The following is a 56,839-nucleotide window of genomic DNA, read 5'->3' on the forward strand; positions in this document are numbered from 1 at the left end:
CCTCCATGCCATCGCGCATCATCGACGCGTCGATTTCAGCAGTTCCGTGCATGTCCTGCGCAGTCTTCACCGCCTCGGCAGCCAGCATCGCAGCATAGAGACCACGGTTATACTGAACCGTACCAAGCTGATCACCTGCGCCTGCCGCTTTGCCCGCATCGACGACATATTTCTGCAGGTCGTCATAGACCGGATAGTCCATGCCGAGACCGGTGAAGGTCAGCGCCTTGTAGCCAGTGGCTTTATCGCCCGCAGGTTCCACGTCGAATTCAGCGCCAGACCACCAGACGCCGATGAAGTTTTCCATCGGGAAGCGGATATTGGCGGCTTCTTGCACGGCAACCTGGTTCATCACGCCCCAGCCCCACATGATCACATAATCGGGCTTTTCACGGCGGATCTGCAGCCACTGCGACTTTTGCTCTTGCCCCGGATGATCCACGGGCAGCAGGGTCAGGTCGTAGCCATGCTTTTCGGCCAGTGTTTCCAGCGTGCGGATCGGTTCCTTGCCGTAAGCCGAGTTGTGATAGACCAGCGCAATTTTCTTGCCGTTCAGGTCACCGCCATTCTCGTCCAGCAGATAGTTGATCGCGCCCGACGCACCGTTCCAATAGTTGGCCGGATAGTTGAACACATGGCTGAACACTTTGCCGTTCGCAGCCGAGGTGCGGCCATAGCCCATCGTGTGCAGCGGAATGCCATCTGCGGTCACTTTGGGGATCAGCTGATAGGTAATCCCGGTCGACAGCGGCTGATAGACCAGCGCGCCTTCGCCCTTGGTAGATTCATAGCATTCCACGCCTTTTTCGGTGTTATAGCCGGTTTCGCATTCGATCACGCGGGCTGGGACACCGCCGATGCCGCCATCGCGCTCATTCAGCAGGGTGAAATAGTCGGCATAGCCATCCGCAAACGGAATACCGCCTGCCGCATAAGGCCCGGTCCGATAGCTGAGCGACGGGAACACAAGGTCGGCCATGACCGGACCTGCGGCCATCACAGCGCCCAGCGCCAGGGTTGCCAGTTTCTTGTTCATCGGGTGTCTCCTCCCTTGGTTGGTCCGATGTTGGTTTCGGGCTTTCCGCCCGTCTTTTTGATTGGGCCAGCCCCTTAATGCGGGAACGGCCAGAGTCTGAGTTTCTCTTTCGCCACGCGCCACAGTTGTGCCAGCCCGTGCGGTTCAAGGATCAGGAACATGATGATCAGCGCACCCACGATCACAAGGTTCAGGTGCGCCACAATATCGGTGGGCCAGCCCAGCACATCGACGCCGACCACCTTCAGCACCACCGGCAGCAGCACAAGGAAGGCCGCCCCGGCGAATGACCCGAAGATAGATCCTAACCCGCCGATAATCACCATGAACAGCACCAGGAATGACTTCTGGATACCGAACACTTCGCCCACTTCGACCGCGCCCAGATAGACCGCAAAGAACAGCGCACCCGCGATGCCGACAAAGAAAGAACTGACGGCAAAGGCGCTGATCTTGGCCTTGAGCGGGTTCACCCCGATAATCTCGGCCGCGATATCCATGTCGCGGATCGCCATCCAGGTGCGCCCCGTGGTGCCGCGCGTCAGGTTGCGGGCGATGATGGCGGACACAGTCAGGAAGATCAGGCAGAACAGATAGGTCGCCCAGGCCGGAGCATTGGGTCCGGTGATGATGATCCCGAACACGTCCCGCTCGGGCGCGTTGATCTGGCCCGAGGCCGAGTAATTGTAGAACCACGGCACCCGGTTGAACAGCCACACCAGAAAGAACTGCGCCGCCAGTGTGGCCACCGCCAGATAGAACCCCTTGATCCGCAAGCTTGGCAGACCGAACAACACGCCGACAATGGCGGTGATCCCGCCCGCAAGCAGCACATGGACGAACATGCTGACATCGGGAAAGGCGGTCATCAGCTTGTAGCAGGCATAAGCCCCCACAGCCATGAACCCGCCGGTGCCCAATGACACCTGCCCGCAATAGCCCACCAGAATGTTCAGCCCGATTGCCGCGATGGCATAGATCAGGAACGGCAGCAGCAGGGCGTTGGCCCAGTAATCGTTGATGATGAACGGAATGATCCCGAACGCCACCGCCAGCACGACGTAGTACCGATACCGGTCAAACTTGATCGGGAAAGTCTGGCTGTCAGCGACATAGGAGGTTTTGAAATCTCCGGCCTCACGATAGAACATATCTTACTTTCCCCATTCTTCCTGCGCCCGGTTCCGGGTCGCGGCGTCCAGTTGTTTTGATCCCTTGGCGTATCCGCTCGCCTCGGACGAACGCACCAGTTTCATGTAGGCCATGATGCCCGTGACCAGCCCGGCAAAGGCCAGGATCGCCGCGACCACCAACTGAGCGTCCGTCAGGCCTTCGGCGGTGATGGCGATATAGCCAAAAGCCCAGAAGCCGGCCCATGCGATCACGTTGATGATGGCGATCAGCTTTTGCACAGCCTACACCCTCTCAATGATCTTCTCGCCGAACAGGCCCTGCGGCCGGAAGACAAGGAAGATCAGCGCCAGCACATAAGCAAACCAGTTCTCGGTCGCGCCACCCAATGCGGGGCCCAGCGCAAACTCGAACAGCTTCTCACCCACGCCGATGATCAGCCCGCCAACGATGGCCCCGGGGATCGAGGTGAACCCGCCCAGCATCAGCACCGGCAACGCCTTGAGCGCGATCAGGCTCAGCGAGAACTGCACGCCCGATTTGGTGCCCCACATGATGCCGGCTACCAGCGCCACGAACCCGGCCACCGACCAGACCATGACCCAGATGAAATTCAGCGAAATCCCTACCGACAGCGCCGCCTGATGGTCATCGGCCACCGCGCGCATCGCCCGGCCTTGCTTGGTGTATTGGCTGAAGGCGACCAGCGCGGCCACCAGCAGCGCAGCAATGACCGTTGCCACAATATCCAGATTGTCGATGAAGAAACCGTAGTCGAAGATGTTAAAGGTGGTCTCGTCAATCCACAGGTTGATGCCCTGCGGCAGCCCCACATCCAGCGTCTTGATCTCGGACCCCCACATCAGGTCGGCCACACCTTCAAGGAAATAGGCCAGACCGATTGTGGCCATGAACAGGATGATCGGTTCCTGCCCGACCAGATGGCGCATGACGAACCGCTGCACCGCCCAGGCCAGCAACACCATCACCGCCATGGTCAGAATAATCGCCAGCAGTGCGGGCACATTCCAGCCGAAATAGTGGATATGGGTGCCGAAAATTGCGTTGATCAGATGCGCAAACGGCACCTGCCCGTTCATGATCCCCACCAGCGTCATCGCCGCAAACAGCGCCATAACCCCTTGGGCATAATTGAAAATTCCCGACGCTTTGTAAATCAGCACAAAGCCCAGCGCGACCAGAGCATAAAGCACCCCGGCCATTAGACCGTTGAGGATGACCTCCATCGCAAAAACGAGTTGTTCAGGCATGCTCGCCTCCCCAAATATCTGCCCGGATATCAGTCATGGCTGACCCCCAGATAAGCGTCGATAACTTCCTGATTGTTGCGCACCTCATCGGGTGTGCCGTCGCCGATCTTCTTGCCGTAATCCATCACGACCACCCGGTCGCTCAGGTCCATCACCACGCCCATATCGTGTTCGATCAGGGCGATGGTGGTGCCGAACTCGTCATTCACGTCGAGGATAAAACGGCTCATGTCCTCTTTCTCTTCAACATTCATCCCCGCCATCGGTTCGTCCAGCAGCAGCAGTTTGGGCTCTGCGGCCAGCGCGCGGGCCAGTTCGACGCGCTTTTTCAAACCGTAAGGCAGGCGCGCGACGGGTGTCTTGCGGATGTGCTGGATTTCCAGAAAATCGATGATCTTCTCGACCGCCTCGCGGTTTTCGGTCTCTTCCGCCTCGGCCTTGCCCTTCCACAGCGCCTGTTGAAGGATGTTGGTTTTCATATAGTTCAGCCGCCCGGTCATGACGTTGTCCAGCACGCTCATGCCTTCGAACAGGGCAATGTTCTGGAACGTCCGGGCGATTCCCTGCCGCGCCACCTCATAAGGGCGCATCGGCGGGCGTTTCGCGCCGTGAAACCAGACCTCACCTTCCTGCGGGACATAGAACCCCGAAATCACGTTCAGCATTGAGGATTTACCGGCCCCGTTCGGCCCGATGATGGCCCGGATTTCACCCTCGCGAATGTCGAACGAGATATCCTTGATCGCCACCACACCGCCGAAACGCAGGGTGATGTTCTTCATCTCCATCACCACACCGCCGATCTTGCGGCCGTCTTCGGTGACATATCCTTCGGAACTATCCAGCATCAGTCACTCCCTGACACAAAAAACGGGACGGCGGGCGGGGCGATGACCGCAGGTCGAGCGGCGCTCGAACGGCCCTCATTCCGCCGCCACCTTATGCTGTGCGACCGGCACAACCGGCGCGTCGACAATCTCCAGCGTGGCGCTGATCGACCCCTTGCGACCGTCCTCATACGTCACCTCGGTGGTGGTCGAGATCGACTGGGATCCGTCATAAAGCGCATCGATGATGTCCTGGAATTTCTCTTCCACGAACCGGCGGCGCACTTTGCGCGTCCGGGTCATCTCACCATCATCCGCGTCCAGTTCCTTGTGCAGCACCACAAAGCGATGCACCTGACAGCCCGACAGCATCTCATCGGCGGCGACCGACTTGTTCACCGCTTCCACATGGGCTTTGATCGTCTCTAACACACGGGGATGGCCCGCCAGTTCCTGATAGGACGCATAGGCCACATTGTTGCGCTCCGCCCAGTTGCCTACCGCTGTCAGGTCGATATTGATGAACGCCACGCAGCGATCCTTGCCGTTGCCAAACAGCACGACCTCAAGAATGTCGGGATAGAATTTCAGCTTGTTCTCGACATATTTCGGCGCAAACATCGACCCGTCGGCCATCTTGCCCACATCCTTGGCGCGGTCGATGATCCGCAGATGGCCGCTGCCTTCCTCGATGAACCCGGCATCCCCGGTGGCCACCCAACCCTCGGCATCCTTGGTCGAGGCGGTCGAATCCGGGTTGTTGTAATATTCAACAAACACCCCGGGCGAGCGGTAGTGGATCTCTCCGCTGTCGTCGATTTTCAACTCAACATCCGGCGCAGGCACGCCCACCGTATCCGCACGCACCTCGCCATCAGGCTGCACGGTGATGAACACGGTCGCTTCGGTCTGGCCATAAAGCTGCTTCAGATTGATGCCCAGCGAGCGGTAGAAATCGAAAATCTCGGGCCCGATCGCCTCACCCGCCGTGTACCCCACACGGAACCGGCCATAGCCCAGAGTGTCCTTGAGCGGCCCGTAAACCAGCAGATTGCCCAGCGCATATTTAATCTTGTCACCAAGACCCACCGGTTTGCCGTCCAGCAGCAGACCACCAACCTTCTTGGCATGGGCCATGAAGTGATGGAACATCCGCTGCTTCAGCTTGCCCGCATCCTCCATCCGGATCATCACATTGGTCAGCTGGGTTTCAAACACGCGCGGCGGGGCGAAGAAATAGGTTGGCCCGATCTCGCGCAGGTCGGTCATCATCGTGTCGGCGCTTTCGGGGCAGTTCACGCAGAAACCGCACCAATAGGCCTGACCAACGGAAAAGATGAAATCGCCCACCCAGGCCATCGGCAGATAAGACAGGATGTCTTCGTTCCGGGTCAGATGATCGAACTCGGCCGAGTTCTTGGCGCTTTCGATCACGTTGCGGTTCGACAGCACCACGCCCTTGGGCTTGCCGGTGGTGCCGGAGGTATAAAGCATCACGCATGTGTCGTCATAGGTGATCGCGGCGATACGCTTGTCCAGTTCCGCATCAAACCGCGCGTGACCGGCGCTGCCTTCGGCCATGATGTCCTCAAGCGCGTTCATCTGGGAATGGTCGTATTTCCGCATCCCCCGCTTGTCGGTATAGAGGATGTGTTTGACCTGATGCACGTTTTCCTGAATTTCGATGACCTTGTCGACCTGCTCCTGATCGCCGCAGACAACGTATTTCGCGCCGCAATGTTCCAGCACATAGGCCATCTCTTCGGCGACCGAGTCCTGATACAGCGGCACAGGTACCGCGCCGACCATCTGCGCGGCAACCATTGACCAGTAATGCGCCGGACGGTTGCGGCCTATGACGGCGATATGGTCGCCCTTTTCGACGCCCAGTTCCAGAAAGCCCAGCGCGATGGCGCGGATTTCCCGCGCGGCCTCGGCCCAGGTCCAGCATTGCCAGATCCCGAATTCCTTTTCGCGGTACGCCGGGGCATCCCCGAACTGCGTGACATTGCGGTGTAACAGCGCCGGAAGGGACTGCATCCCCTCGGCGCCCGACTGCGTCTGAGCCAATCTTCCTCTCCTCCCCATCCGGCCCCTCCTCCGGGCCGGAAATGGCGGGTCCGGGTCGTTGCCCGAACACCTGCGCCCCGATAAGGGACGGTTGCACGATCAGCGTCAACTTTTTCCTGATGTTTTCTCAATTCTTACGAATTGTAACAGGGGTCGTGCCGCCAATCCGGGTGACCTTGGCAACGCCCTTCTTCCCAACGCCTGCAAGCAATGCTATGTGGCCCGTCAAGCTCTTTGGCGATGGCGTCGCCAGAGGTAAATCAGCGACGAACCCCATATCCTGTACGCCGGGACTTTCAATCAGGAGATTGAGGGCCCCGTCCTGATCTCCGCCACAACAGGAGACAGCCATGGCCTGGTCCCCCGACAAAACCGAAGTCAAAAGCTGGAATGAATGGGACACCCTGCGCCACGTCATCGTGGGCCGCGCGGATGACTGCCACATTCCGCCCGAGGAACCCGCGCTGGACGCTAAGGTGCCCGAGGACAGCGACATGCGCGGCCAGTGGGGCCGCCGCCCGCAGGAAACCATCGACCGGGCCAACGAGTTGCTGGACAATTTCGCCGATCAACTGCGCAAGCGCGGTATTCGCGTGGATCGCCCGACGTCGATTGATCATTCGCAACCGGCTACCACTCCGGATTTTCACACCCAAAGCCAGTTCGGCTGTATGCCCCCGCGCGATGTGCTGCTGACCGTTGGGCACGAAATCCTCGAAGCGACGATGTCCTACCGCTGCCGCTGGTTCGAATACCTGAACTATCGCCCCCTGATGCAACAATACTGGGACGAAGACCCGAACTTCCGCCACGAGGCTGCACCCAAGCCGCGCCTGACCGATGCGGATTACCATCCCGATTACCTCAGCGACAAAATCGGCGTCGAAAAGCGCCTGCAATGGGCGGCCGAGAAGTTCTTTGTCACCACCGAAGAAGAGCCCCTGTTCGATGCCGCCGACGTGCTGCGTTTTGGTCGCGATCTGGTGGTCCAGCATGGGTTTACCACCAACCTCAAGGGGATCGAGTGGCTGCGCCGTCACTTCCCCGACCACCGCGTCCACACAGTGAACTTCCCCGGTGACCCCTATCCGATCCATATCGACGCGACGTTTACGCCGCTGCGCCCGGGCCTGATCCTGAACAACCCGCAGCGCCGCCTGCCCGAAGACCAACGCGGCATGTTCGAGAAAAACGGCTGGGAGATCGTGGACGCCGCCCAACCCGCCCACAACACGCCGCCGCCGCTGTGCTATTCCTCGACCTGGCTGTCGATGAACGTGCTGGTACTGGACCCGAAAACCGTCTGTGTCGAAAAGTCCGAGGTCTATCAGGCCGAACAGATGGACAAGCTGGGCATGGAAGTGGTCGAAGTCGAACTCCGCGACGCCTACGCCTTTGGCGGCGGTCTGCATTGCTGCACGGCAGACGTCTACCGCGACGGCGAATGCGAGGATTACTTCCCGAATATGTAAGGTGTTCGGATTGAAGACAGGGTGCCCGGGTTATGCTCGGGCATCTGTGTCCTGCGCCGGAAGACGGTGCTGCTTTGGTGTTGTGGGAATGGAAGCAATGAGCCCAAAGCCCACTATTCAGTGCGCAGCTTAGAGAGCATTGGACACGAGACATTCCCGCTGTCACAGTTGGCTGTAAGCTCGACTAACGCCGCTTCCAAGCGCCTCAGCTCGTCTACCCTTGCACGCACGTTGAAGATATGGAGTTCGGCCAGCTGCTTGACGGATTGACAATCCTCGGCATCGCCTTCGGACAGGTTAAGTAGCGTCTTTGCGTCTGCGAGCGAGAAGCCCAAATCGCGGCATTTCTTTAGGAAACGAAGCCTTCCAATATCATCTGCAGAGTACATCCGCCGGTTATTCGGTGCCCGTGCTGGCTTTGGCACAATCCCTTCGCGCTCGTAGTAGCGGATCGTTTCAATGCCGACGCCGCTTTGACGGGATGCTTCCCCAATCGCAAACACGTGAGATTCCCCAGCTTGATCCTGTAGCGACTACAGAAGTTATACGGAAGAATGTCACTTAGACAACTCCGCGCGAAAAGGGCCGTCAGAAAAAATGCAGAAGTACCTTAGCCTCAGTTACCTGGGATCGCTGTCCGCGCTTGGCGTCGCAACTTGCTGCGTATTGCCCATGACGATGATGCTGCTGGGATTGGGCGGCAGTTGGATGGCAATCTTCGGGAAGATCGCGGCGGCAAGCTACTATGTGCTGGCGATTTCGACCGTACTTGTCGCGGTAACTTGGCGAGTGTCTCATCAGCGCGGATTAATACCAAAGTTGAAGTGGTGGCTTTGGGGAACGACCGCGATAACCGGTCTAGCTTGGGTTGTCGTATTCTACGAGGCCCGGATCAACGATTTCCTGATTATGCAGATGTGAGACAATGACGGACCAAACTCTGGTGCTTGAAAGTACACTGACGTGCCCAAACTGTGGACACAGCGAAACCGAAGAAATGCCGACAGATGCCTGCCAGTGGTTCTATGAGTGCAAGTCGTGCGAAGCAGTTTTGAAACCCATGGAAGGCGATTGTTGTGTATACTGCTCTTACGCCACTGTTCCATGCCCACCAATCCAATTGGGCGGTAGCTGTTGCGGGTAAAGCGAAGGTCGGCTTCGTCCCGCAAATCTGACAAATGACCACAACCTGCCACCAACCCGCAACTACAACCAATCCCGCAGGATCGGAATCAACGGCACATCCGCCGCAGGCATCGGGTAGTTCCGCAGGTCATTCGCCCGCACCCATTTCAGCGCCTGCCCTTCTTTCGACTGCGGGATGCCCTCCCATTTGCGGCAGGCGAACAGCGGCATCAGCAGGTGGAAATCGTCATAGCTGTGGCTGGCGAAGGTCAGCGGCGCGAGGCAGGAGGCCCAGGTGTCGATGCCCAGTTCCTCGTGCAATTCGCGGATCAGTGCGGCCTCGGGGGTTTCGCCGGGTTCGATCTTGCCGCCTGGGAACTCCCACAGACCGGCCATCGATTTGCCCTCGGGGCGTTGGGCCAGCAGAACCCGGCCCTCGATGTCGATCAGGGCGACGGCAGACACTAATACAGTTTTCATGGTCGCAATCCCGGACGCAAAACCGGGCTCCACTTTTGCTGGAATTGCTCCGGTTTCACGAGCGATAATCCGCGTTGATCTCGATATAGCCGTGGGTCAGATCGCAGCTCCAGACGGTGGATTTGCCCGCGCCCAGCCCCAGATCGACGGCAATCACCAGATCCCGACCTTTCATATAGGCGGCGGCGTCATCCTCGCGGTAATCGGGACTGACCCAACCCTTTTCGGCGACCAGAATGTCTCCGAAGGAAATGCTCAGCAGATCACGATCCGCTGCTGCACCGGACTTGCCGATGGCCATGACAATGCGGCCCCAGTTCGGGTCCTCGCCCGCGATGGCGGTTTTCACCAGCGGAGAGTTGGCAATCGCCAGACCGTGTACCTTGGCGTCTGCGTCCGAGGCGGCCCCGGCCACACGAATTTCCACGAATTTCGTGGCCCCCTCACCGTCACGCACCACTTGCTGCGCCAGATCCAGCATCACGCGTTCCAGCGCTTCGGCAAATGCCGCGTTGGTGGTGGCATCGACACCCGACGCCCCGGTAGCACACAGCAGCAGGCTGTCCGAGGTCGACGTATCGCTGTCAACGGTGATGCAGTTGAACGTCCGATCCGTCTGCGCGCCCAGCATCGCCTGCAGGGCCGATTGGTCCACCTGTGCGTCGGTGAAGACGTAGACCAGCATCGTCGCCATATCCGGCGCAATCATGCCGGAACCCTTCGCAATCCCCGCAATAGAGACTGTTTTGCCATCAATCTCGACCTGCGCCGACGCCCCTTTCGGGAAGGTATCCGTGGTCATGATGGCCTTCGCGGCGTCTTCGATGGCGTGCCGGCTGAGGCCCGCCTTCAGCGTCTCAAGCTGGGTCACGATACGCTCATGCGGCAGGGGTTCCCCGATCACGCCGGTGGACGAGGTAAAGACGCGGTTGACCGGGACGCCGGTGGCATCCGCAACGGCCTGCGTCACCTCGGAAACCGAGGTCTGGCCGTAATGCCCGGTGAAGGCGTTGGCGTTGCCCGAGTTCACAAGGATAGCCGCCGGGCCGTCACTTGGCCCGCCGATCTTGTCCTGACAATCCAGCACCGGAGCGGCGCGGGTGGCGGATTTGGTGAATACGCCTGCCACAGATGTTCCGGGGTCCAGCACGGCCAGCATGACATCCGTGCGACCCTGATACCGCACACCTGCCGCGACGGTGGCAAAGCGCACACCGTCAATCGCAGGCAGATCGGGGAAACTGGCCGGGGCCAGCGGCGAAACCTTGGTGATCGTGGCCACGGCAGATTACTCCTGCAGCAGTTCGATCTGGCGCAGCGTTTCGGGGCCTGCCCCTTCCAGCGCCGGACGCTCGATCTGAGCCTGCTGGGTCAGTTCATCGATGCGGGCCTGGATCGCCTCTTGCTGGATGGTCTGAGCCAGTTGATCGCGGATCGTGTCCAGCTCGGGCGCTTCGGATTTGCGGGTATCGTTCAGAATGATGACATGCCAGCCGAACTGGGTTTGAACCGGATCCGACACCTGACCTTTTTCCAAGCCAATCACGGCCTCTTCAAATGCAGGCACCATCTGGCCCTTGCCAAACCAGCCCAGCGCACCGCCATTGGGGCCCGAGGGGCCTGTGGACCGTTCACGCGCAAGCTCGGCAAAATCGGCACCATCGTCCAGTTGCGATTTGATGACCTTGGCCTCTTCCTCGGTATCTACCAGGATATGGCTGGCGTCGAACTCATCCTCGCCCGCAAAATCGGCAAACTGGGCGTCGTAAGCGGCCCGAATGGCCTCATCCGTGACGGCGGCATCGGTCAGGGCCTCGACCGCCTGCACCGCTTTCAACGAGCGACGCTCATTTTCAAGCGCGATTTCGTTCAGTTTGGACAGGTCGCCCTGTTCCTGGCTCAGCAATTGCTGCTGGATCAGCTGTTCCAGGATGAAGTCGAACAGCACGTCATCTTCAGCCTGCTGATACTGCGCCGGAAGGTTCGTGGCCATGGCGATGACGTGACCCAATGTGATCTCATCCCCGTTCACACGGGCGACGACGGTGCCTGCATCAGGCTTGGTTTCGGCGGCCAGCGGCAGGGCCATCACGGCAGCAAGCGCCAGAGATGGCAGAAAAGTGAGGCCTTTGGGCATGGATCAATCCTATTTCTTTGCCGCGACAGGGCGCAGCGTTGACACTTCAGAACCTGCCGCTTACATCGCTTTGAAGCCTTGGACAGGGCCGCCTTTCACCCCCCGTATCTATGGGTTGCGCGCAAGGTGGGCAAGCCTGTCGCAACCAAGACAAGAACAGATCCGCTGGAGTGAACATGCTGGGACTCGGAACGCTCGCCAAAAAGGTGTTCGGAACACCGAACGACCGCAAGATCAAGGCGACCCGCCCCCTGATCGAAAAGATCAACGCGCTGGAGCCCGAGTTCGAGAACCTGTCCGACGAAGGGCTGATCGAAAAGACCGCCGAGCTGCGCAAACGCGCGCTGGATGGCGAAAGCCTGGATGACCTGCTGCCCGAAGCCTTTGCCAATGTGCGCGAAGGGGCCAAGCGCGCGCTGGGTCTGCGCGCCTTTGACGTGCAGCTAATGGGCGGTGCGTTTCTGCATCAGGGCAACATCTCGGAAATGAAAACGGGTGAGGGCAAAACACTGGTCGCCACCTTCCCCGCCTATCTGAACGCGCTGACCGGCAAGGGTGTGCACGTCGTCACCGTCAACGAATACCTCGCCAAGCGGGATGCCGAGTGGATGGGCAAGGTGTTCGCCGCCGTGGGTATGACCACCGGCGTGATCTGGTCCGGCCAACCGGATGCCGAGAAAAAGGCCGCTTATGCCTGTGACGTGACCTATGCCACCAATAATGAGCTGGGTTTCGACTATCTGCGCGACAATATGAAGGCCGATCTGGCCGAGATTTACCAGAAGCACCACAATTTCGCGATTGTGGACGAGGTCGACTCGATCCTGATCGATGAGGCGCGGACACCGCTGATCATCTCGGGCCCGTCGCAGGACCGCTCGGATCTTTACACCGCGATTGATGCGCTGATCCCGTCGCTGAGTGACGATCATTTCTCGCTGGATGAAAAGTCCCGCAACGTGACCTTCACCGATGAGGGCAACGAATTCCTTGAACAGCAATTGCTGGACGCGGGACTGATCCCCGAAGGCCATTCCCTGTATGATCCGGAAAGCACCACGGTGGTGCATCACGTCAACCAGGGTCTGCGCGCGCATAAACTGTTCCAGCGCGACAAGGATTACATTGTCCGTGACGGCAATGTGGTGTTGATCGACGAATTCACCGGCCGAATGATGCCGGGCCGCCGCCTGTCCGAAGGTCTGCATCAGGCGATTGAGGCCAAGGAAAACGTCCAGATCCAGCCCGAAAACGTGACGCTGGCCAGTGTGACCTTCCAGAACTACTTCCGCCTTTATGACAAGCTGGGCGGCATGACCGGCACGGCGCTGACCGAGGCCGAAGAATTTGCTGAAATCTACGGCCTGGGCGTCGTCGAAGTGCCGACCAATAAACCGATTGCCCGTCTGGACGAGGACGATCAGGTCTATCGCACCGCGATGGAGAAATACGGCGCGATCATCCAGGAGGCGAAAGAGGCCAGCGCCAAGGGTCAGCCGGTGCTGATCGGCACCACCTCGATCGAGAAATCCGAAGTGCTCAGCCAGATGCTGACCAAAGAAGGCATCGAGCATAACGTCCTGAACGCCCGCCAGCATGAACAAGAGGCCCAGATCGTTGCCGATGCTGGCCGCTATGGCGCGGTGACCATCGCCACCAACATGGCCGGTCGGGGCACCGATATTCAGCTGGGCGGCAACGTGGAAATGAAGGTTCTGCAGGCACTGGCCGAAAACCCCGAGGCCGATCCCGTCGAACTGCGCGCTGCGGAAGAGGCGCGTCATGCTGAAGAAAAACAGAAGGTGCTGGAGGCCGGTGGCCTTTACGTCATGGCCTCGGAACGGCACGAAAGCCGCCGTATCGACAACCAGCTTCGCGGCCGCTCGGGCCGTCAGGGCGACCCGGGCCGCACTGTGTTCTACCTGAGCCTCGAAGACGACCTGATGCGCATCTTCGGCTCGGAACGGCTGGACAAGGTGCTGACCACGCTGGGCATGAAGGAAGGCGAGGCCATCGTCCACCCCTGGGTGAACAAGTCGCTGGAACGGGCGCAATCCAAGGTCGAAGGCCGTAACTTTGACATGCGCAAGAACGTGTTGAAGTTCGACGATGTGATGAACGATCAGCGGAAAGTGGTCTTTAGCCAACGGCGCGAGATCATGTCCGCAGACGACCTGTCCGAGATCGTGTCGGACATGCGCGAGCAGGTGATCGACGATCTGATCGACGAATACATGCCGCCGAAATCCTATGCCGATCAGTGGGATACCGATGGTCTGCACGAGGCGATCAAGGACAAGCTGACCATTGACGCGCCGGTTCAGGACTGGGCCGCCGAGGAAGGCGTGGATGACGAACAGGTCCGCGAGCGTCTGATCAAGGCCGCCGATGAGATGATGGCGCAGAAGGCCGTGGCCTTTGGCCCCGAGAACATGCGCAACATCGAAAAACAGGTCCTGCTGCAAACCATCGACAGCAAATGGCGCGAGCATCTGCTGACGCTGGAGCATCTGCGTTCAGTCGTGGGTTTCCGCGGGTATGCCCAGCGCGATCCGCTGAACGAATACAAGACCGAAAGCTTCCAACTGTTCGAAGGCATGCTGGACTCCTTACGCGAAACCGTATCGCAGCAACTGTCTCGCGTACGCCCGCTGACCGAGGAAGAGCAAAAGGAAATGCTGGCCCAGATGGCCGCGCAACAGGCGCAGGCGCAGCAGGCGGTCGATCAGGCCGCAGGTCAGGCCGAGGCAAAGGCAGAAGCCGCCGCCTCGGGCGATGCGTTGCCGGGCTTTGACGAAAACGATCCCGCGACCTGGGGCAATCCAAAGCGCAATGATCCCTGCCCGTGCGGGTCTGGCAAGAAATTCAAACATTGCCATGGCAGACTGACCTAACGTCAACGTTAACCAATCACAATGAGTCCGTCTCGCGGCCACAAATTGGCCTCGATTCGGGGCGAATGTCCGACTCGCTCCTTCAACTGGGGAGGGTGTCTTGTTTGTAGTACGGAATTACGTGACCATGTGCGGCACAGTAGCCTGTGCCCTGGCGATTGGTTACCTGATGCAAAATGGAAGTGCTGCGCAGCCGAACGAGGCGCAGGATACTGCCTCTTTGACCAATCAGAATTCGGTTCTGGCAGGGCTGGACAGCATCGTCCTGACATCTGCCTCCCCCAATGACGCCGACAGCGGCCAAAAGACCGTCACAGTTGAACCCACGCGCGCTGAACCGCAGGCCAGAGAACCGCATCAAAACTGCAACCTGACCGCGCGGGCCATTGCCGTACCCGGTGCGCAGGCCCGGCTAAGCATCAAATCCCCCTGCCAAAGCAACGCACGGGTGAATATTCATCACAGCGGCCTGACCGTGACTCAGATCACCGACGAAAACGGTGCGCTGAACGTGACCATCCCGGCGCTTTCGGAATACGCGATCTTCCTTATCTCGTTCCCGGATCAATCCGGTACCGTCGCCACAACCCATGTGCCGGACATCAACCAATTCGACCGCGTCGCGCTGCAGTGGCAAGGCGATGCAGCCCTGCAGATCCACGCATTGGAATTTGGCGCAAACTATGGCGGCGACGGCCATGTCTGGGCGGACAGCACAACCGCTGGGGCGGGCAGCGTCGTAAGCCTGGGCCACACCGGTCTTGTCGATGCCAATAATATCGAGATCTACTCTTTCCCGGCGGGCCAATCGCAACAATCCGGAACCATCGATCTGACGGTCGAGGCCGAGGTCACAGAAACCAACTGCGGTCGCGATCTGAACGTGCAATCCATCGAATTGCGGGCAGACAACCGCCTGCGGTCCCGCGACCTGAGCCTCGCCGTGCCGGACTGCACGCAAACCGGTGAGTTTCTGGTGTTGAATAATCTGCTCTCAGACCTGACAATTGCGGCAAAGTAATCCGCAGGCAGGCTCGACTCTCTTATGACATTCTTCCGTGTGGCGGTGGCCGCGCTGATTTCCGCAATCCTTGGAACCGGTGCGGCAGCACAGGACATCACGCTCACCTCGCATGACGGCAAGGTCGAAATCACTGGCAACTTGCTGGGTTTCGACGGCGAATTCTACCGCGTCGACACGCAGTTCGGCGAGCTGACGGTCGACGGCTCGGGCGTCACCTGCGACGGCCCCGCTTGCCCGAACCTGATCGATTTCGTGGCCGAGGTCCGATTTTCCGGCTCGTCCGTGATGGCCGAAACAGTTCTGCCCGCGCTGATCATCGGCTTTGCCCGGCAAGAAGGGCTGACCGCTACGCCAAAGCGCGTGGATGAACGCACCTTTGCATACGAGCTGTTTCAAGCCGACCGGCAGGCCCCGCTGGCCCGTCTGTTCTTCCGCGTAGGCAATACGGATCAGGGATTTGCCGACCTGACCCAAAACACCGCCGACATCGTCATGGCCCTGCGCGAAATCCGCGACGGCGAAGTTGACGCGGCGCAAGAGGCCGGGCTGGGCGATCTGACCCGCGCGCGGCGATCTCGCGTTATTGCACTGGATGCTATCGTGCCGGTGGTGGCCAAAGACAACATCGCGGCGCAGATTTCCCCGTCTGATCTGGCCCGCGTGCTGACGGGTGAAGTCACTAACTGGTCCGATCTGGGCGGGCCCGACGCGCCGATCGCATTGCATATGCCCGATGCCGGGTCTGGTCTGGCGCAGGCGGTTGAGGACCAGATTTTGTCACCCGTGGGCACAGACCTGACATCCGGCGCAATACGCCACGCGCGCAACAGCGATCTGGTGCAGGCGGTGGCAAAGGACTCATTCGCCATTGGTATCACCAGCCATGCCTCGGCTGATGCCGCCCGCGCCCTGCCCCTGACGGGCGGATGCGGCCACGGGCTGGCCGCAACGCGCCACGCCATCAAGACCGAAGATTACCCGCTGACCCTGCCCATGTTCCTCTATCTGCCGGAACGCCGCCTGCCCCGGATCGCGCGGCAATTTCTGGCCTATAGCCAAAGCGCTGACGCCCAGATGGCGATCCGGCAAGCCGGGTATGTGGATCAGGCGCCTGAAACCACGCGGATCGGATTGCAAGGGGATCGTCTGTCCAACGCCATCGTCTCGGGCGGGGCCGAGGTCGGGCTGGAGGAAATCCAGCGCATGATCGACGCCCTGCGCCCCATGGCCCGCCTGTCCCTGTCGGTTCGGTTCGAGCCCGGATCGTCCCGTCCAGATGCGCAATCGCGGTCGAACATCCTGTATCTGGCGCAGGCGCTGGAAACCGGCACCCTGAATGCCCGCAAGCTGGTCTTTGTGGGCTTCAGCGACGGGGACGGGGCCGCCGCCACCAATGCCCGCATTGCCCTGCGCCGCGCCCAAACCGTCCGCAACGCCGTTCTGGCCGCAGTTGAAACCGAAATCCCCGACAGTATCGACATCTCGGTCGAAGGCTTTGGCGAGGCCATGCCCATGGCCTGCGATGACACTGAATGGGGTCGCAAAGTCAACCGGCGCGTCGAAATCTGGATCGAGTAACTCCCGCATCTTCTTCTCGTGAAAAATACGGTGGGGGTGAATTGATCCGCAGGATCAAGAGGGGGCAACGCCCCCTACAAATACCCCTCGGACCGAAAACTCAACTCGGTCGATTTTCCGATGATCAGATGATCATGCAACGTCAGACCCAGCGCCGTGCAGGCATCGTGAATCCGGTTGGTCATGTCGATATCCGACTGAGACGGAGTCGGATCGCCGGACGGGTGGTTATGCACCAGTATCAGGGCCGAGGCATTCAGCTCCAACGCCCGCTTCGCGACCTCGCGCGGATAGACCGGTACATGATCCACCGTACCCTTGGCCTGTTCCTCATCCGCGATCAGCACGTTCTTGCGGTCCAGATAGAACACCCGGAACTGTTCGATCTCGCGATGTGCCATGGTGGTGTGGCAGTAATCCAGCAGGGCATCCCACCCGGAAATCACATGCCGCTGCATCACGCGGGCGCGGGCCATCCGGTGGGCGCAGGCTTCGAGGATTTTCAGGTCGGTGATCACTGTCTCGCCAACACCTTTGATCTGACGCAGCCGTTCTTCGGGCGCGGTCAGCACGCGGTTGAAATCCCCGAACGTATCCAACAGCAGCCGCGCCAGGGGTTTCACGTCCTGCCGGGGGATCGAGCGGAACAGGACCAGTTCCAGCAACTCATAATCCGGCATCGCTGCCGACCCGCCCGACATGAACCGCTCACGCAGTCGTTTGCGGTGGTCCTTGATGTATGACGGCAACCTGCCACTCGGCAGTGGCTGTGCTGGTGCTTCGTCCGTGTCGAACAGCATGGGGGCTTCGGCAAAGGCGTCCTGTGTCATGGGCTAACCTTGACGCAGAATCGGTTTCTGATTGGTTAACGCACCTCACCCGCCAGCCGCGTCGTGGCCCGGCGAACCCCCATGTGCAGCAGGATGGAAAAGACCCCCAAAGTCAGCATCGCCGCAAACATCAGGTCCGTCTTCGCGCGGCCATTGGCCAGCAGCATCAGATAGCCCAACCCTTGCGACGACCCCACCCATTCACCGATCACCGCCCCGATGGGCGCATAGACCGCCGCCAGACGCATCCCCGAGGCCAAGGACGGCAGCGCCGCCGGAATACGGATATACCACAGCACCGCCCGCTTGCTGGCCTGCATGGTCCGCGCAAGGTCCAGATAACCGGGCGGCGTCCGCATCAGACCGTCAAAGAAAGACGAGGTGATCGGGAAATAGATGATCAGCACCGCCATCGCCACCTTGGACCAAAGCCCATAGCCCAGCCACAGGGTCAGCAGAGGGGCCAGCGCAAAGACCGGCAGCGCTTGCGTAAAGACCAGTATCGGCTGCACCAGCACCCGCGCCGCCCGCGAATTGGCCAATTGCAGCGCCGTGACGACGCCCAGCACCGTTCCAACACCCAGACCGATCACCACTTCGACCGCAGTGATCCATGTGTGTTCGGCGATCAGCCAGCGGTTCTGCCACCATGTCTCGGCCACAAGCGCCGGGCCGGGCAGGATGAATTTCGGCAGGCCGGTGATCCAGACGATCCCCTGCCAAACCGCCACCGCGAACACAGTCGCCGCAAGGGCCGAAAGGTACCTCATGCCGCCTCCCGTAGCAGACGTAACAGGGCCCCTTGGGTTTCCAATGTCTCAAGATCGTCCACATGGCGCGGTGCGGGCGCGCGCGGAGGTTCACACGCAGTCAGCCCCTGCTGCGTCATCACCACGATGGACTGACCCAGCCGCGCGGCCTCGGCCGGATCATGGGTGACCAACAGCACGGTCCGGCCCTGCAACGCCTCTGCCGCCAGATCCTGCATATCCGCGCGCGTGCGGGCATCGAGGGCCGAGAACGGCTCATCCAGCAGCACAATCGGCCGATCCTCCATCAGCGTTCGGGCCAAAGCCACGCGCTGTCGCTGGCCGCCGGACAATTCACAAGGTTTCTTGGCCATGTGGTCCTGCAGGCGCATTCGCTGGATAAGGCGGTCGCGCCGCCCCAGGTCGGGCTTCTCACCCCGCAGCCGTGCACCCAACGAGACATTCTGCGCCACTGTGGCCCAAGGCAGCAGCAAATCGTCCTGCGCCATATAGGCCACGCGGTCCGGGACTGGTTGCGCGTCGCTTGCGGTGATCTCGCCGGTGAACGCCGCTCCGGTTTCCAAACCGGCAATCAGGCGCAGGACCGTGGTTTTGCCAACGCCCGATCCGCCCAGCAGGCAGGTCCACTGCCCCGCCGCAAGGGTCAGGGTCAGCGGCGCGAACAAAGGCGCGTCGCCAATATTCGCCCGCCCATTGACGGTCAGATCGGGTGCGGGGGTCACGGGGTCAGACCCATTTGCCAGAAATTGACCTCCAGCTCGGTGGCCGTTCGGAAGGTCTTGCACAGGCGATCCCAACGAGGTGAGGCCCTGAAATCCGGTCCAATCCGCCGTGTCAGAGCCGAATCCATCAACTCACCAATCGCCTTGCACCCGGCTTGGTACTCGTCGCTGGCATAGGTGTTGATCCAATCGCGATATGTCTCGGATGTGGCCTCGGACGCCAACCGGGTGCCGATCTCGCCATATCCCATAACGCAGGGCGCCAAAGCGGCAAGCAGATCCAGCAGATCCCCGCTATACCCCGCCTCAAGCACAAAGCGGGTATAGGCAAGGTTCTCGGTCCGTTCGGGCGTCGCGAACAACGCCTCCTGAGTAATCCCGGCCGCCTTACATATCCCGATATGCAACTGCATCTCTTCCCCGACCAGGGCGTTTACGGTTTCCGCTGCCGCCAGCATTTCCGAATGCGTCTCGGACTTGACCACCGCCAGCGCCCAGGCGCGGCTGAAATGGATCAGGAATACATAATCCTGACGCAGGTAATGCAGGAACGCGTCGCGCGGCAGCGTCCCGTCCTTCATCCCTTCGACAAAGGCGTGGCGGGTATAGTCCCGCCACGGCCCCTGCGCCGCGTCGCGCATCAGCGCGAAGGCGTTGCCGTATCCGCTCATTGGGCGGTCACGTCGATGGTGATGTCGCTGACCGGGTTTAGGCTGTCCACCATGCCGCTTTCGTTCAGAAACGCCTCGAACCTTGCATAACGACCGGCGTCAAAGCCCGCAGGACGCAGCGCAAAACGCGGCACCGTGTCGATCCAGGCACGGGCGTTCAGCTCATCCTGCAACTCGGGCGAGGTAGAGGCAAAGATCTCCCAGCTTTTTTCCGGGTTGTTGACGATGAACTGCGTCGCCTTTTCGGTGGCCGCCAGGAACCGGGCGATCATGTCTTTGTCCATCGTCTCGGGGTTTGCGACATAGATCAGCTCGTCATAGGACGGCACGCCCTCTTCCTCGATATAGAAACAGGTGCCCGGACGGCCTTCGATATCCATCTGGTTCAGCTCGAAATTGCGATAGGCGCCGATGACGGCATCCACCTGCCCGGACATCAGCGAGGGCGAGAGCGAGAAGTTGACGTTGATCAGTTCAACGTCGTCCAGCGTGACGTCGTATTTGCCCAGCACGGTGCCCAGAACAGCCTCTTCCACGCCCGCAACCGAGTACCCGATTTTCTTGCCCCTGAGGTCCGCAGGCGATTTGATCGGACCGTCTTTCGGCACCAGAAGGCAACTCAACGGGGTCGCGACCAGCGTTCCAACACGTTTCAGCGGCAGACCCTCGTGGATCTGAAGATGCAGTTGCGGCTGATAAGACACGGCAAGTTCCGCCTGACCGGCGGCCACCAGACGCGGCGGGGCCGAGGGGTCGGCGGGCGGAATGATCTCGACCTGCAATCCTTCGTCGGCGAAATATCCGTTTTCCTGAGCCACGATGATCGGGCCATGGTCGGGGTTGATGAACCAGTCCAGCAGCACGGTCATCTTGTCTTCGGCCCAGGCCGGCGCAGCGGCCAGAAGGGCGATGGCTGTCATCAGCTTTTTCATGTCTCGCGTTTCCTTTTCACTCACGAGGTTGAGGCCGCGACGAGGACAATCTCGCCCGGCCAATCCGGTTCAATCTGTTCTGCAGCGCGCCAGGCCCGCAGGCCGGTGGCGCAGCACAAAGCCAGTCTTTTTTCTTTGTTAGGCTCTGTTTTCAGGTCTTCGACACTCAGGCGTTGCGCCAACGGGTGGATCGGGTCCGGGGCTTCGCCCGTGTCCCGCAATTCGACGATCATGTCATCGGCGTCCAGTTGCGAGGCGGCCAGAAAGGGAAAGGCCCGCTGAGGCTCGGGCGCTGCATCAAAACGGAAGCTGGTGCTGCGCAGGGTGCGGGCATCGAGTTGCACCATCTGACCCAACGGCGAGGGGTCGATCCCCAAAATCAACGCCAGCGCCATCTGCGCCTGCATCGCGCCGATCATTCCCACGACGGGCCCCAGAACACCCGCCGTGGCGCAGCTTGCCCCGCTGTCCGGCGCATCCGGAAACACCGCGCGCAGTGAGGGCGCACCGCCGCAAAACCCGCCGACATAGCCAGACAGGCCCAGAACCGAGCCGCTGATCAGCGGCTTGCTCGCGATCAGACAGGCATCCGACAAGGTATAGCTGGCGGCATAGCTGTCCGCACAATCAAGGATCACGTCAGCCTGCCCGGTGAAATCCATCACATTGACGTTTGTTAGAGCCTGTTTTGCTGCAACAACCACAATCCCGGAATTCAGCGCACGACAGCGCTCTGCCGCAGCTTCGGCTTTGGACCGACCGCATTCCGCCTCGGCAAACAACGTCTGTCGATGCAGGTTCGACAGGGCGACATGATCCGCATCCATGATCGTCAGATGTCCGACACCCGCCCCAGCCAGCAACGGCAGGACCGGCGCCGCCAGCCCGCCCGCGCCCACAACCAGAACCCGCGCGCGCGACAGGCGGGCCTGCCCTTCGGCGCCGACCTCGGGCAGGATCATCTGGCGGGCATAGCGGCTCATCTGGTGACCTCGATCCATTGGCGCACGCGCGCCTCGGGGTCGGGGTTCAGGGTGATGTCTGTCACGACCGAAACGATGTCCGCCCCAGCCTCAAGCACCCCTTCCGCGCGTTCAACGCTCATGCCGCCGATCCCGACCAGAGGGATGTCGCCCACGCGGGCCTTCCACTCGGTGACTTTGGGCAGGCCCTGCTGTTCCCATTTCATCTTTTTCAGAATCGTCGGATAAACCGGGCCCAGCGCCACATAATCGGGGTTCATGGTCAGCACACGCTCAAGCTCATCATCATCATGGGTCGAGACGCCCAGCTTCAGCCCAGCCTTGCGGATCGCTTTCAGATCAGCGTCGTCCAGATCCTCCTGGCCCAGATGGATCCAGTCACAGCCTGCATCGATGGCGGCCTGCCAATAGTCGTTGACCACCAGCACCGCGCCATACTCGCGGCAGAGATCGCGAGAGGTCACGATCTGCGCCCGAACAACCGCGTCCGGTTGGTCCTTGACGCGTAGCTGCACCAGCTTCACACCCAAGGGCAGCATCCGCCGCAGCCAGTCCGAATGATCGAAGATCGGATAGAAACGGTCCAGCGTCATGACAGGAACGCCTTTCCAATGACGGGGGTTGAGGGTTCGGCCATATCCCGCGCCTCGATCGGGTCGGCCTGATGCGCCAGTTGCCCGGCCTCAACCGCCATCGCCATTGCCTGCGCCATTCGCACCGGATCACCGGCCCGCGCGACTGCGGTGTTCAGAAGAACGGCGTCATAACCCAGTTCCATCGCATGGGCCGCATGGCTGGGCAGGCCAATCCCGGCATCGATAACCAGCGGCACATCGGGAAATTCCGCTCGCATGGCACGCAGCGCGTATTCGTTGTTCAGACCACGACCCGACCCGATGGGAGCACCCCAGGGCATCAGAACCTCGCACCCGGCCCCTAACAACCGTTCGCCCACGATCAGATCATCGGTGGTATAGGGAAAGACCTGGAACCCATCCTCGGTCAGAATGCGTGCCGCTTCGACCAGTTGGAACACATCCGGTTGCAGGCTGTCAGTGTGGCCGATCAGTTCCAGCTTGATCCAAGGGGTCTCGAACACTTCGCGCGCCATATGCGCGGTTGTCACAGCCTCTTTCACCGTGTGGCACCCGGCGGTGTTGGGCAGCACCCGCACCCCCAGTTCGCGGATCATCTGCCAGAATGTCTGCCCCGCCCCGGATTCGCGCCGCAGAGACACTGTGGCCACGCCAGCGCCACTTGCGCGGAAGGCCTGTTCCAGAATCGCAGGGCTGGGATATTGCGCGGTGCCCAGCATCAGCGGGTTGGGCAAGTCGACACCATAGAAACTGCGCATCCTCAGCCCCCCTGCATCGGCGACAGGATTTCGACCCGGTCGCCTTCGTTCAAAGCATGGGCGATGCGCAGGCCCGAGGGCACAAATTCCTCATTCACCGCCGTCGCGACGCGACCCGTGAAACCGCATTCCTCCAGCAACTCGGCCAAAGTGACGGCCATCACGTTCTTGGGTTCACCGTTAAGCACGATCTTCATCGACCATCTCCGACTGTTTGTTGTCCAACGCCAGATCGGCCACGCCCTGCGCCAGCGCCGGGGCCAGCAAATAGCCGTGACGGTAGAGCCCGTTGGCATAGATCGTCCCGCCCAGACGCCGAATGCGCGGCAGGTTGTCCGGGAAGGCGGGGCGCAGATCGACACCGATTTCCAGCACCTCGGCCTCGCCAAATGCAGGGTTCAGAGCATAAGCGGCGCTGAGCAGTTCCAGCATCGACCGCGCCGTGATACGGCTGCTGTCTTCGCTTTCGATCATCGTGGCACCCAGCATGTAGATGCCATCGCCACGCGGCACGATATAAAGCGGGATACGCGGATGCAGCAGACGAACCGGACGTGTCAGGGTCACGTCAGGGCAGCGCACAACCAGCATCTCGCCCTTCACGCCGCGCAGATCATGCAACACATCCCGCGCTGTCAGCCCGCGGCATTCGATGACGTTGTCCAACTGCGCAGGCGCGTGATCGTTGCGGAATTCGACACCCTGTTCCTTGAGATTGCGGTACAGGTCATGCAGCGCCTGCCGTGGATCAAGGTGAGCCTCCCGTTCAAAAAACAAGCCCTGTCCGAATCCATGCAAATCAGGCTCTAATTCAGCTAATTTTGCATGATCCACTTCGGTAAACGCTTCGGTCCGGCGCGCGAAGCGGCGCAAGTCCGGCAGATCCCTGGCATTCGCCACGACCAGAGTGCCATTGCGATGCACCTGCGTTCGCTCTGCCCACCAATTGATGGCCTTCTGACCCAACCGCAAAACGGGTTCCTCGGCGTTTTCGTATTCGCACCACGGGGCCAGCATGCCGCCCGCCCACCACGAACACCCATGCGGACCGGGCCGGCCAGCGGGGTCAAAGACCTGCACCCGTTCGCCGCGCGAGACCAGCTCGCTGGCCACGGCCAAACCGGCAACCCCGGCTCCTATGACAGACCAGAGCGTCACGTGGGCCAAACCCGGTGAAAATGATGCACCGGCCCGTGCCCCGATCCGACATTCAACTCATCCGCCCGGGCAATCGCGCCTTGCAGATAGTCATGCGCTTCGGCCACCGCCTCGGGCAGCGCCAAACCCTTCGCCAGACCGGCCGCAATCGCCGAGGACAGGGTGCAACCCGTTCCATGCGTGTTTCTGGTGTTTTGCCTTGGTGCCTGAAACTCGGCCACAACACCTGTTTCACCGATCAAAACATCGTGGCAGATGTCGCCTGTGCCATGGCCACCTTTCATCAGAACCGTCCGCGCTCCCAACGCGCACAGCGCCTTGCCCTGCTCGATCATTTCGCTTCGCGATGCCGCAGCTTGCTGATCCAGCAGGCAAGCCGCCTCGGGCAGGTTCGGTGTCAAAACACTCGCGCGGGGCAACAGGACGTCACGGAGGGTCTGCACAGCCGCGTCCGCCAGCAAGGCGTCGCCGGATTTCGCAATCATCACCGGGTCTAGAACAACGGGGCCGTCAAACCCCGATAATGCCCGCGCTACGGTTTGGATGATTTCAGGCGTTGCCAGCATGCCGATCTTGATCGCGTCAACGTTCAGATCGGTCAGCACCGCCTCGACCTGCGCGGCGATCACGTCCGGCGGGATACCGTGCACAGCCGTAACCGCCTGCGTATTCTGCGCCGTAACGGCAGTGATGACGCTGGAGCCGTAAACTCCCAAAGCCGACATCGCCTTCAGATCGGCCTGAATCCCCGCGCCGCCGCCGCTGTCGGATCCTGCTATGGTCAGGGCAATTGCTGCCACTTCGTCGCTCCATCATTTTGGGGGCAACGCGGGCATGGAAAACGTCTGTATGCGTTAGACCGTTCCCTACGCCGGTATTGCCCGGATCAGGTTCGATGGGTTAGCGCATTCACGCCTCTCAGCCCTTTGATCAGGGCACCCCAACGGTTGATGCGGACAATCTCAGGGCAGGCGCTGGAAATCAAGCGCCAATCCACAGGTCATAAGGCCACTTTGGGCAAGAGGTTAAGACCAAAGCGGCGTTTGAATTGCGGGGGAAAATGCGAGGCTCTGCCTCGCGCTCCGAGGTATTTTGGGCCAGATGAATAAAGGATCCCTTGCTTCATCTGGCCACAAATATCTCGGGGGAGACGCCCGGTACGGGCGGCGGGGGCAGAGCCCCCAATAGCGGACGACCGCCCCAATAGAGGCAGTCCGCCTTAACCCTTCATCCCGTCCCAAAAAGACTTGACGGACGAGAAAAAGCTTTTGGATTCCGGGTGGTTATCTTCCCCCAGATCATCAAACTCACGCAAGAGCTCTTTCTGACGGGTGGTCAGGTTGACCGGAGTTTCCACGGCCAGTTCGATGAACATGTCGCCAACACCGCCACCGCGAAGGGCGGGCATGCCCTTGCCGCGCAGACGCATCTGACGACCCGACTGGCTGCCTGCCGGGATTTGCACCCGACCGCGGCCACCGTCGATGGTTGGAACTTCGATCGATCCACCCAGCGCGGCCTTGGCCATGCTGACCGGCACGCGGCAGTAAAGGTTCACGCTGTCGCGTTCGAACAGCTTGTGATCCGAAACCTCTACAAAAATATAGAGATCACCCGGAGGGCCACCGCGCATTCCGGCTTCGCCTTCACCGGCCAAGCGGATACGGGTACCGGTTTCAACACCGGCAGGGATGTTCACCGACAGGGCGCGTTCTTTTTCGACACGGCCCGCGCCATTGCAGGATTTGCATGGGTTCTTGATGATCTGGCCCAATCCCGAACAGGTCGGGCAGGTGCGTTCAACGGTAAAGAACCCCTGCTGCGCGCGAACCTTGCCCATGCCGGAACAGGTCGGACAGGTGGTGGGCTCTGCGCCGCCTTCGGCACCCGTGCCTTCACAGGACGAACACGCCACTGCGGCGGGCACGTTGATGGTTTTCTGCAGCCCCGCGTAAGCCTCTTCCAACGATACGCGCAGATTATAGCGCAGGTCCGAACCACGCGCCGCGCGACGTCCGCCACCGCCCCGCTGCCCACCCATGAAATCGCCGAACAGATCGTCGAAAACGTCCGAGAACGCGCTGGAAAAATCGCCCTGACCAAAGCCGCCGCCGGGACGGCCACCGCCGCCCATACCGTTTTCGAATGCGGCATGACCAAACCGGTCATAGGCCGCTTTCTTGTCGGCGTCGCGCAGCACGTCATAAGCCTCGTTGGCTTCCTTGAACTGCGCCTCGGCATCCGGGTTGTCCTTGTTGCGGTCGGGATGCAACTCTTTGGCTTTCTTGCGAAAACCCTTTTTGATCTCGTCCGCCGATGCGCCCTTGGTCACGCCGAGCACATCGTAGTAGTCGCGTTTTGACATCAGTGTTTCCTTCTGCCTCAACGTAATCGGGCCGGCCCGGCAACCGGACCGGCCCGCATTGGCCCGGTTGCTCGTTAGTTACGCTTGTCGTCGTCCAGATCTTCGAACTCGGCGTCGACAATGTCATCATCGCCCGGCGCGGCATCTGCTGCTGCCGGTTCTTCTTCGCCCTCTTCGGCTTGCGCCTTGTAGATGGCTTCGCCCAGCTTCATGGCGGCTTCGGTCACGTTCTGAATGCCCGACTTGATCTTGTCGGCATTTTCGGTCTCCAGCTCGTCCTTCAGCGCGGCAATTGCCAACTCGATGGCTTCGATGGTGGTCGGGTCAACCTTGTCGGCATGCTCTTCCATCGACTTTTCGGTCGAGTGGATCAGGCTTTCCGCCTGGTTCTTGGCATCGACCAGCTCGCGGCGTTCCTTGTCGGCTTCCGCGTTCTCTTCGGCGTCCTTGACCATCTTTTCGATATCCTCGTCGGACAGACCGCCCGAAGCCTGGATGGTGATCTTCTGTTCTTTGCCGGTGCCTTTGTCCTTGGCCGAAACCGAGACAATGCCGTTGGCGTCGATATCGAACGTCACCTCGATCTGAGGCATGCCGCGCGGTGCGGGCGGGATGTCTTCGAGGTTGAACTGACCCAGGATCTTGTTGTCCGAGGCCATTTCACGCTCACCCTGGAACACGCGGATGGTCACGGCGTTCTGGTTGTCTTCGGCGGTCGAGAAGACCTGAGACTTTTTGGTCGGAATGGTCGTGTTGCGGTCGATCAGACGGGTGAACACGCCTCCCAGCGTCTCGATGCCCAAGCTCAGCGGGGTCACGTCCAGCAGAACAACGTCCTTGACGTCGCCCTGTAGAACACCGGCCTGAATGGCGGCGCCCATGGCGACCACTTCGTCCGGGTTCACGCCTTTGTGGGGCTCTTTGCCGAAAAATTTGGTGACCTCTTCGATCACTTTCGGCATCCGGGTCATACCACCGACCAGAACAACCTCATCGACGTCGCCCGCCGACAGACCGGCGTCTTTCAGCGCGGCGGCGCAGGGCTTCATCGACTTTTTGATCAGGTCGCCCACCAGCGATTCCAGCTTGGCACGGGTCAGTTTCATGACCATGTGCAGCGGCTGGCCGTTCGAACCCATCGAGATGAACGGCTGGTTGATTTCGGTCTGCGAGGTCGAGCTGAGTTCGATCTTGGCTTTTTCCGCGGCTTCTTTCAGACGCTGCAGGGCCATCTTGTCCTGGCTCAGATCGACACCGTGTTCCTTTTTGAACTCATCCGCCAGGTAGTTGACGATGCGCATGTCAAAGTCTTCACCACCCAGGAAGGTGTCGCCGTTGGTCGATTTGACCTCGAACAAACCGTCGTCGATTTCCAGAATGGTCACGTCGAAGGTACCACCGCCAAGGTCATAAACCGCGATGGTTTGGGTGTCTTCCTTGTCCAGACCATAGGCCAGCGCGGCCGCTGTCGGTTCGTTGATGATCCGCAGCACTTCCAGACCTGCGATTTTACCGGCGTCTTTGGTGGCCTGACGCTGCGCGTCGTTGAAATAGGCGGGAACGGTGATAACCGCTTGCGTGACGTCCTCACCCAGATAGCTCTCGGCGGTTTCCTTCATCTTGCCCAGAGTGAAGGCCGAGATCTGGCTTGGGGAGTATTTTTCACCGCGGGCTTCGACCCACGCGTCGCCATTGCCGCCATCGACGATGGCGTAGGGCACCATTTTCTTGTCTTTTTCGACTTCTGCATCATCCACGCGACGACCGATCAGGCGCTTGACGCCAAAGATCGTGTTGTCGGGGTTGGTGACCGCCTGACGTTTTGCAGGCTGACCGACCAGACGCTCTTCTTCGGTGAAGGCGACGATCGAGGGCGTGGTCCGCGCCCCTTCGGCGTTTTCGATGACCTTCGGCTGCGAGCCGTCCATGATGGCCACGCACGAGTTTGTGGTACCGAGGTCAATCCCGATGACTTTTCCCATTTTTGCAATCCCTTTCTCTTCAAGGCGATGTCCCGAGGGCCGGACCCGTTATGGCATCCTGTCCCCGATCTGATGTGCGCGACAGCACTACACCATCGCGCGTCCCGGCGTATATAAGGGCCGGACCAGAGGCCTGCAAGCACTCTGAATCGCAGCTTTTCGGGAATCTGCGGCCTTTTTGGGCAAGGATTAAGTAAGGAATGGGGAATCTGGGATGGCGCGGCTGCTTTTGCGGGGGTTCGACATCAGGAAAGGGTATCTGGACAGCGCCGCACAAACCCGGGTGATCGAAGCGCTGCGCCCGATTCTGAAAGCCGCGCCGCTGTTCCGGCCCGTGACGCCGTCGGGGAAAGAGATGTCCGTGCGCATGACCTCGGCCGGGGATCTGGGTTGGGTCACCGACAGATCGGGCTATCGCTATCAGGATCACCATCCTAAAGGCGGCAAATGGCCCGCCATACCCGAGGCGGTTCTGACCATCTGGCGCGATCTGATCAGCCCTGACCGCGCGCCCGATTGCTGCCTGATCAACTACTATAATGAGGACGCAAAGATGGGCCTGCATCAGGACAAGGACGAGGCAGATTTTTCCTGGCCCGTTTTGTCCGTATCGCTGGGCGATGACGCGCTGTTCCGGATCGGCAATACAACCCGCGGCGGCAAAACGGAATCGATCTGGCTGAGTTCGGGCGACGTCGTCATCATGGGCGGCCCGGCCCGGCTGACCTATCACGGCGTTGATCGCATCCGGCCCGGATCATCGCGGTTGTTGCCCAAAGGCGGGCGGATCAACCTGACGATGCGCATGGCAACCTAACGGCGCGCATTCCAGCTTTGGGACATGTGCTTGCGGGAAAAAAACTCGCCCAGCAAACCGATCATCAGCAGCGCTATTCCAACCCACAACGCGTATTCCCAACTGGTGTTGCGCGGGAAATAGTTGCGAAACACGAAGCCCCGGCACTGATCGATCAGGTGAAACAGAGGGTTCCACGCAAACATCAACAGAACGCTTCCGCCCAATGCGTTGGCAATGAACATCTTGCCGGAAAACACCATGTTCAGACGGCGGTAAATGTTGCTGAGCATCCCGGCGGCCGTCGGAAACCATGGTGCTATCGCCATAAACACCAGTCCAACCGAACAGCCCGTGAACCAGGATAGAATGAGCATCCCAAACGCGCCGCCGGGATCCTGAATCTCAAGCGGCGCCACCGCTAGGCTATAGACGAAAAGGATCACCAGAACTGACATCAATTGCTTGTAAAGCGTGCCGAACGCGGCGGCGAGGATCATAACCATCGGGTTCATGGGCGAGTGCAGCATCATCGGGCTGTTCTTGCCACCAAGCTTCGAAATGCTACCAACTGATTGAATATGTGTCATGAACAGGAAAACACCTGACAGAACGTACAGGACAAACTCTCCCCTGATTTTGGCGACACGTGTACCCATGAAGGACATAATCAGGTAAAATACCGAAGCCATCAGAACGACCTGCAAAATGTTGATCAGGATCGCAACTACGGCGTTGGAATGTCGCGCGCGCACGCTGCGTACCACGGCGTGGAACACCAGTTCGGCTGTGGTGAACGCACCACCCAGCAGCGTTTGGTTACGACTGAAATAAAACACTCGAAGGGTCTTTCCCGTTTTGCTGCCGTCAATCTGGCACGAATACCTTGCCGTTCGGTAACCGGCACATCATAAGTCCGTCAGAGATTTGGATCAACAAACCACGTAAACGGAGCTTTTTTGTGACCTACGACGCGCTTATCCCCGTCATCCGACGTCTGGCCCTGGAAGCAGGCGACAAGATCATGGAGATCTACAATTCGGATGATTTCGACGTGAAGGTCAAATCTGACGCCAGCCCCGTGACCGAGGCGGATGAGGCGGCAGATGCCCTGATCTCGGCCGGGCTGCGCGCCGCGTTTCCCGACATTCTGCTGGTGACCGAGGAACAGGCGGCCTCGCATTCGGAAAAGGGCGAGACCTTCCTGATCGTCGATCCGCTGGATGGCACCAAGGAATTCATCAACCGGCGTGGGGATTTCACGGTCAATATTGCCCTGGTCGAAAACGGGCTTCCGACGCGGGGCGTTGTTTACGCGCCAGCCAAGGGGCGCATGTTCTACACGCAGGCCGATGGCCAATCGGTCGAGGAAACCGGTGCGCTGGATAAGGACCAGCTCGGCGATCTGACCGCAATATCAGTCTCTGAACCAGACAATTCGGCGCTTTTGATCGTTGCGTCCAAGTCGCACCGGGATCAGGCGACCGAGGATTACATCAACAAATATCAGGTGCAGGACAGCAAAAGCGCAGGCTCATCGCTCAAATTCTGTCTGGTGGCAACGGGGGAGGCTGATCTTTACCCCCGTGTCGGCCGCACGATGGAATGGGACACGGCCGCTGGTCACGCGGTGCTGGCGGGCGCGGGCGGTCAGGTGGTTCGCTTTGACGACCATTCCCCGCTGACCTACGGCAAGGACGGCTATGCAAATCCGTTCTTTATCGCCTACGCTCCGGGTGTTGAGTTGAAGGAAGCCTGATGTCTGTTCTGATCGCCATCCCCGCCCGCTATGCCTCGACCCGGTATCCGGGCAAGCCTCTGGTTCCGTTGACCGGCACGACCGGCAAGGCGATGACACTGATCGAACGATCCTGGCGCGCGGCCTGTTCCGTCTCGGGCGTGGACAAGGTGGTTGTGGCCACAGATGACGACCGTATCCGCGAGGCCGCCGAGGCCTTCGGGGCCGAAGTCGTCATGACTTCCGAAGCATGCCAGAACGGCACCGAACGCTGCGCCGAAGCGCATGCCGCACTGGGCGGTGGCTATGAGATCGTCGTGAACCTGCAAGGCGATGCACCTTTGACGCCGCATTGGTTTGTCGAGGATCTGATCTCGGGCCTGCGCGCGGCGCCTGATGCGGGTGTGGCCACCCCGGTTCTGCGCTGTGATGGCGATGCGCTGAACAGTTTGCTGAACGACCGCAAACATGGGCGCGTCGGCGGCACTACAGCCGTTTTCGCGCGCGACAACAGCGCGCTGTATTTCTCGAAAGAAGTCGTGCCGTTCACAGCCGAAACCTATGAAGGCGGCGCACCCACCCCGGTCTTTCATCACGTCGGCGTCTATGCCTATCGCCCCGATGCGCTGGCTGCTTATCCCGGCTGGCCAACCGGACCGCTGGAACAGCTGGAAGGTCTGGAACAGCTGCGCTTCATGGAAAACGGGCGCAAGGTTCTGTGCGTCGAGGTCGAAGCCAAAGGCCGCCAGTTCTGGGAGCTGAACAACCCGCAGGACGTACCAAAGATCGAAGAGATGATGGCCGCTATGGGTCTGGAGTGACCTCTTTTCCCCATGACCTTTGCACCTGCCATGGCGTAGGAACCTCCAACTCTGACCTTACGGATCGCATATGAAAACTGTTCTTGTCACCGGTGGCGCTGGCTATATCGGATCCCATGCCTGCAAGGCGTTGTCACAGGCCGGGTATGTGCCCGTCACCTATGACAATCTGATCACCGGCTGGCAGGATGCGGTCAAATTCGGTCCGTTCGAACAGGGCGACCTGCTGGACCGTGCCCGGCTGGACGAAGTGTTCGCCAAACACCAGCCCGTGGCGGTGATGCATTTCGCCGCGCTCAGCCAGGTGGGTGAGGCGATGAAAGAGCCGGGAAAATACTGGTCCAACAACGTCACCGGTTCCCTGACGCTGATCGAGGCCGCGGTTGCGGCAGGGTGTCTGGACTTTGTGTTCTCATCAACCTGCGCCACTTATGGTGAGCATGACAATGTGGTGCTGGACGAGACAACCTCGCAGCACCCGCTGAACGCCTATGGCGCGTCCAAGCGCGCGATCGAGGATATTCTGCACGATTTCGAGGCCGCGCATGGGCTGCGCCACGTAATCTTCCGGTATTTCAACGTCGCGGGCGCGGACCCGGATGGCGAAGTGGGTGAGTTTCACCGCCCTGAAACCCATCTGGTGCCGCTGATGCTGGACGCAATTGACGGTAAACGGGACGGACTGACCGTTTTCGGTACCGATTACGACACGCCGGACGGCACCTGTATCCGCGACTATGTCCATGTCTGCGATCTGGTTGACGCGCATGTGCTGGGTTTGAACTGGCTGGAAGAGGGCAAGGGCAGCCGGGTCTTCAACCTTGGCACCGGCTCGGGCTTTTCGGTTTTGGAAGTGATCGAGCATTCCAAGGCCGTCACCAACCGCGCCGTGCCCTATACGGTCGGGGCGCGCCGCGAAGGCGATTGCACCAAACTGGTTTCCGGCTCTGTCCGGGCAGAGGCCGAGTTGGGGTGGAAGCCCAAAAGGTCAACGTTAGAGACGATGATTGCCGACGCGTGGCGCTGGCATCAGAACGGCCATTACGAGCAATGAGGCCCGGTTGACCAGCGCATCGGTACAGCCCCTGCCCCAAATCGGATGGGCCCAGATGTACCGTCTGCGCTGGAAACGCCGCCGTCTGCTAGTGCGCGCATGGCGCAGTCGGCATCAACTGATCAGCGTGAAAGATCAGACCGACAAGATCACGCGCGGCAGCATTCTGGCCTTCACCACGCTGCGCAACGAAATCACGCGCCTGCCCTGGTTTCTGCACCATTATCGCAGCCTCGGGGTCGATCACTTTCTGATCGTGGATAATGGCAGCGATGATGGCTCGGCTGAATTGCTGCTGGACCAGCCCGATGTCTCGCTATGGCAAACCCATGCAAGCTATCGGGCTTCGCGCTATGGGCTGGACTGGCTGACATGGCTGCAAATGCGCCATGGCCATCGCCATTGGTGCCTGATGGTGGATGCGGATGAGTTGTTGATCTATGCCCATCATGACACACGCTCGCTGCACGATCTGACAAAATGGCTGGACCAGACGGGACGCGGGGCGTTTGGCGCGCTGATGCTGGACTTGTATCCCGAAGGCCCGTTGGGGGATCAAGGCTATGTCCCCGACAGCGATCCGACGGCAGTACTGAATTGGTTCGATGCCGGGCCTTATCGGGCACAGCGTCAAAGCCCGGCGGGCAATCTTTGGGTGCAGGGTGGTGTGCGTGAACGCATGTTCTTTTCCACGACGCGACAGCGATCTCCGACCTTGAACAAGATCCCGCTGATACGCTGGTGCCGACGCTACGCCTATGTGAATTCCTGCCACTCGGCCCTGCCCCGCCAGTTGAACGCAGCCTATGACGGACCCGGAGGCTCGGCACCTTCCGGTATCTTGCTCCACACAAAATTCCTGCCCGAGATCGTCGAGAAATCGCGGATTGAGAAGCAGCGCCGCCAGCATTTTCATGACCCTGACCAATTCGGGCCATATTATGATGGGATCATCAATCGCCCGACCCTTTGGACCGCTAAATCGACGCGCTATGCAGGGTGGGAACAATTGCAGCAACTTGGGTTAATGAATGTCGGAGGATGGACGTAATGGGCGAAAACATGTGCATAAAAACCATGTTCACCGCTAACCGGTTCTAAATCCATTGCCCTGCAAGATGTATAGGTGGCATAAATCGGCATTAACCCGACCCTTTTTGCACGTTGAGGGGGGCGGAGGACGCTCGCGGCAAAACAAAGGTTGGATAATCACGTGAGCCTGTGGGACTCGTATCGGATGAGGTTGCGGCGCAAACGCCGTATCCTGCGCGGCGTCAGACGACGGCGCGAGCTTGGGCCCGTCAGCAACAACACCGCCGCCATTCGCCGCGAAGATATTCTGCTGATGAGCGTGGTGCGCAACGAAAAGATACGCCTGCCCTTTTTTCTGGACTACTACCGCAAACTGGGTATCGACCATTTTTTGTTTGTGGACAATGACAGCGATGACGGCACTTGCGAGTTCCTGGAATCACAACCCGATGTCTCGGTCTGGCGAACAAAGACCAGCTATAAACGCGCGGGGTTCGGGCTGGACTGGTCGAATTACCTGCTGCGCAAATACGCCCATAAACACTGGGTACTGACCGTCGATCCCGATGAGTTCTTCATCTATCCCTTCTGCGACACACGGCCCATCCGGGCGCTGACCGATTGGCTGGATGGATGCGCGGTGCGCAGTTTCGGGACCATGCTGATCGATATGTATCCCCAAGGGCCGGTGGACGCAGAACCTTATCACGAAGGGCAGGACCCGTTTGAAATCGCGCGCTGGTTCGATGCCGGCAATTACATGATCACCAAGAACCCCGAGTATAAGAACCTGTGGATTCAAGGCGGTCCCCGTGCGCGCGTGTTCTTTCGCGACAACCCGTCAAAGGCGCCTGCGCTGAACAAGATCCCTCTGGTGAAATGGGACCGGCGCTATGTCTATGTCAGCTCGACCCATTCGCTGCTGCCGCGCGGCTTGAACCAGGTCTATGACGAATGGGGCGGTGAAAAAGCCAGTGGTGCGCTGCTGCATGCCAAACTGATCGACACGCTGGGCGACAAGGCGCGTGAGGAATTGCAGCGCGGTCAGCATTATCGCGGGTCGGGCGAATACAAAGCCTATGCCGATGGTCTGGACGAAAAGCCCGTCTTCTGGTGCGACTGGTCCGAGACCTATATCAACTGGCGACAGCTTGAGATTCTGGGCCTCATGTCAAAAGGAAACTGGGCATGAGTTCTTTGGGCATCGTCATGCTGGTGCATACCGCGCTGGACCGCGCCGAACAGGTCGCCCGGCATTGGACGGCGGCGGGATGCCCGGTGGTGATCCATGTGGATCGCAAGGTGCCGGGCGATGTGTTCTCGAAATTCGTCGCCTCTTGCGCGGATGATCCGCTGATCGTGTTTTCCGAGCGTCACAAATGCGATTGGGGCGGTTGGGGCATCGTTGCCGGATCGCAGGCCGCATCCGAACTGATGCTGGAACGGTTCCCGGACGTGCGGCACGTATTCCTGTCCTCGGGGGCCTGCCTGCCGCTGCGCCCGGTGCAGGAGCTGGTTGATTACCTGTCCGATCGGCCCCGCGTCGACTTCATCGAAAGCGCAACCACCGCCGATGTCAGTTGGACCATTGGCGGGCTGGATCATGAACGCTTCACCCTGCGCTTTCCGTTTTCATGGCGCAAACAGCGCAAATTGTTTGATGCCTATGTCAAGCTGCAACGCCGCCTGGGCCTGCGACGTAGTATCCCCGAGGGGCTGGTTCCCCATATGGGCAGCCAATGGTGGTGTCTAACCCGTCAAACCCTGTCCGCGATCCTGCAAGACCCGAAACGCAAGACCTATGATCGCTATTTCCGGCAGGTCTGGATACCCGATGAAAGCTATTTCCAGACGCTGGCACGGCTGTATTCCACGCATATCGAAAGCCGCTCGCTAACCTTGTCCAAGTTCGATTATCAGGGCCGGCCGCATATCTTCTATGACGATCATCTGCAGTTGCTGCGCCGGTCGGATTGCTTTGTTGCACGCAAAATCTGGTGGCGGGCGGATCGGTTGTATCAGGCCTTTCTGACCGATCAGACCGGCGCGATGAAACCGGCCGAGCCGAACCCCGGCAAGATCGACCGGGTATTTTCCAAAGCGGTCGAGCGGCGCACCCATGGCCGCGACGGTCTTTATATGCAGGGCCGCTTCCCCCGGCATGGCAGTGAAAACGGCCTGACCTCATCGCCTTATTCCATGTTTCAGGGCTTTGGCGAATTGTTCGAGGATTTTGAAAGCTGGCTGACCTCGGTCACCGGGGCACGGGTGCACGGGCGGTTGTTCGGACCCGATCGGGCCGAGTTCGCCCAAGGCCAGACAATCACCAACGGCGCGCTGAGCGATTGCGCCACCCTGCGGGACTACAACCCGACCGCCTTTCTGTCGAACCTGATCTGGAACACGCGGGGTGAGCGTCAGTGTTTTCAGTTCGGCCCAAATGACACGCAGGCCATCAACTGGTTCATGGCCCGCGACAAGAACGCCCAGGTCTCGGTCATCACTGGGGCATGGGCCATTCCGCTGTTCCGCTCGAACATGAATTTCGCGGATATCCGATGCGAGGCTGCGCGCCTGCAACGGATCGAAAGCAAACAGCTTGAGGTTCTGACCTCGGTCTGGACCAAGGCAAATGTGCGCAGCTGGACCCTGGCCGATTTCATCGAGGCCCCGATGGAGCCTTTGCAGACAATCATCGATGAGATCGGCACCCAAGGTGCCAGTCACCTGACGGAAGCGCCGACCATGGTCGATCTGTCCGGCTTTGGTCAATTCCTGCAAAACCTGAAGAACCAGGGCATGCACCCGCAATTGATGGGGGATTTCCCTGCCGACGACGTTTTCGGCACACAAACCAAGCCATATCGCAAACCCTATCTGGTGCAGTGATCGCCGATGACGCGTAAGTTTGACTATTTCATCGTATTGGCTGCGATGCGAACCGGTTCGAACCTGCTGGAGTCGAACCTGAACGCGCTGGACGGTGTCACCTGCCATGGCGAGGCATTCAATCCCCATTTCATTGGCCGCGTCAAAGCGCAGGACGTGCTGGGCATCTCGCTGGAAGAGCGCGACGAAAATCCGACGCGGCTTATCGAGGCCATGCGCGCAGATACAGGCGATCTGAACGGTTTTCGCTATTTTCAGGAACACGACCCAAGGGTGCTGGACCCGGTCCTGAACGACCCGCGCTGCGCCAAGATCATTCTGACGCGTAACCCGCTGGACAGTTACCTGTCGCTGAAGATCGTGCGCAAAACCAAGCAATGGCAATTGAAGAACATCAAACGGCGGCTTGAGGCACAGGTCGAGTTTGATGGGCCAGAGTTCTCGGACTATCTGGATCAGTGCCAAGGCTTCCTGCGTCAGGTCCACACCCACCTGCAACGCACCGGCCAAAGCGCATTTTACATCGATTATGACGATCTGACCCGGTTGGACCTTCTGAACGGGCTAGCCGACTGGCTGGGCATTCCGGCGCGCCTAAGCCAGTTGGACGACCTGCTGAAACCGCAAAACCCGATCCCGGCGCTGTCCAAGGTCACAAATCCGGACCAGATGCAGAGCGACCTGTCCGGGCTTGACCTGCTGTCCATGCACCGCAGCCCGTATTTCGAACCAAAACGCGGACCGGCGGTTGAAGGGTATGTGATCGCGCCAAAATCTCGGCTGCTTTATATGCCGGTGCACGGCGGAATCGATCCGGTCATTCATCAGTGGATGGCCACGCTGGACAATGTTGGCACAGATGGCCTGATAACAAGCCCCTCGCGGCAGGAGGTGCAAGACTGGATGCGCGCCACGCCCGGACACCGTAAATTCACCGTGCTGCGCCACCCGCTGGCGCGCGCGCATACGGCCTTTTGTCGACATATCCTGAACACCGGACCAGAGTGTTACGAGGACATCCGCAAACAGTTGCGCAACCGCTTCAAACTGCCAATCCCCGGTCAAATCCGCGCGCACAACTATTCAATGGACCAGCATTATGAGGCGTTTTCCGCCTTCCTGACCTTCCTGCGCCATAACCTTGCCGGGCAGACGCCGATCCGAGTGGATGCAGCTTGGTGCACCCAATCAGAAGCGCTGGCAGGGGTTTCGAAATTCGCCCTGCCCGACCTGATCCTGCGCGAAGACGACCTGAACCCAGCCCTGCCTGATCTGGCGCGCGGATTGGGCCACGCAAACCCGCCGATGCCCAAAAATGGTACTCCGGAAGAACCCTATCGCCTGGACGAAATCTGCGATGCCAAAATGCAGACGCTGGCAGCAGAAACCTACCAGCGCGACTTCGTGCAATTCGGATTCGGCGATTGGCGACCGATCAGGGGCGCAGAGTGATCAGCGTACCCCGGCCAACCATCGCGTAGATCTCTTCCATCTCGTCATTCTTGACCGCGATACAGCCCGCTGTCCAATCCGGCGTCTTTTTCGCGCGCCGCAGTTCTGACCGCAGGTTGGGCTGGCCGTGAATGAAAATGTCGCCGCCCGGATCGACACCTGCGGCCTTGGCCTGCGCGATGTCTTCCGAGTTGGGATAGGAAATCCCCAAAGACAGGTGATACCGGCTACGCGGGTTGCGGCGGTCGATCAGATAGGTGCCTTCGGGCGTGCGACCATCGCCGCGCTTTGTCTTGGTGCCCCGTGGCGCAAAGCCCAGGTCAACGTCATAGTCGCGCAGGACCTGCTCGTTATGCAAAAGATAAAGCTTGCGCGCGCCCTTGTTCACCACAAGAGACGTCACCTCGGGTCCGTTATAGGTCAGAAATCTGGGGCTGGCTGAGGCACAAGCCGAAAGGCTCAGCGTTGCCATCGCCCCCAATCCAAATGCTCGACGATCCATGTTTTACTGCCTGCTGCTCTTTTTTTGCGTATTATGCCAAAAAATCAGAAAACTGAAATCACTTTTTGATGTTTGATTGCTGAATAAGCCGTTGTTCAATGGCTTCCAGCCGTTCCAGCACCTCATCCCGGTAGGCGTCGGTTTTCACCTCATCCTCGGCATGGTGCGCATCCTGCATCGAATTCACGATCAGACCGACCAGCAGGTTCACCACAGCAAAAGTGGTGACCATGATGAAGGGCACAAAGAACAGCCAGGCATAGGGATAAACCTCCATCACCGGACGCACGATGCCCATGGACCAGCTTTCCAGTGTCATGATTTGGAACAGCGTATAGGCCGACAGACCCAGATCGCCGAACCAGTCCGGGAAGGAATACGAGAACAGCTTGGTCGAGATCACCGCGCCGATATAGAACAGGATCGCCATCAGCAGGAATACGCTGGCCATGCCCGGCAGGGCCGAGATGAACCCTTCGACCACCCGGCGCAGTCGCGGCGCGACCGAGATCACGCGCAGAACCCGCAGGATTCGCAGCGCCCGCAACACGGACAGGCCACCCGCACTGGGGACAAGGGCAACGCCCACGATCAGAAAATCAAACAGGTTCCAGCCGCTTTTGAAGAAGTTACGCCCGGTGGCGATCAGCTTCATCGCAATTTCGGCGACAAAGATCGCTAGGCACAACTTGTCGAGCGTCACGATCAGCGGGCCTGCAGCTTCCATCAGCACGGGCGAGGTTTCCATCCCCAACAGAATCGCATTGAAGATGATGACGCCGGTGATGAACCGACCAAAAGCCGGTGCCTCGATAATGTTCAGCAAACGCTGTTTGAACCCCATGCCTTGCCTGTCTCCTTAGGATGCGGGGTTCAGCACGAACCGCGCGGCCAGTTCCGTATGTGACGACCACCGAAATTGGTCAACGACCTGCACCCATTCAAGGGTATAGCCCGCATCGACAAGCGCTTTGGCATCGCGCGCAAAGGTGACCGGATTGCATGAGACATAGGCAATGACCGCTGGGCGTGCCTGCGCCAGTTCTGCCACCTGTGCCTCGGCCCCGGCGCGGGGTGGGTCAAGAACAACGGCGTCGAACGGCTTTAGTTCATCCGGCATCAAGGGGCGGCGAAACAGGTCGCGCGCCTCGACCGTGATGCGTTTCAGACCGGTCGTGCTGCGCCAGCCCTGATCCAAGGCTTGCGTCATCTCGGCCTCGCCCTCGACCGCATGAACCTCGGCCATCTGCGCCAGTGGCAGTGAGAATGTGCCGCTGCCTGCAAACAGGTCGACGACCCGCTTTGCCCCTTGAGTTGCCTCCAAAACAGCCTGTGTTAGAGCCTGCTCTCCGTCCTTTGTCGACTGCAAAAACGCCCCGGGCGGGGGCGTGACTGCGGCCGGTCCGAACCGCTGCGACGGGGCCTGCCGCATCGCGATCACCTCGCCATCCCAGCTGAGCCTTGCCAGCCCGTGTTTCTCGGTTTCTTGCGCCAGAGCCAGCTCCAGCGGGCCGTCCAGCGGTTTACCGCCTTTGACCGCCGCATCCAGCCCGCCCTCGGACAGGGTCAGCGTCACAGCCAGCACACCCTTGCGGCTGCCACCCAACAGGGCCAAAGCCTCGGCCACCGGAATGGCGGCGATCAATGCGGGGTCCAGCAGGTGACAATCCGGGATATCGGTGATCGTGTCCGACGCCCGTCCGTGAAATCCGGCCAGCGCGCCCTTTTTCGTCCGCCGTACGGCAATCGTCGCCCGACGACGGGACCGATCGGGCGACGTGTGAATGGGCCGCATCGGGGCATCGAGCCCCTGCGCGGCCAGCGCGTTGCGCACCACCGCAACCTTCCAGTCGGCCACGAACGCGTCTGAGGCATGCTGCAATTGGCACCCACCGCAGGCCTTGTAATGCCGACATGGGGCCTTCACGCGCTGATCGGATGGGCTGTCCACCCGGATATCGGTCAGAACCTGACCGTGCAGAGTACCGCTCACCACCTCACCGGGTAAGGTTCGCGGCGCATAGACGGGGCCATCGGCGATACCGTCGCCCTGATGCCCCAGGCGGATTATGGTGAAGGTCTGCGTCATGACGTGGCTGATAACGGCGGTTTGCCCGCAACAAAACCCCCTAGGGCACTTTGCGTTTACTTTGGATCGCAATACGCTGCCTCTCCCTTCGGTCGAACGCGCATTTCGATGCTGTTTGGTTCAAGAACCGCAAAGGCCCCTATTCCGCAGCTTCAGCCTGAATGAACCCGCCCGACTGGCGATGCCAGAACCGAGCATACAGCCCGCCCTGATCCAAAAGCGCCTCATGCGTGCCGGTTTCAACGATCCGCCCGTGATCCAGAACAACGATCCGGTCCATCTCGCTGAGAGTTGACAGGCGGTGCGCGATCGCCAGAACGGTTTTGCCCTGCATGACCCGATGCAACGCGGTTTGGATCGAAGCCTCAACTTCGGAATCCAGTGCCGATGTCGCCTCGTCCAGCACCAGAATTGGCGCGTCTTTCAGGATGGCGCGGGCTAAGGCGATCCGCTGCCGCTGACCACCGGATAGCTTCACACCACGCTCGCCCAGATGCGCATCGTATCCTTTGCGACCCTGCGCATCTTCAAGGCTCAGAATGAACTCATGCGCCTCGGCCTTTTCGGCGGCTTCGATCATGTCCGCCTCGGACGCATCCGGGCGACCATAGAGGATATTCTCACGGGCCGAACGGTTGAACATCGCGGTTTCCTGCGTGACCATGCCGATCTGACGGCGCAGACTGTCCTGCGTCACCTGCGACACGTCCTGCCCGTCGATGCGAATAGCGCCGTTTTCCCCGTCATAGAGCCTGAGCAGAAGCGACACGAGCGTCGATTTCCCTGCCCCGGACGCGCCGACGATGCCCAGTTTCTCACCCGGTTTGACGGTCAGATTCAGGTCGGCCACACCGCCGATATCGCGGCCATAGGCAAAGCTGACCGCGTCAAAGGCGATGCCACCTTCGGTCACCACCAAGTCCGTGGCCTGCGCGGCATCCTCGACCCGGTCGCGCTTGGCCAGTGTCTTCATCCCGTTCTCGATCTCACCGACATTTGCGTAAAGGCCCATCAGCGTAAAACTGACCCAACCGGTCATCTGCGCGATCCGGATCGAAACAGCACCTGCGGCCACGATATCGCCAGCGGTTGCCATGCCGAACTGCCACAGCCACAGGGTCGCGCCCAGCAGTAGCACGGGCAAAACGCCAGCCAATGTCATCAGGATGAAACGGAAACTGGCAGAGAGTTTGCCGAAATCCAGCGACCGCTCGCGCAGTTCCACCATCGAATCACGCGCGGCCTGATCCTCGAACGCGGAATGGGCGAACAGCTTGACCGTTTTGATGTTGGTGATCGTGTCAACGACCTGTCCCGACACCATCGCCCGTGCCCCGGCCCGAGCCCCCGACAGCTTGCGAATGCGCGGCAAGTACCAGCGAACCAGCAGAAAATAGACCGCCAACCAGCCGGCGAAGGGCAGCATCACCAGCGGATGAATAGACCCTAACAAAAGCAAAGAACCGACCAATGAAGCCAACGCAAACACAATCGCGCTGATCGTTTCCGAGACGACCGAGGCCATGGCGTTGGACGTTTGCATCTGCTTCTGGGCGATCCGCCCGGCGAAATCATCGTCGAAATAGGTCACCGACTGGCCCAGCGTCCAGCGGTTCAGCTTGGCCAGAACCAAAGGTGGGATATTGGGCATGACGATATAGTTGTTCGACACCGACGAGAGGCCAAACAGGATCGGACGCAGCAGCATGAAAAAGACCACCGCTGCGAAGATCATCCACATGTTCTCGGCGGTCAGAAAGTTTTCGGGGCCGCTGGAGGTTGCGACATCGATCACCTCGCCCAGAATCCAGGCCGTGACCGCCTCCATCGCGCCAGCGGTGGCCGAGAAGAAGGCCGCGACAAACAGCATGGGCCAGGCGCCGGACAGGCTCCAGCGAATGAACGCCCCCAACGTCTGCGGTGGGGGCGTTTCGATGTTTTTGAACGGGTTTATGAGGTCAGCAACCCTCATTCCGCGGCCTCCGGGTTCATGAAGCCGCCAGATTGCCGCGCCCAGAACTGCGCGTAAAGGCCACCCTGCGCCAAAAGATCGGAATGCGCGCCCTCTTCGACGATGCGACCGGCATCCATCACCAGAATGCGGTCCATCTGCGCAATGGTGCTGAGCCTGTGGGCAATGGCGATCACGGTTTTACCTTGCATCATGCCGTAGAGGGTTTCCTGAATCGACGCTTCGACCTCGGAATCTAGGGCAGAAGTCGCCTCGTCCAACAACAGGATCGGCGCGTCCTTCAGAATCACCCGTGCCAGAGTTACCCGTTGCCGTTGACCGCCGGACAGCTTAACGCCCCGCTCGCCCACATGGGCGTCATAGCCGGTGCGGCCCTGCGGGTCTTGCAGGTCCAGAATGAACTCATGCGCTTCGGCCTGTTTTGCTGCGGCAACCATCTGTTCTTCGGTCGCGTCGGGACGACCATAGAGGATGTTGTCGCGCACCGATCGATGCAGCAATGCGCTGTCCTGCTGGACCATCCCGATATGACTGCGCAAGCTGTCCTGTGTGACACCCGCGATGTTCTGGCCGTCGATCAAAATCGCACCGCGTTCAACGTCGTAAAACCGCAAAAGCAGCTTAACTAGGGTCGATTTCCCCGCACCGGACCGCCCGATCAGGCCGATCTTTTCACCGGGATGGATGGTCAGGTTGATGTGATCCAGACCACCGGTTTCACGGCCATAATGATGCGACAGGTCGCGAATTTCGATCTCACCTTTGCCCAGCTGTAATGGCTTTGCATCAGGTGCATCCAGCAATTGGATCGGCTGCGCAATTGTCTCCAACCCCTCGGCCACGACACCAAGCTGGCGGAACAGGCTGGTCAGCGCCCACATGATCCAACCGGTCATTGCATTCAGGCGCAGGGTCAGGGCGGTTGCCGCCGCCACTACGCCAACTGAGGCTTGGCCTTGCATCCACAGAACGATGGCCCAGCCGACTACGCCCACGATCAAGAACCCATTCAGCACGACCAGAATGGCGTCCATGATGGTGAAAATCCGCATCTCGACCTGAACGGTGCGACGCGTTTCGGAGATTGCCTCTTTCGCGTAGTCCATCTCTTGATCGGCATGCGCAAACATCTTGACCGAGTGGATGTTTGTATAGCTGTCCACCACGCGGCCCGTCACGGTTGAGCGCGCATCCGATGCGGCCTGTGACGCCGGACCGACGCGCCGAACCGCCCAGTTGACCAACACGACATAAAGCGCAAACCAGATCAGAAGCGGCAACAACAGCCGCGTGTCTGCCGCCATCAGCAGGATTGCAGCCCCGACCAGATAGGCCAGCGAGAAGGAAATCGCGTCAAAAACCTGAAACACCACCTCGCCAGCGGCGGGCGGGGTCTGCATGATCCGGTTGGCGATGCGTCCGGCAAAGTCGTTTTCAAACCAGCTAACCGACTGGCGCAAAACGTGCTTGTGGGCCCGCCAGCGAAACAGCGTGCCATATTGAGGCAGGATCGCGTTGTTGATCACAAGCACGTCCAGAATGTGCAAAATTGGCCGCAACAAAAGGATAAACGCAGCCATCAACAGCAGTTCTGTCCCGTGTTCCTTCCATACATTGGCCGGGGACCCGCCAAGCAGGTCCACAACGCGTCCCATGTAGTAGATCAGGCCGACCTCGACCCCAGCGACAACAATGGACAGCAGCGTTGCCCATACGAACACGCGGAAGAATGGCCGCGAGTATTCCAGCATGAAGGGCCACAGCCGCGTCGGCGGCGTGTCGGTCTCATGATAGGCGACAAAAGGGTCAACAAGGTTTTCGAAATAGCGAAACATGGAAGCGTGCTCCGATTGAGCAAAACAAAAGACGTGCGAAGAAGAATGGCGCCTGAACACCACCCTTTACGGGGCAAGTGTCCCGGCTTTAGCCGAACCAGATCCCGTAATACATTCGCATTCCTCCATCCATGTGACAGGCGCACGTAACCACAAACCCGTTGGTTTGTCATCCCCTTTTGAGACTTCCCGTCAGCCGGTCAGCAAATCCTCGCGGGTCAGGGTGAAGCCCGACGCGATCCAGCGCGCCTCAAGCTCTGCCAGTTTTTGGCCCAGCGCGGGGCCGGTGAAATCGGGGATCAGATCTGCCGCCTTGATCGGAAAGCGCGCGGCTGCGCCGCTATGCAACTGGGTCCTCAGGTCGTCGGACCATGGTTGTTCCAGAAACGCGCAGCGCAGCAGGGTTTCGTGCAGGCCGCCCTCATCCCCGTATCGATAGCCCAGTTCAGCCACGCTGGTCGGTGCCTGTGCTTCGTCCCGCATTCGGGTCAACCGTTGCAATTGAGACCGGCTGAGGCGCAGGGTCGCGGCGTCTTCGGGCGTAGCGATGGCGGCAAGGCGGCGCACCGGTTCGGGTTCGGCCCCCGCGACCTGTTCAAGCGCCACCAAGGGCGCAAGCGCGCGGTCATTGGCACCGGGCAAAAGACGCGCCAGAACGCCGGTGCTGCGCATCGCGGCAATTGACGGGGCCGGATCGGGCGCTGCCAGCAATTTCAGCAACTCGGCCCCGACGCGTTCGCGGGACAGGGTGGACAGGCCGTCCAGATTACCCGCAATCGCCGCCAAAGCATCCGCATCGAACCCGGCCTCGGCATCGCCATACCAGGCGTGAAACCGGAAATACCGCAGTGAGCGCAGGTAATCCTCGCGGATACGGTTTTGGGCGGTTCCGATAAAGCGCACGCGGCGTGCCTCAAGATCGGGCAGGCCCAAAAGCGGGTCTAACACGGTGCCATCGGGCCGGGCATAGATCGCATTCATGGTGAAATCGCGCCGCGCTGCGTCTTCCTCGACCTTGTCGGAAAAGGCCACAACGGCCCGGCGGCCGTCGGTTTCCACGTCGCGGCGAAAGGTGGTGATCTCATGCGGGATGTGATCGCAGACCACGGTGATTGTGCCATGGTCAATCCCGGTCGGAATCGCCTTGAGGCCGGCGGCCTGTGCCAGCTCAACCACCCGGTTCGGCAGCGCATCGGTCGCAATGTCGATATCCGAGACCGGCGCGTCCAGCAGGGCATTGCGCACGCAGCCCCCGACAAACAGGGCCTGCGCCCCGCCTTCGGTCAGGGCCGCGCAAACCCTCTGAGTTGCTGGGTCTGAAACCCAGGCCGCGCTGATCTGCTTCATTCACTCACCCGTGCCGCCAACCCGCGCAAAATGCGGGCGGTCGCGCCCCAGATGTAATAGGGGCCATAGGGCACGGCGTAATACCTGCGCCGCTGACCCCGCCATCTGCGCGACTCGATCACATAATTCGCAGGGTCCAGCACATGTGCAAGCGGAACCGAGAAAACCTCATCGACTTCGCCGGGTTCAGGCACGGGGTCAAACCCCTGCCGGACGATGGCAACCACCGGGGTCATCGAAAACGAGGTTACGGTTTCATGTTCCGGCAAAAACCCGATCACTTCGGGCAGATCGGGCGGCAGGCCGATTTCCTCGCGCGCCTCGCGCAAGGCTGCGGCGGTGATGTCCACATCCCCTTCATCCTGCTTGCCCCCCGGAAAGGCGATCTGACCGGGATGGTGTTTCAGGGCGGATGATCGTTTGGTCAAGATCAGATGCGGTTCATCGCCGGTCAGCAGGATCGGCACCAACACCCCCGCCGGACGCAATTTGCGCCCGGGCGGAAGCACGGTTTCCGGGTTCAGGTCAAAATCGCTGGACCCGTAACCCGGACGACGCAAGGCCGCAGCAATGCGGGTGGTAAGGTCATGCACCGCTGGCGTCTTCTGCATCAAATCCAACCGTTGCGGGATCGAGCACATAGTGGGCCCCGCAGAACTGACAATCGGCTGTCACCTGCCCTTCGGGCGTGGTCATCTTTTCGATGTCCTTGGCCGAATAGATCGACAGGCTTTGGCGCACACGTTCCTCGGAGCAGGTACAGCCAAACTGCACCGCCTGCGCGTCATAGACGCGCGGCCCTTCCTCGTGGAACAGGCGAACCAAAAGGTCGGTGGGCGCGACCGAAGGGCCGATCATCTCAAGATCTTCGACCGTATCCAGCAGGATGTTGACACGGCCCCAGTTCTCGCCCTCTTCGCCATCAACCAGATCATTTGCGGTCAGGATCTCGCCGGTACCCTCGCCCGAGGCCGCAAAGGGCGAGGCTTTGGGCATGTGCTGCAACATGATACCGCCCGCGCGCCAATGTTCGCCCACACCCGGCTCGGTCGATTTGCCGAAGCTCAGCGAGAATCGCGTCGGCAATTGTTCCGACTGGGCAAAATACGCCTCGGCGCAGGCACTTATCGAGCCTCCGGCCAGCGGGGTGATGCCCTGATAGGGCTGGGTGCCTTCGCCCTGATCGATCATGATCGCAAAATACCCCTCGCCCACCTGATCGAAGGGGGCGGAATCTGTCAGGCGATCCCGGTCGAAACTGGCATAGGCCCGGATGCGGGCCGGTTCGCCCTCGACCTTCGGCGCGTAGTAGTCCGTGGCGATCATCCGCACCGCGCCCTTGGATTGCACCTGCAAGGACAGTTTCCAGCGCAACGAAACGGTCTGGCCGATCAACGCGGTCAGCAGGGCCATCTCGGCCACCAAAGCCTCAACCTGTTCGGGGTAGTCATGCTGCTTCAGGATGCCGTCCAGCACGCCATCCAGACGGGCCACGCGCCCGCGCATATCCGATACATCGAGTTGAAAGGGCAGGACGGTATCGTCCCACGCGATTTTTGTTCCAAGAGACATGGGGTTTCCTTACACGCCAAGGGTTGGCATACCGGCACCATATAGGTCGCAGAGATTGGGTTGTAAGGGGCCATACATGATCAGACGGTTTGGCGAAACCCCCGAACCCGGGCGCAGATACACCCAAAGGGTTGGTGTTTACGCTTTGCTGCCGCGCGGCAGAAGCCTGCTGCTGACCTGCCAGACCGAACCGGGCCCGGATCTGCAACTGCCCGGCGGCGGGATCGACCCAGGCGAATCGCCTGTTACCGCGCTGCATCGCGAGGTTTATGAGGAAACAGGTTGGCGCATCGCCAAACCGGAACGCGTGGGGGCATTTCGCCGGTTCACCTATATGCCGGAATATGACCTGTGGGCCGAGAAGGTCTGCCTGATCTATCGTGCGCGCCCGGTCCGCCGCATGGGTCCGCCGACCGAAGATATTCACGAGGCGCTTTGGATGGACACCGCGGATGCGGTGGAACTGCTGGGCAATGACGGTGATCGCCACTTTGCCAACCTGCATCTTGGCCGCCTTTAGGGGCCGTTATACTCGAAATACACCGCCGACACGTCATCGCACATGCCACCATCAGGGGACATGAGTTGCGTCAGGCGCCAGAACATATCGTCCAGAAATTCGGACCCGCCGCGCCCGGTGGCGCAGTCCAGGGCCATGTCGCGTAAACCCTCCTCTTCCAGCAATCCGCCCTCTGCCAGATGGCATTCGGTGAACCCATCGGAATACAGCAATAGCCGATCCCCCGGATGCAGTTGGGTTTCGATCTGCTGAAACGACACGTCCGAGATCAACCCGATCGGCAACCCCCCTTCGCCCAGAAACTCGGTGCTGCCATCCCTGCGCAAAACCAACGGATGTGGGTGCCCGGCCTGTACCAGCTTCATATGCCCGTTGCGCAGATCGACGATGGCGTAAACCATCGTAAAGTATTCTTCGATCCCGGCATCCGCCATCAACCGCATGTTCAGCATCCCGGCCACCTCATCCGGCGGCAACAGGGCGTAGAATTTAGCGAAACGACGCTCCATCGCGACGTTCTGATCGAAATGCTTGCTGGACAGATAGCCACCCAGCCGCGCCGTCATCATGGCCGAGGTGATGCCATGGCCGGACACATCAATGCTGTAGAAACCCAGCCTGTTTGGACCGGGTGAGAACATGCCCACCAGATCACCACCAATATGACCGCAGGGTTTCAACAACAGACTGACGCGGGATTTGCCGAATGTCTGCGTCAGTTCAGGCACCAGCGATTCCTGAATCTTGCGGGCCTGCATCAGGTCCTTGTCGATAGCGTCATGTGCCAGCTTCAACTCGTCCAAGGCGGATTCGATCAGCCGGTTCTTTTCGGACAATTCGCGCTGCATATCCAGAATTCGCGCCCCTGCCGATATACGAGCGCGCAGTTCATCGGCCTCAAGCGGTTTGATCAGGAAATCATCGGCCCCGGCATCAAGGCCCCGTGCTACCTCCTGCTTTTCGCTTTTTGAGGTCAACAGGATGAAATAGCTGTAATGCTCGGCCTCAAGCGCGCGGAAGGCGCGGCAGAACTCCAGCCCGCTCATCCCCGGCATGACCCAATCGCTGAGCACAAGATCGGGCACGGACCGGGCGCATAACTCGATAGCGGCTTCGCCAGTGTCGGCCTCAAGCACCTCGAAGCCCCATTTCTTGAGCGAGGCAACCAGAATCCGACGTTGCAGGCGGCTGTCATCCACAACCAGAACCTTTCGGATCGCGCCGAAATCCAGATCCGATCTGGTTTCCTCAAGACTTGCCGCTGGCACTTGCAACCCCATGCTGTTCCTCTGACCGGGACAGGGTGACCGTATCGCCCGGGGGTTTAACATCAGGTGAAGGCCCTTGGGGGCCCCCGGACTTTAACCCGACATTTACCCGTAGCGCGTTACCAAAGGTCAGCCCAATCCGATGCAGGAGGATGACAATGATCCACTGGCCCCGAGTCAGACAGTTGCGGGACGAGGTCGGCGCGGATGAGTTTGACGAGGTTATCCAGATATTTCTGGATGAGGTGCAAGAGGTCATCGCCCGCCTGCACGCCGATACCCAGCGGCTTGAGCTGGAACAGAACCTGCATTTCCTGAAAGGCAGCGCGCTGAGCCTTGGGTTCGATCAGTTCTCAAGGCTCTGTCAGGATGGTGAGCGCCGCGCCGCAGCCGGTCATGCGGCCGAGGTGGATCTGTCCGAAATCCTGACCGTCTATGACGCATCCAAATCGGTGTTTCAGGCGGATCTGGCCCGGAACCTGACCTAGATCACAAACTGCGCCAGGGTCTCATCCTCGGTGATGTCGGTATAGGTGAACCCGGCCTCATCCAGATGCGCAAACAGGCGCATGAAATTCTCGGGCTTGCGGGTTTCGATCCCGATCAGGACCGAACCGAAGTTGCGCGCCGATTTCTTCATGTATTCGAACCGGGCGATGTCATCCTCGGGGCCGAGGATGTTCAGGAACTCTTTCAACGCGCCGGGGCGCTGCGGCAGGCGCAGGATGAAGTATTTTTTGACCCCGGAATAGCGCTGAGCCCGTTCCTTGACCTCGGGCAGGCGTTCAAAGTCGAAATTGCCACCCGAGGTAACGCAGACCACCGTCTTGCCCCGGACAAAACTTTGCACATCTGTCACCGCTTCAACCGCCAGCGCACCGGCGGGTTCCAGCACGATGCCTTCGACATTCAGCATTTCGATCATGGTGGCGCATATGCGATCCTCGGACATCACCAGAACATCCGACAAATGGCGAGAGCGCAGCAGGTCAAAGGGTTTCGCGCCGATCCGGCCAACGGCGGCCCCGTCGACGAACGTATCCACCTGATCCAGTGACACCGGATGCCCTGCCGCCAAAGCCGCGCGCAGGCACGCCCCGCCCGCAGGCTCGACAAAAAGGCAATGGGTGCGATCGCCGAACCACGTTGCTACGCCCGCCGACATACCGCCGCCGCCCACCGGCAACAGCAGATGATCGGGTACACTGCCAAGCTGTTCCTCGATCTCGACCGCCAATGAGGCCTGCCCTTCGATCACGTCTTCATCATCAAAGGGCGACAGGAAATGCCCGCCCTTTTGCGCGCACCAGGCCTGCGCGGCGGCCAGAGTGTCATCGAAATAGTCGCCGGTCAGATGAATCTCGATATTGTCCCCACCAAAGATGCGGGTCTTCTGGATTTTCTGCTGCGGGGTTGTCACCGGCATGAAGATCACGCCTTTGACGTCCAGATGCTTGCACATGAAGGCCACGCCCTGCGCGTGATTGCCGGCGCTGGCGCAGACGAACAGGTCCTGCCCCTGCTGCTTGCGCATGGCATTGAACGCACCGCGAATCTTGTAGGACCGCACCGGGCTGAGGTCTTCGCGCTTGAGCCAGATATCGGCGCCATAACGGTCAGACAGATGCGCATTCCGCTGCAGCGGCGTTGCAGGGAAAACAGTGCGCATCGCCTGTTCGGCAGCGCGGGCGCGGGTCATGAAATCACTCATGACCGTTTCACTGACCCATCCCGGCTAAAAGGGCAAGGAATACATATGTGTACGGGCGGTCAGGAGAGTTCGCGTTTTTCGACGAAAACACCGTACATCGTGGTCAGGATGCTGACATTGATAAGGTAGAGGATCAAGGTGACTGCAAAAACAACCAGCGCTCCGACAATCGAAACCCCCATCAATGGCGCTGTGATGAGGTTCACCGCACCCTGAATAAGCCCGGACACGATCAGCAAAACAAAGATCGCGCCCTCGGTACCTCGGGTCGCGTCCCATGCCTGTTTGAACGTCAGGGGTTGACCAATCGCGGCAGCTGGCAGCAACACGACCAGCCGGTACAGGCAGACGATTACGCTCAGCGCCCCAAGACCCAGCACAACAATGCCCGACGACTGAGACATCGAAGAGGCAATGCCAGAGGCAATAGCGACTGGTATCAAAAGGATAACGGCGGCAAGACCCAACAGAAACCCGTGGCCGACATAGGACAACACGCGATCAACCCGGAACTGCGGAATCCATCCCGTCGGGTATTCGGCCAGCAATACAAACCGGTGCCATTCGACAACGATCCAACATGCCGTGATCAGCATGCCAATCCAGATCACGATCAGGACAAGAAAGATCGTTGCATTCCCTGATGAAAACAGGTCATTTTCCGGCCCCCGGGGGACATCATCCTCAGCAAAATACTCGCAGCGACAAACACGACAATTGCACCGCCGAACCAGAGTGCAATCGGGACGAGACCGATCTGCAAGGCCTGCCTGAAATTGCCCAAAACCATCCGCACCGAATGCACAAATATCTTCCAGCCCAACATCCGAAAACCGCGCCTCTCAACCAATCCTTGTTCTCTATCCCCTCGTTTCACCCCAATTCCCGCGCCTCGTCAACGCACATAACTTGCCCCCGCGTTCAAAACCCGTTAGGGGCCAATCGTCTTACGAATAAGGGGAAGTCAGATGTCCGCGCCCAAGAAAGTTGTTCTGGCCTATTCCGGTGGCCTTGATACCTCGATCATCCTGAAATGGCTGCAGACCGAATATGGCTGTGAGGTCGTGACCTTCACCGCCGATCTGGGTCAGGGCGAGGAACTGGAACCCGCCCGCCAAAAGGCCGAGCTGCTGGGGATCAAGCCCGAGAACATCTATATCGAGGATATCCGCGAGGAGTTCGTCCGCGATTTCGTCTTCCCGATGTTCCGCGCCAATGCGCAATACGAAGGCCTGTATCTGCTGGGCACCTCGATCGCGCGCCCGCTGATCTCGAAACGTCTGGTCGAGATTGCGCAAGCGACCGGTGCCGATGCAGTTGCACACGGTGCAACCGGCAAGGGCAACGATCAAGTGCGGTTTGAACTGGCGGCTTACGCGCTGAACCCCGACATCAAGGTCATTGCACCGTGGCGCGAATGGGACCTGACCAGCCGCACCAAGCTGCTGGAATTTGCGGAACAGAACCAGATCCCGATTGCCAAGGACAAACGTGGCGAGGCTCCGTTCTCGGTCGATGCGAACCTGCTGCACACCTCGTCCGAGGGGAAAGTTCTGGAAGACCCCGCCGATATGGCGCCCGATTACGTCTATCAGCGCACCGTCCACCCCGAGGACGCGCCCGATCAGCCCGAATTCATCGAGATCGGCTTTGAAAAAGGCGACGCGGTCAGCATCAATGGTGAGGCGATGAGCCCCGCGACCATCCTGACCAAGCTGAACGAATATGGCGGCAAGCACGGCATCGGACGTCTTGATCTGGTCGAAGGCCGTTTTGTTGGCATGAAATCGCGCGGTATCTACGAAACCCCCGGCGGCACCATCCTGCTGGAGGCGCATCGCGGCATCGAATCCATCACCATGGACCGCGGCGCGATGCATCTGAAAGACCAACTGATGCCGCAATATGCGGAACTGATCTATAACGGCTTCTGGTACAGCCCCGAACGCGAGATGCTGCAGGCCGCCATCGACAAATCTCAGGAACATGTCACCGGAACCGTGCGGGTGAAACTGTACAAAGGTCTGGCCTCGACCGTGGGCCGCTGGTCGGATCATTCGCTCTATTCCGAGGCGCATGTGACCTTTGAGGAAGACGCCGGTGCCTATGATCAGACGGACGCTGCCGGCTTTATCCAGCTGAACGCGCTGCGCCTTAAGCTGCTGGCGGCGCGGGACAAGCGCTTGGCGAAGTAACGGCGTCTACGGACTGAACCTACGGCCCCGGCGACCCTTCAGGATGCCGGGGTTTTCCTTATCCGATCAACGCTCTGTCAGTTCCCGCCACGTCAGGCTTGCCTGACCTCCGGGTTTGTCCTTACGCAAAGGTCAACTTGGAAAGGACAGATCATGCTGCAGGACATCGCCGACGGAATTCAAAAAGGCCTGAACGGCAAAAGCTTTGATGGCTCGCTCAAATTCGATTGCGGTGACGATGGCGTGATTGTTCTGGCCGACAATACCGCCAGCACCGAGGATCGCGACACCGATTGCACGATCCGGATTTCCAAAGACAATCTGGGCAAGCTGCTGACCGGCAAGCTGAACCCGATGACCGGCGTCGCGCTGGGGAAACTCAAGATCTCGGGTAACATGGGCGTTGCGATGAAGTTGGGGCAGTTGCTGGGCTGAGGTCAGCCCACCCCCAGCTAGTCGTCGCCTTTGTAATACCCGATCACATCGTTCTCGGTCGTGGCCCCCAGCCCGTTCAGCAACCGGTTGGAATAGTTGAAATACGCGCAGACCTGATTGACCTCGAGGATTTCGCCATCCTCGCACCCGGCAATTTTCAGCGCCTCGAAATCCGATTTCACCATCTTTCCCACATCCGTGGTCAGCTTGGCCGCATAGCGCAGCAAGGCCAGTTCCTTGCCGCCGAACTCATCCTCGGGTCGATGCGCCTTGAGCGCGACAAAGATTCGGTCGCTGCGCGGCTGATCCTTCAGCAGATTGCGCACATTCATGAAGTGATGCGTCAGCGAATAGGTACAGTCGTTCAGGATCGAGGTATAGCTGGCCACCACCTCAAGAAACCAGAACGGCAGCTTGTTGTCCTGTGAATGCAGGACCGACCGATACAGCGTGACATGCCCGTTCATCGTCTCGGGCCGCAGCGAATGCACCCGCATCACGGTGTCAACGGTGCCGTGCGGGGTCCGCGCTTTGTCCAACAGCTCTTTCAGGCGACCTTCGGCTTGTTCATCGGGGATCATGTCGATCCAGGCGCTCATCTTGGTGTCTCCTGCGGTTAATTGCCGGTGTTTTTGGGAGTGTCAGTAAAAGTTTTTACTGGCAAGAGATTTTTGATTATAACAAAATCGTGAACAGACCAGCGAGTCTTGGGATCATTCTTGGTAAGGGGCAAGCGGAATGCACCGGTCTGATTTGTATTCAGGCGCTGAAAACCTGTTGCTGCGATGCGGTGGCCTGTCCCGGGGCGATCGCCTGCTTGTTCTGTGCGAAGACCCTGGAAACGCCTACTACGATGAAGAGATCGGACAGGCCATTCTGGACTGCGCCCGCACCCTGCAGATCGACACATCCGTACAAACAGTGCCTTTTGACCCGATTGAGGTCAAACTGTCCGATCAATTGATTGCCGATATGAAGGCTGCGGATCGAACGCTGTTCCTGTCCCGCACCGGCGACCAGATCAGGTTTGACACGGGCTTGTCGGGCATTCAGCCCATCATGTCTTATGCGTTGGACGCGCAGATGCTGGCCTCGGGCTTTGGCCGGGCGAACTATACCGGGTTTGTTGCGCTGAAGAACGCGGTGAACGCCGTTATGGCCGAGGCCGAGCGCATCCGCGTCACCTGCCCCTTGGGCACGGATTTCAGCGGGCCGGGGGCCGCGTATCCTAAGCAAGGCGCCGCGGATGTCAGCGTGGCGCGCTTTCCGATGTCCGTTTTTGCGCCCGTCCCGGCCCAGGGCTTTTCCGGCATTGTGATGCAGGATGGATTTCTTGTGGGAACCGGGTCGAAATTCTATCAGCCTTATGGCTGCGACCTGAGGGAGCCATTGGCGGTTCACTTTGACGGCGGGCGTTTGACCGGGTTTTCCGGTCACGACATGGACGTGCACTGCGCACAGATGCATTATCAGAAGGTCGGGCAGATGTTTGATCTGGACCCGATGACCATGCACTCGTGGCATGCAGGCATTCATCCGGGATGCGCCTATACCGCGCCTGCTTTCGAGAATTTCGAACGGTGGAGCGGGTCGGCCTTTGGCAACCCCCGCCTGTTGCATTTTCACACCTGCGGGCATTACGCACCGGGTGAGATTTCGCTGAACGTACTGGACCCGACGATTGCCGTGGATGGTGTGGCGATCTGGGACAATGGTGTTTTCAGGCCCGATCTGATCCCCGGTGGGCAGGCAATTCTGGACGAATACCCCTGTATCAGAGCCGTTTTTGACGCGCCTGAACAGCGGGTCGGACAGGGCGCAAATGGCCGGTTGTCAGCCCACTGATTCGGACGCGATCATCTTCGCCACCCGCGACCGGAACCGCATCGCGCCCGCATCCAGCCCAAGGTTGATATAGCCGGATTTGCGCTGCGCCATACCGGTCTGGACGTATTCCAGCACCTCTTTGTCCTCGTTGAACGCCATAACCGCGCCGTCGAACATCCGCTGGGACATAGCCGCGTCATCGGCATGCATATTGCGATGCTGGAACCAGAAATAGCGTGCGCTTTCGTGATCCACCGGCGTGATGAAATTGTAAGAGATATTGATGAACGCATTGTCCGAGATCGGACGATCCGCCCCGCCTTCCCCCACCGGTGTATAGACGGACATGTTGATCGCGGTCGATGGTAGGCGGCATTCGTAATGCTGCTTGCGGTCGCAGGTTGGGCCAAAGGGCAGGATCGGCGCGTAATATGGCGGCGCGGGTTCGTCCGCGATCCAGCGTGAGACGATGACGCCGTTTTCGGTCTCTTCCAGATCAAGGGGCCGGTTGTCGGTTCCGGCCCCGGCAAATGAGGTCAGGTGCACCCAGGCCACATGGCTGGGGTCCAGCAGATTGTCGATGATGTACAGGTAGTGGCACGCCATCTCCATCGCGCCGGTCTGGGTTTTGCCCCAGCTTGGGTTGTCGAAATTCGGGATGTCGATGATGTCATCCGGATTGGCCTGCGCCGGATCACCCATCCATAGCCACAGGAACCCCCAGCGATCCTCGGCCGGGTAGGAATGCACAGCGGCGCGGCGCGGGGGGTTGTCCAACTGCGTTGGCGCGATCACACATTCGCCGCTGCAATCGAAGGTCAGCCCGTGATAGCCGCAAACAACATGATCGCCCTCGATCGTTCCGCGCGACAGGGGCAGTTTGCGGTGCGGACAGGCATCTTCCAGCGCTATGGCCGCGCCTTTGGTGTCGCGGTAGATCACGATCTCTTCGTTCAGCATCCGCACCGGGCT

Annotated in this window: 56 protein-coding genes and 1 riboswitch (2 of these 57 only partly in view); of the genes, 19 read left to right on the plus strand and 37 right to left on the minus strand. The window is 59.8% G+C overall.

Annotation, left to right across the window (positions count from 1 at the left end; genetic code table 11):
• The 6 genes from ACR0KX_RS11570 to ACR0KX_RS11595 form a co-directional block, all read right to left on the minus strand.
• Positions 1 to 1,036 carry the 5' portion of an ABC transporter substrate-binding protein gene (locus tag ACR0KX_RS11570; protein WP_170453421.1) on the minus strand. 248 nt of this gene lie to the left of the window's left edge, so the window shows 1,036 of its 1,284 coding nt (coding positions 1–1,036); its start codon is at positions 1,034 to 1,036; its stop codon lies off the left edge, out of view.
• A gap of 74 nt (positions 1,037 to 1,110) precedes the next feature.
• On the minus strand, positions 1,111 to 2,187 hold the full coding sequence (locus ACR0KX_RS11575; RefSeq protein ID WP_170521009.1) for a branched-chain amino acid ABC transporter permease: 1,077 nt from the start codon (positions 2,185 to 2,187) through the stop codon (positions 1,111 to 1,113).
• 3 nt (positions 2,188 to 2,190) lie between these two features.
• The gene (locus ACR0KX_RS11580) at positions 2,191 to 2,448 is read right to left on the minus strand and encodes a hypothetical protein (protein ID WP_170453419.1); all 258 of its coding nucleotides are present in this window, start codon (positions 2,446 to 2,448) and stop codon (positions 2,191 to 2,193) included.
• Between the two features lie 3 nt (positions 2,449 to 2,451).
• Positions 2,452 to 3,438: a branched-chain amino acid ABC transporter permease gene (locus ACR0KX_RS11585; RefSeq protein WP_170623436.1), complete on the minus strand. Its 987-nt coding sequence runs from the start codon at positions 3,436 to 3,438 to the stop codon at positions 2,452 to 2,454.
• Positions 3,439 to 3,467: 29 nt separating this feature from the next.
• Positions 3,468 to 4,286 carry an ABC transporter ATP-binding protein gene (locus ACR0KX_RS11590; RefSeq protein WP_170453417.1) on the minus strand — a complete coding sequence of 273 codons (819 nt, stop codon included), beginning with the start codon at positions 4,284 to 4,286 and terminating at the stop codon, positions 3,468 to 3,470.
• A gap of 75 nt (positions 4,287 to 4,361) precedes the next feature.
• Entirely contained in the window at positions 4,362 to 6,305 is a 1,944-nt protein-coding gene (locus ACR0KX_RS11595) for an AMP-binding protein (RefSeq protein ID WP_170623619.1), read from the minus strand.
• A 380-nt stretch (positions 6,306 to 6,685) separates the two neighbouring features.
• Here ACR0KX_RS11595 and ACR0KX_RS11600 point away from each other — a divergent pair, with 380 nt between their 5' ends.
• Positions 6,686 to 7,807 (plus strand): serine/threonine protein kinase, encoded by a 1,122-nt coding sequence (locus ACR0KX_RS11600; RefSeq protein WP_480708441.1) that lies wholly within the window; start codon positions 6,686 to 6,688, stop codon positions 7,805 to 7,807.
• A gap of 113 nt (positions 7,808 to 7,920) precedes the next feature.
• On the opposite strand, the gene ACR0KX_RS11605 is transcribed toward ACR0KX_RS11600, so the two are convergent.
• The gene (locus tag ACR0KX_RS11605; RefSeq protein ID WP_170623440.1) at positions 7,921 to 8,310 is read right to left on the minus strand and encodes a MerR family transcriptional regulator; all 390 of its coding nucleotides are present in this window, start codon (positions 8,308 to 8,310) and stop codon (positions 7,921 to 7,923) included.
• 94 nt (positions 8,311 to 8,404) lie between these two features.
• On the opposite strand from ACR0KX_RS11605, the gene ACR0KX_RS11610 reads away from it, so the two are divergent.
• Entirely contained in the window at positions 8,405 to 8,728 is a 324-nt protein-coding gene (locus ACR0KX_RS11610; protein WP_170520999.1) for a hypothetical protein, read from the plus strand.
• Between the two features lie 4 nt (positions 8,729 to 8,732).
• Positions 8,733 to 8,951: a GDCCVxC domain-containing (seleno)protein gene (locus tag ACR0KX_RS11615; protein WP_480626501.1), complete on the plus strand. Its 219-nt coding sequence runs from the start codon at positions 8,733 to 8,735 to the stop codon at positions 8,949 to 8,951.
• Positions 8,952 to 9,013: 62 nt separating this feature from the next.
• Here the strand turns inward: ACR0KX_RS11615 and mutT are convergent, their stop codons facing one another.
• Genes mutT through ACR0KX_RS11630 form a run of 3 tightly spaced genes read right to left on the minus strand, consistent with a single transcriptional unit; the run spans position 9,014 to position 11,549 of the window.
• Positions 9,014 to 9,412, minus strand: coding sequence for an 8-oxo-dGTP diphosphatase MutT (gene mutT, locus ACR0KX_RS11620; RefSeq protein WP_170334201.1), 399 nt, complete (start codon positions 9,410 to 9,412; stop codon positions 9,014 to 9,016).
• Positions 9,413 to 9,467: 55 nt separating this feature from the next.
• Positions 9,468 to 10,694, minus strand: a complete 1,227-nt coding sequence (gene argJ / locus ACR0KX_RS11625) for a bifunctional glutamate N-acetyltransferase/amino-acid acetyltransferase ArgJ (RefSeq protein WP_170623442.1) — start codon at positions 10,692 to 10,694, stop codon at positions 9,468 to 9,470.
• A gap of 6 nt (positions 10,695 to 10,700) precedes the next feature.
• Positions 10,701 to 11,549: a peptidylprolyl isomerase gene (locus tag ACR0KX_RS11630; RefSeq protein ID WP_170453412.1), complete on the minus strand. Its 849-nt coding sequence runs from the start codon at positions 11,547 to 11,549 to the stop codon at positions 10,701 to 10,703.
• Positions 11,550 to 11,725: 176 nt separating this feature from the next.
• Here ACR0KX_RS11630 and secA point away from each other — a divergent pair, with 176 nt between their 5' ends.
• The 3 genes from secA (at position 11,726) to ACR0KX_RS11645 (ending at position 17,045) form a co-directional block, all read left to right on the plus strand.
• The gene (gene secA, locus ACR0KX_RS11635; RefSeq protein ID WP_170453411.1) at positions 11,726 to 14,443 is read left to right on the plus strand and encodes a preprotein translocase subunit SecA; all 2,718 of its coding nucleotides are present in this window, start codon (positions 11,726 to 11,728) and stop codon (positions 14,441 to 14,443) included.
• A gap of 100 nt (positions 14,444 to 14,543) precedes the next feature.
• Entirely contained in the window at positions 14,544 to 15,464 is a 921-nt protein-coding gene (locus tag ACR0KX_RS11640; protein WP_170623444.1) for a hypothetical protein, read from the plus strand.
• A gap of 24 nt (positions 15,465 to 15,488) precedes the next feature.
• The gene (locus tag ACR0KX_RS11645) at positions 15,489 to 17,045 is read left to right on the plus strand and encodes a phosphate ABC transporter substrate-binding/OmpA family protein (RefSeq protein ID WP_170623446.1); all 1,557 of its coding nucleotides are present in this window, start codon (positions 15,489 to 15,491) and stop codon (positions 17,043 to 17,045) included.
• Between the two features lie 74 nt (positions 17,046 to 17,119).
• Here ACR0KX_RS11645 and radC read toward each other — a convergent pair whose 3' ends face one another.
• The 13 genes from radC to dnaK form a co-directional block, all read right to left on the minus strand.
• Entirely contained in the window at positions 17,120 to 17,875 is a 756-nt protein-coding gene (gene radC, locus ACR0KX_RS11650; protein WP_170623448.1) for a RadC family protein, read from the minus strand.
• A gap of 35 nt (positions 17,876 to 17,910) precedes the next feature.
• Positions 17,911 to 18,645 (minus strand): ABC transporter permease, encoded by a 735-nt coding sequence (locus ACR0KX_RS11655; RefSeq protein ID WP_170623450.1) that lies wholly within the window; start codon positions 18,643 to 18,645, stop codon positions 17,911 to 17,913.
• Positions 18,642 to 19,367, minus strand: a complete 726-nt coding sequence (locus tag ACR0KX_RS11660) for an ABC transporter ATP-binding protein (protein ID WP_480708442.1) — start codon at positions 19,365 to 19,367, stop codon at positions 18,642 to 18,644. Before ACR0KX_RS11660 ends, ACR0KX_RS11655 begins: the two co-directional genes overlap by 4 nt.
• On the minus strand, positions 19,364 to 20,038 hold the full coding sequence (tenA, locus tag ACR0KX_RS11665; RefSeq protein WP_170623454.1) for a thiaminase II: 675 nt from the start codon (positions 20,036 to 20,038) through the stop codon (positions 19,364 to 19,366). The genes ACR0KX_RS11660 and tenA overlap by 4 nt, the downstream gene beginning before the upstream one ends.
• Entirely contained in the window at positions 20,035 to 20,970 is a 936-nt protein-coding gene (locus ACR0KX_RS11670) for an ABC transporter substrate-binding protein (RefSeq protein WP_170623457.1), read from the minus strand. The genes tenA and ACR0KX_RS11670 overlap by 4 nt, the downstream gene beginning before the upstream one ends.
• Positions 20,971 to 20,990: 20 nt before the next feature.
• Positions 20,991 to 21,953, minus strand: coding sequence for a HesA/MoeB/ThiF family protein (locus ACR0KX_RS11675; RefSeq protein WP_170453403.1), 963 nt, complete (start codon positions 21,951 to 21,953; stop codon positions 20,991 to 20,993).
• The gene (locus ACR0KX_RS11680; protein WP_170623459.1) at positions 21,950 to 22,546 is read right to left on the minus strand and encodes a thiamine phosphate synthase; all 597 of its coding nucleotides are present in this window, start codon (positions 22,544 to 22,546) and stop codon (positions 21,950 to 21,952) included. The genes ACR0KX_RS11675 and ACR0KX_RS11680 overlap by 4 nt, the downstream gene beginning before the upstream one ends.
• A complete protein-coding gene (locus ACR0KX_RS11685; protein WP_170623461.1) occupies positions 22,543 to 23,307 on the minus strand; it encodes a thiazole synthase in 765 nt (254 codons plus the stop codon). The genes ACR0KX_RS11680 and ACR0KX_RS11685 overlap by 4 nt, the downstream gene beginning before the upstream one ends.
• A gap of 2 nt (positions 23,308 to 23,309) precedes the next feature.
• Positions 23,310 to 23,504 carry a sulfur carrier protein ThiS gene (thiS, locus tag ACR0KX_RS11690; RefSeq protein WP_170623463.1) on the minus strand — a complete coding sequence of 65 codons (195 nt, stop codon included), beginning with the start codon at positions 23,502 to 23,504 and terminating at the stop codon, positions 23,310 to 23,312.
• Positions 23,488 to 24,465: a glycine oxidase ThiO gene (gene thiO, locus ACR0KX_RS11695; RefSeq protein ID WP_170623465.1), complete on the minus strand. Its 978-nt coding sequence runs from the start codon at positions 24,463 to 24,465 to the stop codon at positions 23,488 to 23,490. Before thiO ends, thiS begins: the two co-directional genes overlap by 17 nt.
• Positions 24,462 to 25,265, minus strand: a complete 804-nt coding sequence (gene thiD / locus ACR0KX_RS11700) for a bifunctional hydroxymethylpyrimidine kinase/phosphomethylpyrimidine kinase (protein WP_170623467.1) — start codon at positions 25,263 to 25,265, stop codon at positions 24,462 to 24,464. Before thiD ends, thiO begins: the two co-directional genes overlap by 4 nt.
• Positions 25,266 to 25,311: 46 nt before the next feature.
• A riboswitch (TPP riboswitch) is annotated at positions 25,312 to 25,418 on the minus strand.
• A gap of 266 nt (positions 25,419 to 25,684) precedes the next feature.
• A complete protein-coding gene (gene dnaJ / locus ACR0KX_RS11705; protein WP_170623469.1) occupies positions 25,685 to 26,830 on the minus strand; it encodes a molecular chaperone DnaJ in 1,146 nt (381 codons plus the stop codon).
• Positions 26,831 to 26,904: 74 nt separating this feature from the next.
• A complete protein-coding gene (gene dnaK / locus ACR0KX_RS11710) occupies positions 26,905 to 28,812 on the minus strand; it encodes a molecular chaperone DnaK (RefSeq protein ID WP_170453396.1) in 1,908 nt (635 codons plus the stop codon).
• A gap of 214 nt (positions 28,813 to 29,026) precedes the next feature.
• Between dnaK and ACR0KX_RS11715 the strand changes: the two genes are divergently transcribed.
• Positions 29,027 to 29,629 (plus strand): alpha-ketoglutarate-dependent dioxygenase AlkB, encoded by a 603-nt coding sequence (locus tag ACR0KX_RS11715; RefSeq protein WP_170623470.1) that lies wholly within the window; start codon positions 29,027 to 29,029, stop codon positions 29,627 to 29,629.
• On the opposite strand, the gene ACR0KX_RS11720 is transcribed toward ACR0KX_RS11715, so the two are convergent.
• Positions 29,626 to 30,447, minus strand: coding sequence for an ABC-2 transporter permease (locus ACR0KX_RS11720; protein ID WP_170520961.1), 822 nt, complete (start codon positions 30,445 to 30,447; stop codon positions 29,626 to 29,628). The two genes, ACR0KX_RS11715 and ACR0KX_RS11720, sit on opposite strands and share 4 nt — an antisense overlap.
• Positions 30,448 to 30,569: 122 nt before the next feature.
• Between ACR0KX_RS11720 and cysQ the strand changes: the two genes are divergently transcribed.
• From cysQ to ACR0KX_RS11755, 7 genes are all read left to right on the plus strand, one after another.
• On the plus strand, positions 30,570 to 31,367 hold the full coding sequence (gene cysQ / locus ACR0KX_RS11725; protein WP_170623472.1) for a 3'(2'),5'-bisphosphate nucleotidase CysQ: 798 nt from the start codon (positions 30,570 to 30,572) through the stop codon (positions 31,365 to 31,367).
• Complete coding sequence (locus ACR0KX_RS11730) at positions 31,367 to 32,167, plus strand: 3-deoxy-manno-octulosonate cytidylyltransferase family protein (RefSeq protein WP_170623473.1); 801 nt, start codon at positions 31,367 to 31,369, stop codon at positions 32,165 to 32,167. The genes cysQ and ACR0KX_RS11730 overlap by 1 nt, the downstream gene beginning before the upstream one ends.
• A gap of 70 nt (positions 32,168 to 32,237) precedes the next feature.
• On the plus strand, positions 32,238 to 33,221 hold the full coding sequence (gene galE / locus ACR0KX_RS11735; protein WP_170453391.1) for a UDP-glucose 4-epimerase GalE: 984 nt from the start codon (positions 32,238 to 32,240) through the stop codon (positions 33,219 to 33,221).
• A 7-nt stretch (positions 33,222 to 33,228) separates the two neighbouring features.
• On the plus strand, positions 33,229 to 34,272 hold the full coding sequence (locus ACR0KX_RS11740) for a glycosyltransferase family 2 protein (RefSeq protein WP_480708443.1): 1,044 nt from the start codon (positions 33,229 to 33,231) through the stop codon (positions 34,270 to 34,272).
• Between the two features lie 186 nt (positions 34,273 to 34,458).
• The gene (locus tag ACR0KX_RS11745; RefSeq protein ID WP_170623623.1) at positions 34,459 to 35,445 is read left to right on the plus strand and encodes a glycosyltransferase family 2 protein; all 987 of its coding nucleotides are present in this window, start codon (positions 34,459 to 34,461) and stop codon (positions 35,443 to 35,445) included.
• Complete coding sequence (locus ACR0KX_RS11750) at positions 35,442 to 37,142, plus strand: DUF5927 domain-containing protein (protein WP_170623476.1); 1,701 nt, start codon at positions 35,442 to 35,444, stop codon at positions 37,140 to 37,142. The genes ACR0KX_RS11745 and ACR0KX_RS11750 overlap by 4 nt, the downstream gene beginning before the upstream one ends.
• Before the next feature lie 6 nt (positions 37,143 to 37,148).
• A complete protein-coding gene (locus tag ACR0KX_RS11755; protein WP_170623478.1) occupies positions 37,149 to 38,594 on the plus strand; it encodes a nodulation protein NodH in 1,446 nt (481 codons plus the stop codon).
• Here ACR0KX_RS11755 and ACR0KX_RS11760 read toward each other — a convergent pair.
• From ACR0KX_RS11760 to hslO, 8 genes are all read right to left on the minus strand, one after another.
• Entirely contained in the window at positions 38,578 to 39,096 is a 519-nt protein-coding gene (locus ACR0KX_RS11760; protein WP_170453388.1) for a L,D-transpeptidase family protein, read from the minus strand. The genes ACR0KX_RS11755 and ACR0KX_RS11760 overlap by 17 nt on opposite strands.
• 58 nt (positions 39,097 to 39,154) lie before the next feature.
• Positions 39,155 to 39,940: an ion transporter gene (locus ACR0KX_RS11765; RefSeq protein WP_480708444.1), complete on the minus strand. Its 786-nt coding sequence runs from the start codon at positions 39,938 to 39,940 to the stop codon at positions 39,155 to 39,157.
• Positions 39,941 to 39,955: 15 nt separating this feature from the next.
• Positions 39,956 to 41,185 carry a class I SAM-dependent RNA methyltransferase gene (locus tag ACR0KX_RS11770; protein WP_480708445.1) on the minus strand — a complete coding sequence of 410 codons (1,230 nt, stop codon included), beginning with the start codon at positions 41,183 to 41,185 and terminating at the stop codon, positions 39,956 to 39,958.
• 139 nt (positions 41,186 to 41,324) lie between these two features.
• Entirely contained in the window at positions 41,325 to 43,157 is a 1,833-nt protein-coding gene (locus ACR0KX_RS11775) for an ABC transporter ATP-binding protein (RefSeq protein ID WP_170520946.1), read from the minus strand.
• On the minus strand, positions 43,154 to 44,992 hold the full coding sequence (locus tag ACR0KX_RS11780; RefSeq protein WP_480708446.1) for an ABC transporter ATP-binding protein: 1,839 nt from the start codon (positions 44,990 to 44,992) through the stop codon (positions 43,154 to 43,156). Before ACR0KX_RS11780 ends, ACR0KX_RS11775 begins: the two co-directional genes overlap by 4 nt.
• 192 nt (positions 44,993 to 45,184) lie before the next feature.
• Positions 45,185 to 46,339, minus strand: a complete 1,155-nt coding sequence (locus tag ACR0KX_RS11785) for a CCA tRNA nucleotidyltransferase (RefSeq protein WP_480708447.1) — start codon at positions 46,337 to 46,339, stop codon at positions 45,185 to 45,187.
• Positions 46,336 to 46,950: a CoA pyrophosphatase gene (locus ACR0KX_RS11790; protein WP_480708448.1), complete on the minus strand. Its 615-nt coding sequence runs from the start codon at positions 46,948 to 46,950 to the stop codon at positions 46,336 to 46,338. Before ACR0KX_RS11790 ends, ACR0KX_RS11785 begins: the two co-directional genes overlap by 4 nt.
• Entirely contained in the window at positions 46,925 to 47,911 is a 987-nt protein-coding gene (hslO, locus tag ACR0KX_RS11795) for an Hsp33 family molecular chaperone HslO (RefSeq protein ID WP_170520939.1), read from the minus strand. The genes ACR0KX_RS11790 and hslO overlap by 26 nt, the downstream gene beginning before the upstream one ends.
• A 76-nt stretch (positions 47,912 to 47,987) precedes the next feature.
• Between hslO and ACR0KX_RS11800 the strand changes: the two genes are divergently transcribed.
• Entirely contained in the window at positions 47,988 to 48,431 is a 444-nt protein-coding gene (locus ACR0KX_RS11800) for an NUDIX hydrolase (protein ID WP_170453380.1), read from the plus strand.
• Here ACR0KX_RS11800 and ACR0KX_RS11805 read toward each other — a convergent pair.
• Positions 48,428 to 49,711, minus strand: a complete 1,284-nt coding sequence (locus tag ACR0KX_RS11805; protein ID WP_480708449.1) for a PP2C family protein-serine/threonine phosphatase — start codon at positions 49,709 to 49,711, stop codon at positions 48,428 to 48,430. The genes ACR0KX_RS11800 and ACR0KX_RS11805 overlap by 4 nt on opposite strands.
• 146 nt (positions 49,712 to 49,857) lie before the next feature.
• On the opposite strand from ACR0KX_RS11805, the gene ACR0KX_RS11810 reads away from it, so the two are divergent.
• Positions 49,858 to 50,187, plus strand: coding sequence for an Hpt domain-containing protein (locus ACR0KX_RS11810; protein ID WP_170623491.1), 330 nt, complete (start codon positions 49,858 to 49,860; stop codon positions 50,185 to 50,187).
• Here the strand turns inward: ACR0KX_RS11810 and ilvA are convergent.
• The gene (ilvA, locus tag ACR0KX_RS11815; protein ID WP_170623493.1) at positions 50,184 to 51,410 is read right to left on the minus strand and encodes a threonine ammonia-lyase IlvA; all 1,227 of its coding nucleotides are present in this window, start codon (positions 51,408 to 51,410) and stop codon (positions 50,184 to 50,186) included. The genes ACR0KX_RS11810 and ilvA overlap by 4 nt on opposite strands.
• Positions 51,411 to 51,469: 59 nt before the next feature.
• On the minus strand, positions 51,470 to 52,021 hold the full coding sequence (locus tag ACR0KX_RS11820) for a threonine dehydratase (protein ID WP_480708450.1): 552 nt from the start codon (positions 52,019 to 52,021) through the stop codon (positions 51,470 to 51,472).
• 357 nt (positions 52,022 to 52,378) lie between these two features.
• Between ACR0KX_RS11820 and ACR0KX_RS11825 the strand changes: the two genes are divergently transcribed.
• Both ACR0KX_RS11825 and ACR0KX_RS11830 read left to right on the plus strand, forming a co-directional pair.
• Complete coding sequence (locus tag ACR0KX_RS11825; RefSeq protein WP_170623497.1) at positions 52,379 to 53,605, plus strand: argininosuccinate synthase; 1,227 nt, start codon at positions 52,379 to 52,381, stop codon at positions 53,603 to 53,605.
• 153 nt (positions 53,606 to 53,758) lie between these two features.
• Positions 53,759 to 54,040: an SCP2 sterol-binding domain-containing protein gene (locus ACR0KX_RS11830; protein ID WP_170623499.1), complete on the plus strand. Its 282-nt coding sequence runs from the start codon at positions 53,759 to 53,761 to the stop codon at positions 54,038 to 54,040.
• Positions 54,041 to 54,057: 17 nt separating this feature from the next.
• On the opposite strand, the gene ACR0KX_RS11835 is transcribed toward ACR0KX_RS11830, so the two are convergent.
• Positions 54,058 to 54,639, minus strand: coding sequence for a peroxidase-related enzyme (locus tag ACR0KX_RS11835; RefSeq protein WP_170623501.1), 582 nt, complete (start codon positions 54,637 to 54,639; stop codon positions 54,058 to 54,060).
• Between the two features lie 139 nt (positions 54,640 to 54,778).
• Here ACR0KX_RS11835 and ACR0KX_RS11840 point away from each other — a divergent pair, with 139 nt between their 5' ends.
• The gene (locus ACR0KX_RS11840) at positions 54,779 to 55,885 is read left to right on the plus strand and encodes a hypothetical protein (RefSeq protein ID WP_170623503.1); all 1,107 of its coding nucleotides are present in this window, start codon (positions 54,779 to 54,781) and stop codon (positions 55,883 to 55,885) included.
• On the opposite strand, the gene ACR0KX_RS11845 is transcribed toward ACR0KX_RS11840, so the two are convergent.
• Positions 55,874 to 56,839: the 3' portion of an aromatic ring-hydroxylating oxygenase subunit alpha gene (locus ACR0KX_RS11845; RefSeq protein WP_170623505.1), read on the minus strand. It continues 87 nt past the right edge of the window; only the last 966 of its 1,053 coding nucleotides appear in the window; the start codon falls outside the window, past its right edge; it ends in the stop codon at positions 55,874 to 55,876. The two genes, ACR0KX_RS11840 and ACR0KX_RS11845, sit on opposite strands and share 12 nt — an antisense overlap.

The organism is Ruegeria sp. BG5 (assembly GCF_056538425.1).

What these genes read in the sequence shown, in the direction of transcription:
- ACR0KX_RS11575 (WP_170521009.1), bottom strand. Translation starts at nt 2,187, where the DNA reads ATGTTCTATCGTGAGGCCGGAGATTTCAAAACCTCCTATGTCGCTGAC.
- ACR0KX_RS11585 (WP_170623436.1), bottom strand. Translation starts at nt 3,438, where the DNA reads ATGCCTGAACAACTCGTTTTTGCGATGGAGGTCATCCTCAACGGTCTA.
- ACR0KX_RS11590 (WP_170453417.1), bottom strand. Translation starts at nt 4,286, where the DNA reads ATGCTGGATAGTTCCGAAGGATATGTCACCGAAGACGGCCGCAAGATC.
- ACR0KX_RS11595 (WP_170623619.1), bottom strand. Translation starts at nt 6,305, where the DNA reads ATGCAGTCCCTTCCGGCGCTGTTACACCGCAATGTCACGCAGTTCGGG.
- ACR0KX_RS11600 (WP_480708441.1), top strand. Translation starts at nt 6,686, where the DNA reads ATGGCCTGGTCCCCCGACAAAACCGAAGTCAAAAGCTGGAATGAATGG.
- ACR0KX_RS11610 (WP_170520999.1), top strand. Translation starts at nt 8,405, where the DNA reads ATGCAGAAGTACCTTAGCCTCAGTTACCTGGGATCGCTGTCCGCGCTT.
- ACR0KX_RS11615 (WP_480626501.1), top strand. Translation starts at nt 8,733, where the DNA reads ATGACGGACCAAACTCTGGTGCTTGAAAGTACACTGACGTGCCCAAAC.
- mutT (WP_170334201.1), bottom strand. Translation starts at nt 9,412, where the DNA reads ATGAAAACTGTATTAGTGTCTGCCGTCGCCCTGATCGACATCGAGGGC.
- ACR0KX_RS11630 (WP_170453412.1), bottom strand. Translation starts at nt 11,549, where the DNA reads ATGCCCAAAGGCCTCACTTTTCTGCCATCTCTGGCGCTTGCTGCCGTG.
- secA (WP_170453411.1), top strand. Translation starts at nt 11,726, where the DNA reads ATGCTGGGACTCGGAACGCTCGCCAAAAAGGTGTTCGGAACACCGAAC.
- ACR0KX_RS11645 (WP_170623446.1), top strand. Translation starts at nt 15,489, where the DNA reads ATGACATTCTTCCGTGTGGCGGTGGCCGCGCTGATTTCCGCAATCCTT.
- radC (WP_170623448.1), bottom strand. Translation starts at nt 17,875, where the DNA reads ATGACACAGGACGCCTTTGCCGAAGCCCCCATGCTGTTCGACACGGAC.
- ACR0KX_RS11655 (WP_170623450.1), bottom strand. Translation starts at nt 18,645, where the DNA reads ATGAGGTACCTTTCGGCCCTTGCGGCGACTGTGTTCGCGGTGGCGGTT.
- tenA (WP_170623454.1), bottom strand. Translation starts at nt 20,038, where the DNA reads ATGAGCGGATACGGCAACGCCTTCGCGCTGATGCGCGACGCGGCGCAG.
- ACR0KX_RS11670 (WP_170623457.1), bottom strand. Translation starts at nt 20,970, where the DNA reads ATGAAAAAGCTGATGACAGCCATCGCCCTTCTGGCCGCTGCGCCGGCC.
- ACR0KX_RS11675 (WP_170453403.1), bottom strand. Translation starts at nt 21,953, where the DNA reads ATGAGCCGCTATGCCCGCCAGATGATCCTGCCCGAGGTCGGCGCCGAA.
- ACR0KX_RS11680 (WP_170623459.1), bottom strand. Translation starts at nt 22,546, where the DNA reads ATGACGCTGGACCGTTTCTATCCGATCTTCGATCATTCGGACTGGCTG.
- ACR0KX_RS11685 (WP_170623461.1), bottom strand. Translation starts at nt 23,307, where the DNA reads ATGCGCAGTTTCTATGGTGTCGACTTGCCCAACCCGCTGATGCTGGGC.
- thiS (WP_170623463.1), bottom strand. Translation starts at nt 23,504, where the DNA reads ATGAAGATCGTGCTTAACGGTGAACCCAAGAACGTGATGGCCGTCACT.
- dnaJ (WP_170623469.1), bottom strand. Translation starts at nt 26,830, where the DNA reads ATGTCAAAACGCGACTACTACGATGTGCTCGGCGTGACCAAGGGCGCA.
- dnaK (WP_170453396.1), bottom strand. Translation starts at nt 28,812, where the DNA reads ATGGGAAAAGTCATCGGGATTGACCTCGGTACCACAAACTCGTGCGTG.
- ACR0KX_RS11715 (WP_170623470.1), top strand. Translation starts at nt 29,027, where the DNA reads ATGGCGCGGCTGCTTTTGCGGGGGTTCGACATCAGGAAAGGGTATCTG.
- ACR0KX_RS11730 (WP_170623473.1), top strand. Translation starts at nt 31,367, where the DNA reads ATGTCTGTTCTGATCGCCATCCCCGCCCGCTATGCCTCGACCCGGTAT.
- galE (WP_170453391.1), top strand. Translation starts at nt 32,238, where the DNA reads ATGAAAACTGTTCTTGTCACCGGTGGCGCTGGCTATATCGGATCCCAT.
- ACR0KX_RS11745 (WP_170623623.1), top strand. Translation starts at nt 34,459, where the DNA reads ATGAGGTTGCGGCGCAAACGCCGTATCCTGCGCGGCGTCAGACGACGG.
- ACR0KX_RS11750 (WP_170623476.1), top strand. Translation starts at nt 35,442, where the DNA reads ATGAGTTCTTTGGGCATCGTCATGCTGGTGCATACCGCGCTGGACCGC.
- ACR0KX_RS11755 (WP_170623478.1), top strand. Translation starts at nt 37,149, where the DNA reads ATGACGCGTAAGTTTGACTATTTCATCGTATTGGCTGCGATGCGAACC.
- ACR0KX_RS11760 (WP_170453388.1), bottom strand. Translation starts at nt 39,096, where the DNA reads ATGGATCGTCGAGCATTTGGATTGGGGGCGATGGCAACGCTGAGCCTT.
- ACR0KX_RS11765 (WP_480708444.1), bottom strand. Translation starts at nt 39,940, where the DNA reads ATGGGGTTCAAACAGCGTTTGCTGAACATTATCGAGGCACCGGCTTTT.
- ACR0KX_RS11770 (WP_480708445.1), bottom strand. Translation starts at nt 41,185, where the DNA reads ATGACGCAGACCTTCACCATAATCCGCCTGGGGCATCAGGGCGACGGT.
- ACR0KX_RS11775 (WP_170520946.1), bottom strand. Translation starts at nt 43,157, where the DNA reads ATGAGGGTTGCTGACCTCATAAACCCGTTCAAAAACATCGAAACGCCC.
- ACR0KX_RS11780 (WP_480708446.1), bottom strand. Translation starts at nt 44,992, where the DNA reads ATGTTTCGCTATTTCGAAAACCTTGTTGACCCTTTTGTCGCCTATCAT.
- ACR0KX_RS11785 (WP_480708447.1), bottom strand. Translation starts at nt 46,339, where the DNA reads ATGAAGCAGATCAGCGCGGCCTGGGTTTCAGACCCAGCAACTCAGAGG.
- ACR0KX_RS11790 (WP_480708448.1), bottom strand. Translation starts at nt 46,950, where the DNA reads ATGCAGAAGACGCCAGCGGTGCATGACCTTACCACCCGCATTGCTGCG.
- hslO (WP_170520939.1), bottom strand. Translation starts at nt 47,911, where the DNA reads ATGTCTCTTGGAACAAAAATCGCGTGGGACGATACCGTCCTGCCCTTT.
- ACR0KX_RS11800 (WP_170453380.1), top strand. Translation starts at nt 47,988, where the DNA reads ATGATCAGACGGTTTGGCGAAACCCCCGAACCCGGGCGCAGATACACC.
- ACR0KX_RS11805 (WP_480708449.1), bottom strand. Translation starts at nt 49,711, where the DNA reads ATGGGGTTGCAAGTGCCAGCGGCAAGTCTTGAGGAAACCAGATCGGAT.
- ACR0KX_RS11810 (WP_170623491.1), top strand. Translation starts at nt 49,858, where the DNA reads ATGATCCACTGGCCCCGAGTCAGACAGTTGCGGGACGAGGTCGGCGCG.
- ilvA (WP_170623493.1), bottom strand. Translation starts at nt 51,410, where the DNA reads ATGAGTGATTTCATGACCCGCGCCCGCGCTGCCGAACAGGCGATGCGC.
- ACR0KX_RS11825 (WP_170623497.1), top strand. Translation starts at nt 52,379, where the DNA reads ATGTCCGCGCCCAAGAAAGTTGTTCTGGCCTATTCCGGTGGCCTTGAT.
- ACR0KX_RS11830 (WP_170623499.1), top strand. Translation starts at nt 53,759, where the DNA reads ATGCTGCAGGACATCGCCGACGGAATTCAAAAAGGCCTGAACGGCAAA.
- ACR0KX_RS11835 (WP_170623501.1), bottom strand. Translation starts at nt 54,639, where the DNA reads ATGAGCGCCTGGATCGACATGATCCCCGATGAACAAGCCGAAGGTCGC.
- ACR0KX_RS11840 (WP_170623503.1), top strand. Translation starts at nt 54,779, where the DNA reads ATGCACCGGTCTGATTTGTATTCAGGCGCTGAAAACCTGTTGCTGCGA.